The 57671-nt window shown below is 70.8% G+C and carries 46 protein-coding genes and 4 pseudogenes (2 of these 50 cut by a window edge); 15 read left to right on the top strand and 35 right to left on the bottom strand.

Annotated elements, in window-relative coordinates:
- The 3 genes from FNV62_RS41100 to FNV62_RS41090 form a co-directional block, all read right to left on the bottom strand.
- Positions 1-583: the 5' portion of an ATP-binding protein gene (locus tag FNV62_RS41100; protein WP_054236668.1), read on the bottom strand. It extends 479 nt beyond the left edge of the window; 583 of the gene's 1062 nt are visible here — the first part of the coding sequence; its start codon is at positions 581-583; its stop codon lies off the left edge, out of view.
- A 199-nt stretch (positions 584-782) separates the two neighbouring features.
- The gene (locus tag FNV62_RS41095; RefSeq protein ID WP_143609836.1) at positions 783-2867 is read right to left on the bottom strand and encodes a phage holin family protein; all 2085 of its coding nucleotides are present in this window, start codon (positions 2865-2867) and stop codon (positions 783-785) included.
- 88 nt (positions 2868-2955) lie between these two features.
- Positions 2956-3390 carry a hypothetical protein gene (locus FNV62_RS41090; RefSeq protein ID WP_054236669.1) on the bottom strand — a complete coding sequence of 145 codons (435 nt, stop codon included), beginning with the start codon at positions 3388-3390 and terminating at the stop codon, positions 2956-2958.
- Between the two features lie 85 nt (positions 3391-3475).
- Here FNV62_RS41090 and FNV62_RS41085 point away from each other — a divergent pair, with 85 nt between their 5' ends.
- Positions 3476-4249 carry an MBL fold metallo-hydrolase gene (locus tag FNV62_RS41085; RefSeq protein WP_097286894.1) on the top strand — a complete coding sequence of 258 codons (774 nt, stop codon included), beginning with the start codon at positions 3476-3478 and terminating at the stop codon, positions 4247-4249.
- A 14-nt stretch (positions 4250-4263) separates the two neighbouring features.
- Positions 4264-4938, top strand: a complete 675-nt coding sequence (locus FNV62_RS41080) for a DedA family protein (protein WP_097289311.1) — start codon at positions 4264-4266, stop codon at positions 4936-4938.
- 76 nt (positions 4939-5014) lie between these two features.
- Here the strand turns inward: FNV62_RS41080 and FNV62_RS41075 are convergent, their stop codons facing one another.
- The 4 genes from FNV62_RS41075 to FNV62_RS41060 form a co-directional block, all read right to left on the bottom strand.
- The gene (locus FNV62_RS41075; protein ID WP_205523187.1) at positions 5015-6175 is read right to left on the bottom strand and encodes an MBL fold metallo-hydrolase; all 1161 of its coding nucleotides are present in this window, start codon (positions 6173-6175) and stop codon (positions 5015-5017) included.
- Positions 6172-7419 (bottom strand): aminotransferase class I/II-fold pyridoxal phosphate-dependent enzyme, encoded by a 1248-nt coding sequence (locus FNV62_RS41070; RefSeq protein ID WP_097286893.1) that lies wholly within the window; start codon positions 7417-7419, stop codon positions 6172-6174. Before FNV62_RS41070 ends, FNV62_RS41075 begins: the two co-directional genes overlap by 4 nt.
- A 93-nt stretch (positions 7420-7512) precedes the next feature.
- The gene (locus FNV62_RS41065; RefSeq protein WP_144315972.1) at positions 7513-8604 is read right to left on the bottom strand and encodes a hypothetical protein; all 1092 of its coding nucleotides are present in this window, start codon (positions 8602-8604) and stop codon (positions 7513-7515) included.
- A gap of 157 nt (positions 8605-8761) precedes the next feature.
- A complete protein-coding gene (locus FNV62_RS41060) occupies positions 8762-9349 on the bottom strand; it encodes an ANTAR domain-containing response regulator (protein WP_413083898.1) in 588 nt (195 codons plus the stop codon).
- Positions 9350-9715: 366 nt separating this feature from the next.
- Here FNV62_RS41060 and FNV62_RS41055 point away from each other — a divergent pair, with 366 nt between their 5' ends.
- A complete protein-coding gene (locus FNV62_RS41055) occupies positions 9716-10843 on the top strand; it encodes a PAS domain-containing protein (protein WP_143603447.1) in 1128 nt (375 codons plus the stop codon).
- Between the two features lie 2 nt (positions 10844-10845).
- Here the strand turns inward: FNV62_RS41055 and FNV62_RS41050 are convergent, their stop codons facing one another.
- From FNV62_RS41050 to FNV62_RS41040, 3 genes are all read right to left on the bottom strand, one after another.
- On the bottom strand, positions 10846-11640 hold the full coding sequence (locus tag FNV62_RS41050) for an RNA polymerase sigma factor SigF (RefSeq protein ID WP_054236675.1): 795 nt from the start codon (positions 11638-11640) through the stop codon (positions 10846-10848).
- Positions 11641-11842: 202 nt separating this feature from the next.
- Positions 11843-13579, bottom strand: coding sequence for a hypothetical protein (locus FNV62_RS41045; RefSeq protein ID WP_144315970.1), 1737 nt, complete (start codon positions 13577-13579; stop codon positions 11843-11845).
- An 8-nt stretch (positions 13580-13587) separates the two neighbouring features.
- Complete coding sequence (locus FNV62_RS41040; protein WP_143672356.1) at positions 13588-13845, bottom strand: hypothetical protein; 258 nt, start codon at positions 13843-13845, stop codon at positions 13588-13590.
- Positions 13846-14000: 155 nt separating this feature from the next.
- On the opposite strand from FNV62_RS41040, the gene FNV62_RS41035 reads away from it, so the two are divergent.
- Together FNV62_RS41035 and FNV62_RS41030 are read left to right on the top strand one after the other, a co-directional pair.
- The gene (locus FNV62_RS41035) at positions 14001-14387 is read left to right on the top strand and encodes a DUF2795 domain-containing protein (protein ID WP_097286887.1); all 387 of its coding nucleotides are present in this window, start codon (positions 14001-14003) and stop codon (positions 14385-14387) included.
- A 59-nt stretch (positions 14388-14446) separates the two neighbouring features.
- Positions 14447-14989, top strand: coding sequence for a type 1 glutamine amidotransferase domain-containing protein (locus tag FNV62_RS41030; RefSeq protein ID WP_144315969.1), 543 nt, complete (start codon positions 14447-14449; stop codon positions 14987-14989).
- A gap of 201 nt (positions 14990-15190) precedes the next feature.
- Here the strand turns inward: FNV62_RS41030 and FNV62_RS41025 are convergent, their stop codons facing one another.
- Positions 15191-15427, bottom strand: a complete 237-nt coding sequence (locus FNV62_RS41025) for a DUF6158 family protein (protein ID WP_060899863.1) — start codon at positions 15425-15427, stop codon at positions 15191-15193.
- A gap of 217 nt (positions 15428-15644) precedes the next feature.
- Positions 15645-17264, bottom strand: a complete 1620-nt coding sequence (locus FNV62_RS41020) for an ABC-F family ATP-binding cassette domain-containing protein (RefSeq protein WP_054236680.1) — start codon at positions 17262-17264, stop codon at positions 15645-15647.
- Positions 17265-17640: 376 nt separating this feature from the next.
- Here FNV62_RS41020 and FNV62_RS41015 point away from each other — a divergent pair.
- Positions 17641-18213, top strand: a pseudogene (locus tag FNV62_RS41015) (phosphatase PAP2 family protein); the annotation flags it as partial.
- Between the two features lie 161 nt (positions 18214-18374).
- Positions 18375-19196, top strand: a complete 822-nt coding sequence (locus FNV62_RS41010; RefSeq protein WP_144315968.1) for a class I SAM-dependent methyltransferase — start codon at positions 18375-18377, stop codon at positions 19194-19196.
- A gap of 43 nt (positions 19197-19239) precedes the next feature.
- Here FNV62_RS41010 and FNV62_RS41005 read toward each other — a convergent pair whose 3' ends face one another.
- Both FNV62_RS41005 and FNV62_RS41000 read right to left on the bottom strand, forming a co-directional pair.
- Positions 19240-21108 carry a transketolase gene (locus FNV62_RS41005; protein ID WP_143609828.1) on the bottom strand — a complete coding sequence of 623 codons (1869 nt, stop codon included), beginning with the start codon at positions 21106-21108 and terminating at the stop codon, positions 19240-19242.
- 179 nt (positions 21109-21287) lie between these two features.
- Positions 21288-21533: pseudogene (locus tag FNV62_RS41000) on the bottom strand (NAD(P)/FAD-dependent oxidoreductase); the annotation flags it as partial.
- 180 nt (positions 21534-21713) lie between these two features.
- Between FNV62_RS41000 and FNV62_RS40995 the strand changes: the two are divergent.
- Positions 21714-22070: a VOC family protein gene (locus FNV62_RS40995; protein WP_054230276.1), complete on the top strand. Its 357-nt coding sequence runs from the start codon at positions 21714-21716 to the stop codon at positions 22068-22070.
- A 56-nt stretch (positions 22071-22126) separates the two neighbouring features.
- Here the strand turns inward: FNV62_RS40995 and FNV62_RS40990 are convergent, their stop codons facing one another.
- From FNV62_RS40990 to FNV62_RS40945, 10 genes and pseudogenes are all read right to left on the bottom strand, one after another.
- Positions 22127-24100, bottom strand: coding sequence for a DUF5107 domain-containing protein (locus FNV62_RS40990; protein ID WP_144315967.1), 1974 nt, complete (start codon positions 24098-24100; stop codon positions 22127-22129).
- Between the two features lie 151 nt (positions 24101-24251).
- Entirely contained in the window at positions 24252-24446 is a 195-nt protein-coding gene (locus tag FNV62_RS40985) for a hypothetical protein (protein WP_144315966.1), read from the bottom strand.
- A 440-nt stretch (positions 24447-24886) separates the two neighbouring features.
- On the bottom strand, positions 24887-25438 hold the full coding sequence (locus tag FNV62_RS40980; protein ID WP_143603441.1) for a GNAT family N-acetyltransferase: 552 nt from the start codon (positions 25436-25438) through the stop codon (positions 24887-24889).
- Positions 25439-25476: 38 nt separating this feature from the next.
- Entirely contained in the window at positions 25477-26406 is a 930-nt protein-coding gene (locus FNV62_RS40975) for a S66 peptidase family protein (protein WP_097286880.1), read from the bottom strand.
- Complete coding sequence (locus tag FNV62_RS40970; protein ID WP_144315965.1) at positions 26403-28439, bottom strand: prolyl oligopeptidase family serine peptidase; 2037 nt, start codon at positions 28437-28439, stop codon at positions 26403-26405. The genes FNV62_RS40975 and FNV62_RS40970 overlap by 4 nt, the downstream gene beginning before the upstream one ends.
- Before the next feature lie 10 nt (positions 28440-28449).
- Positions 28450-29844: a M20/M25/M40 family metallo-hydrolase gene (locus FNV62_RS40965; RefSeq protein WP_382107834.1), complete on the bottom strand. Its 1395-nt coding sequence runs from the start codon at positions 29842-29844 to the stop codon at positions 28450-28452.
- Positions 29837-30670 (bottom strand): M55 family metallopeptidase, encoded by an 834-nt coding sequence (locus FNV62_RS40960; protein ID WP_144315964.1) that lies wholly within the window; start codon positions 30668-30670, stop codon positions 29837-29839. Before FNV62_RS40960 ends, FNV62_RS40965 begins: the two co-directional genes overlap by 8 nt.
- A gap of 133 nt (positions 30671-30803) precedes the next feature.
- Positions 30804-31047 (bottom strand): annotated as a pseudogene (locus FNV62_RS40955) (SAM-dependent methyltransferase); the annotation flags it as partial.
- Between the two features lie 93 nt (positions 31048-31140).
- A complete protein-coding gene (locus FNV62_RS40950; protein ID WP_225900559.1) occupies positions 31141-31392 on the bottom strand; it encodes a hypothetical protein in 252 nt (83 codons plus the stop codon).
- 517 nt (positions 31393-31909) lie between these two features.
- Entirely contained in the window at positions 31910-32305 is a 396-nt protein-coding gene (locus FNV62_RS40945; RefSeq protein ID WP_097286877.1) for a helix-turn-helix domain-containing protein, read from the bottom strand.
- A gap of 230 nt (positions 32306-32535) precedes the next feature.
- Between FNV62_RS40945 and FNV62_RS40940 the strand changes: the two genes are divergently transcribed.
- From FNV62_RS40940 to FNV62_RS40925, 4 genes are all read left to right on the top strand, one after another.
- Complete coding sequence (locus FNV62_RS40940) at positions 32536-32751, top strand: hypothetical protein (protein ID WP_225900558.1); 216 nt, start codon at positions 32536-32538, stop codon at positions 32749-32751.
- A 108-nt stretch (positions 32752-32859) separates the two neighbouring features.
- The gene (locus FNV62_RS40935) at positions 32860-33078 is read left to right on the top strand and encodes a hypothetical protein (RefSeq protein ID WP_054230284.1); all 219 of its coding nucleotides are present in this window, start codon (positions 32860-32862) and stop codon (positions 33076-33078) included.
- A gap of 80 nt (positions 33079-33158) precedes the next feature.
- Positions 33159-35072: a hypothetical protein gene (locus FNV62_RS40930; protein ID WP_097286876.1), complete on the top strand. Its 1914-nt coding sequence runs from the start codon at positions 33159-33161 to the stop codon at positions 35070-35072.
- A 65-nt stretch (positions 35073-35137) separates the two neighbouring features.
- Positions 35138-35836 carry a hypothetical protein gene (locus tag FNV62_RS40925; protein WP_225900557.1) on the top strand — a complete coding sequence of 233 codons (699 nt, stop codon included), beginning with the start codon at positions 35138-35140 and terminating at the stop codon, positions 35834-35836.
- A gap of 68 nt (positions 35837-35904) precedes the next feature.
- On the opposite strand, the gene FNV62_RS40920 is transcribed toward FNV62_RS40925, so the two are convergent.
- From FNV62_RS40920 to FNV62_RS40905, 4 genes are all read right to left on the bottom strand, one after another.
- Positions 35905-36633: a class I SAM-dependent methyltransferase gene (locus FNV62_RS40920; protein WP_097286874.1), complete on the bottom strand. Its 729-nt coding sequence runs from the start codon at positions 36631-36633 to the stop codon at positions 35905-35907.
- Between the two features lie 141 nt (positions 36634-36774).
- Positions 36775-39267: a SpoIIE family protein phosphatase gene (locus tag FNV62_RS40915; protein WP_225900556.1), complete on the bottom strand. Its 2493-nt coding sequence runs from the start codon at positions 39265-39267 to the stop codon at positions 36775-36777.
- 159 nt (positions 39268-39426) lie between these two features.
- On the bottom strand, positions 39427-41811 hold the full coding sequence (locus FNV62_RS40910; protein ID WP_143603434.1) for an MFS transporter: 2385 nt from the start codon (positions 41809-41811) through the stop codon (positions 39427-39429).
- A 184-nt stretch (positions 41812-41995) separates the two neighbouring features.
- On the bottom strand, positions 41996-42439 hold the full coding sequence (locus FNV62_RS40905; RefSeq protein WP_054230290.1) for an SRPBCC family protein: 444 nt from the start codon (positions 42437-42439) through the stop codon (positions 41996-41998).
- 149 nt (positions 42440-42588) lie between these two features.
- On the opposite strand from FNV62_RS40905, the pseudogene FNV62_RS40900 reads away from it, so the two are divergent.
- Positions 42589-42819 (top strand): annotated as a pseudogene (locus tag FNV62_RS40900) (radical SAM protein); the annotation flags it as partial.
- A gap of 400 nt (positions 42820-43219) precedes the next feature.
- Here the strand turns inward: FNV62_RS40900 and FNV62_RS40895 are convergent.
- Positions 43220-44632, bottom strand: coding sequence for a recombinase family protein (locus FNV62_RS40895; protein ID WP_164657660.1), 1413 nt, complete (start codon positions 44630-44632; stop codon positions 43220-43222).
- A gap of 43 nt (positions 44633-44675) precedes the next feature.
- Here FNV62_RS40895 and FNV62_RS40890 point away from each other — a divergent pair, with 43 nt between their 5' ends.
- The gene (locus FNV62_RS40890) at positions 44676-45164 is read left to right on the top strand and encodes a hypothetical protein (protein ID WP_164657659.1); all 489 of its coding nucleotides are present in this window, start codon (positions 44676-44678) and stop codon (positions 45162-45164) included.
- Here the strand turns inward: FNV62_RS40890 and FNV62_RS40885 are convergent.
- The 3 genes from FNV62_RS40885 to FNV62_RS40875 form a co-directional block, all read right to left on the bottom strand.
- Positions 45161-45661 (bottom strand): hypothetical protein, encoded by a 501-nt coding sequence (locus FNV62_RS40885; RefSeq protein WP_143656192.1) that lies wholly within the window; start codon positions 45659-45661, stop codon positions 45161-45163. The two genes, FNV62_RS40890 and FNV62_RS40885, sit on opposite strands and share 4 nt — an antisense overlap.
- Positions 45662-45815: 154 nt before the next feature.
- Positions 45816-47147 carry an ISAs1 family transposase gene (locus FNV62_RS40880; protein ID WP_413083925.1) on the bottom strand — a complete coding sequence of 444 codons (1332 nt, stop codon included), beginning with the start codon at positions 47145-47147 and terminating at the stop codon, positions 45816-45818.
- Between the two features lie 507 nt (positions 47148-47654).
- On the bottom strand, positions 47655-48044 hold the full coding sequence (locus FNV62_RS40875; protein ID WP_225900554.1) for a DUF4240 domain-containing protein: 390 nt from the start codon (positions 48042-48044) through the stop codon (positions 47655-47657).
- 371 nt (positions 48045-48415) lie between these two features.
- Here FNV62_RS40875 and FNV62_RS40870 point away from each other — a divergent pair, with 371 nt between their 5' ends.
- Positions 48416-49804: an IS1380 family transposase gene (locus FNV62_RS40870; RefSeq protein WP_144314448.1), complete on the top strand. Its 1389-nt coding sequence runs from the start codon at positions 48416-48418 to the stop codon at positions 49802-49804.
- A 416-nt stretch (positions 49805-50220) separates the two neighbouring features.
- Here the strand turns inward: FNV62_RS40870 and FNV62_RS40865 are convergent, their stop codons facing one another.
- The 3 genes from FNV62_RS40865 to FNV62_RS40855 form a co-directional block, all read right to left on the bottom strand.
- Positions 50221-50652 carry a hypothetical protein gene (locus FNV62_RS40865; RefSeq protein WP_143656191.1) on the bottom strand — a complete coding sequence of 144 codons (432 nt, stop codon included), beginning with the start codon at positions 50650-50652 and terminating at the stop codon, positions 50221-50223.
- 77 nt (positions 50653-50729) lie between these two features.
- Complete coding sequence (locus FNV62_RS40860; protein ID WP_143656190.1) at positions 50730-57185, bottom strand: RHS repeat-associated core domain-containing protein; 6456 nt, start codon at positions 57183-57185, stop codon at positions 50730-50732.
- 151 nt (positions 57186-57336) lie between these two features.
- A protein-coding gene (locus FNV62_RS40855) for a LamG-like jellyroll fold domain-containing protein (protein WP_205522309.1) crosses the window boundary here: on the bottom strand, positions 57337-57671 show its 3' portion. It continues 3391 nt past the right edge of the window; 335 of the gene's 3726 nt are visible here — the last part of the coding sequence; its start codon lies beyond the right edge, outside the window — the gene reads right to left on this strand; it ends in the stop codon at positions 57337-57339.

Here is a 57671-nt window from a genome sequence, read left to right as displayed (position 1 = left end):
CCTCGGTCTTCGGCGGCTTGGACCACAGGTGGTCGGGCCGGTCGGTGAGGTGGTCCACGACCCAGGGGTGGATGCCGTTGCCGGCGGCCCAGCCGAGCCAGTCCTTGGAGGAGGCCTCCAGGTGCACGTGCGTGAGGCGGTTGATCAGCGCGGAGGCGATCGGGCGGGCCAGCGCGTTGTCGGTGGCGCGGTTGCCCGCGCCGATCACGATCGAGCCCTTGGGCAGCTCGTAGTTGCCGATGCGGCGGTCCAGGATCAGCGAGTAGAACGCCTTCTGCACATCCGGCGTCGCCGCGTTCAGCTCGTCCAGGAAGAGGCAGTACGGCTCGTCCCGGGCGATCGCCTCCGGCGGGCAGAACACCGAGCGCCCGTCGCGGATCTGCGGGACGCCGATCAGGTCCTCGGGTGCGAGCTGGGTGCCGAGCAGGCTGACGCACTCCAGTCCCAGCGACTCGGCGAACTCCCTCACCAGGGAGGACTTTCCGATGCCGGGGGCGCCCCAGAGGAAGACCGGCCGCACGGTCGCGAGACCGAGCAGCAGTTCCGGTATACGGGCGGGGGTGACGGTCACGACTGCCTGCACGCAGCATCCTCGGGGATCGGGAAGTGCCCCGCGGGTGCGCGGTGCTCCTTGCGAACAGTGTGTGCGCGGGGCTCGCCGACCGCAGCCCATTTTCCGCCGGACCGACCGCAGCCAATTTTCCGCCGGACCGACCGCGGCCCGTCCGCCACCACCGACCGCAGTCCGTTTCCCGCCGCCCGGGCCCGGCCCTGGCCGTGGCTCAGGCGGCGCGCTCGTCCGCGGGGGCCGCCAGCGGCACTTGGGGGCCGTCGCACTCGCGCAGCCAGCGTCGCAGTACGCGGTGCACCTGCTCGGCGCCCACGAGATCCGCGTCGTCCTCGACCGGCGCGGACAGGGCCACCGGTGACAGCAGGAAGGGGCGTGCCTGGGCCCCGCCGAGTCCGCCGTGCGAGCCGATCTGCTCCTCGAAGGCGAGGACCTCGCCCTCCTTCGGATCGTACGAGGAGTTGACCATGATGTCGGCGACGTGCGGGAAGGAGTGCGTACGTCGTACGGCGTCGGCGGCGCCGGGGCCGAAGTCGGCGAGCGGACCCGGGCGCGCGTCGTCGAGCTTGTCGACCGGCACCTCCGCGCCGTTCGCGCCCAGCACGAGCCCGCCGTACTCCTCGCTGCGGACCAGCACGAATCCGACGCCGGGGTGGTTGGCGAGGGTGGACAGCAGCGCGGGGTGGCGGCGGTCGATCTCCTCCCGGCTCATCCGGTGCGGCACGTCGGGGAAGGAGACCAGGCCGAGGTTGCCGGAGGCCAGCACGATGGGCTCGGAGCGGCGCGAGGGACGGTGCCGCTCGCCGCGCTCCTCGACGGGTCTGCGCAGCGCGGCCCGCACCGCCGCCCGCGCCTCGGTGCCGCTGTGGGTCCGCTGTGCCTTGCGCGGCACGGGCAGGCCGCACCCGGCCCGGACCAGGTTGCCGAGGCTGAGGCCGTAGCGGGTCAGGAAGGTCTCGCCGGGGCTCTGGCCGTGGTCCGACAGCACCACGATCCGGTAGGGCCGCGGAGCGTGTTCGGCGACCTTGGCCACCAGGGCGAGGGACCGGTCGAGGCGCTCCAGGACCTTCTCGGCGTCCCGGCTGCGCGGCCCGGAGTGGTGGGCCACCTCGTCGTACGCCACCAGGTCCGCGTAGACCGCGTTGCGCCCGGCGAGCATGTCGCCGATCACCGCGGCGACGACGACGTCCCGCTCGACGACGGTCGCGAAGGCGCGCACGAAGGGGTACAGCCCGCCGCGCTTGACCCGGGGCCGCCGCTTCTTCATCCGGGCCCCCGTGGACTGGCCCATCTCGCGCAGCACCTCGGCGACGAAGGACATGGCCGTACGGACGGCGTTGGCGGGGTCGATGAAGTAGGCGAAGTAGCCGGCGCGGGAACGGTTCTCCCGGCCCCTTCGCGCGGCCATGGACAGCACCAGGGCCAGCTGGTCGGCGCCGCCGCTGAAGAGGTTGCCGCGGCTGGCGCCGTCGACGGTGAGCAGGCCTCCGTCGCCGGTGTACTCGATGGCCCGGCGTTGGAGTTCGGCGGCGCTGGAGGGCCGGTTGCACACCATGACCTCGTGCGTGTCCTTCTCGTACCAGCGGAAGGCCGGCACGTCGTGGTTGCTGCCGTGCAGGATGCCGAGCTGGCTGGCGCCGGTCTGGCTGGACCAGTCGGTGCGCCACGGGGTGAGCCGGTGGGTGGGGCAGCCGCCCGCCCCGGAGCCGTCGAGCCACTGCGCGACGGTGGGCATCAGCCCCTTGCCGACCGCTTCCCGCAGCACGTCGTGGCCGACGCCGTCGAGCTGGAGGAAGACGGCGCCGGGGGTCGAGGGCCAGGCCCGCCCGTCGCCGCGCCTGCGGCGACGGTCGGCGAGCCGGTAGAGCCTGCGCCGGTAGGCGTCGTCGTCACGGACGGCGAGGGCGCCTCCGGTGGCCGAGGCGACCGCGGACATCACGGCGGCGACGACCACGGCGGTCTCGGGCGCGGCCTCGCCCTGCCCGGAGGGGTTGATGCGCAGGGCTATGAGCAGCAAGGACCCGTTCAGGAAGAAGACGAGCAGACCGAGCACGAGGGCGGGCACCAGGAGCAGTGCCCGTACGAGCAGGGGCCACACGAGCGAGGAGAGCAGACCGAAGACGGCCGCGCCGACCCCGGCCGTGACGGCGATCCGGGTGGCGCTGTCGCCGTTGCTGGACTCCAGCTGGAAGTCGGGCAGCACACCGGCGAGGACGAGCATGGTGACCGTGGACACGGCCCACACCGCGATGCTCCGCCACACTCCGCTGAGAAGCCGCCGCCAACGCCCTCCGCCCACGCCCTGCCCACCTCACGTCCCGGCCCGCCCGGTGTGCGAGGCCTGCTCCCACCCTGTCACAACGGTCGAGCGGCCTCCGGTGTCCCCCTCAGCGGCCGTCGTAGCCCGCGGTCGGCATCGACAGGCGGCGGTGGACCCGGGCCTTCATCTGGGCGTCGTACGACGGTTCCGCGCACCCGACCGTCTCGATCCGTACGCCGCGGCGGGCGCACTCGGCGGTGAACTCGTCCACGGAGGCGAGGGCGCGCTCCAGGACGCGGTGGCTCGGCGCGACGAACAGGTCCACGAGGCCCGCCTCGACGTCCGCCCACAGGGTGCGGTGGTCGGGGCGCAGACCGCGGACGAGGAGCTCGCGGGTGACGACGTATCCGCGCTCGGCGGCCCAGCGGGCGCACATCGCGTACTGGCTGCGGGAGTCCACGAGGAAGGGGTCCGCGTCGAGCTCCTCCAGGGGCGTCAGGCTCGCGATGGCCGTGACGCGGACCAAGGTCGGCACTGCGGAGGCGCTGCGCGCGTGTCCCATGGCGTCCCCCCTCACCTCCGGGTTTCGCCGCCGACCCTACTCCTGCACGTAGGCTCGGGGGGAGTCGCACGGAGGAGGCAAAGAAGTGCCGGTGGAGATCACCTGGTGGGGGCACGCCACTTGCACGCTGGAGGACTCCGGCACACGCGTCCTCACCGATCCGCTCTTCGCGCGCCGGCTCGCGCACCTGCGGCGCAGGCGCGGGGCGCCGCCCCCTCCCGAGGCGGCGGTCGCGGACGTGGCGCTGGTCTCGCATCTGCACGCCGACCACCTCCATCTGCCCTCGTTGCAGCGGCTCGCGCCGGGCACCCTGGTACTGGTGCCGAAGGGCGCGCCGCGCGCGGTGCCCGCGCTGCGCAGGCTGGACCATCTGCGGTTCGTCGAGGTGGCACCCGGGGACCTGACCGAGGTCGGTGACCTGGTGGTACGTACGGTGTCGGCGCGGCACGACGGGCGGCGGCTGCCGGTCGGACCGCACCGCTCCCCCGCGCTGGGCTTTGTGGTGGAGGGCGAGGCGCGGACGTATTTCGCCGGGGACACCGGGCTGTTCGAGTCGATGGCCGAGGAGGTCGGGCCGGTCGACGTGGCGCTGCTGCCGGTCGGCGGGTGGGGCCCGTTCCTCGGGGAGGGACACCTGGACGCGGGGCGGGCCGCCGAGGCGCTGGCCCGGCTGATGCCGAGGAGCGCGGTGCCGGTGCACTACGGCACGTACTGGCCCATCGGCATGGACAGCGTGCGCCCCCATGAATTCCATGCGCCGGGTGATGAGTTCGTGCGCCTGGCTGGGGAGCGTGCGCCCGAGGTGGCGGTGCACCGGCTCGAACACGGCGAGAGCGTGCGCCCGGAGGTCGCGCGGTGACGCCCCTGACCGCCATGGGCACGGCCCCCGCCATATTCCTGTCCGTCAAGAGCACCGCCCCCGCCCTGTTCCTGTCCGCCACGGGCGCGGCCGTGTCACCGGAGAGCACGCAGCAGGCGATCGGCTATCCGTCGCTGTTCGTGCTGGTGCTGATCGGCGCGCTGGTCCCGGTGGTGCCGACGGGTGCGCTGGTCAGTTCGGCGGCCGTGGTGGCCTTTCACGAGACCGCGCCGTTCGCCCTGCTGCTGGTCTTCGTGGTGGGCTCGCTCGCGGCGTTCCTCGGTGACGTGGCGCTCTACTGGCTCGGCCGGCGCGGCATGGGATCCAAGAACGGCTCGCGCTGGCTGGAGGCGATCCGGGTGCGCGCCCCGGAGGACCGCCTCAGCCAGGCCCAGGAGAAACTGGACGACCACGGCGTCGCCGTCCTCGTCCTGTCCCGCCTCGTCCCGGCGGGCCGCATACCGGTGATGCTCGCCTGCCTGCTGGCGAAGATGCCCCTGCGCACCTTCGCCCGCGGCGACATCCCCGCCTGCCTCGCCTGGGCGGCCACCTACCAGGTCATCGGCATCCTCGGCGGCTCCCTCTTCGACGAGCCGTGGGAGGGCGTGGTGGCGGCGGTCGTACTCACACTGGCGATCAGTGCGGCGCCGGGGGTGTGGCGGAGGGTCCGCAGAACCGCGCCGCGATAGAAGCAGCGCCCCCGGAAGGGGCGCGGGGAACTGCGCGAGCAACCACGGCCCACCCGCAGGCACCCCACCACCGCCATCACCCCAGGACCCGAGAACCCCCCACCGCCAGATCCCACAGATTCCCCCGCTCCAGCCCCACCCGCTCCCAGGCCGCCTTCACCCGGGTCAACGGCTCCAGCACGGGCTCCGCGGACAGTACGAACGTCCCCCAGTGCATCGGCGCCATCCGCCGAGCCCCCAGGTCGACAGCCGCCCGAACAGCCTCTTCCGGGTCGCAGTGGACGTCACTCAACCACCACCGGGGGTCGTACGCCCCGATGGGGAGCAGGGCCAGGTCTATCCCCGGGTACCGCTGCCCGATGGCCGCGAACCAGTGCCCGTACCCCGTGTCCCCCGCGAAGTAGACCCGCTGTCCTTCGGGCGCCGTCAGCACCCAGCCGCCCCACAGCGTGCGGCAGGTGTCGGTGAGGCCGCGCTTGGACCAGTGGTGCGCGGGGACGAAGTCGAAGCGCACGCCGTCGAGTTCGACCGCCTCCCACCAGTCCAGCTCGGTGACCCGGGTGAACCGGCGGCGCCGGAACCAGCTCCCGAGTCCGGCCGGCACGAACACCGGTGTGTCGCGCGGAAGTCGGCGCAGTGTCGGCGCGTCCAGGTGGTCGTAGTGGTTGTGGCTGATGACGACCGCGTCGACGCGCGGCAGCGCGCTCCAGGCCACGCCGACCGGGGTGATCCGGGCCGGGGTGCCGAGGATCTTGCGGGACCAGACCGGGTCGGTCAGGACGGTGAGCCCGCCTATGCGGATCACCCAACTCGCGTGCCCCGCCCAGGAGACGGCGACGGTACGGGTGCCCACCCTCGGCAGCGGCCCCGGTTCGAAGGGCAGCAGTGGAATGTCGGCGAGCGCCGCGGGCCCCGGGCGCAGCGCCCCCTCACGGGCGAACCGCGCGAAGGCCCGCAGTCCCGGCAGCGGCGCGGTCAGCCGGTCGACGAACGACCGCGGCCACACACGGCGCTCACCGAGCGGACGGGGTTCGGCGAGAGGTGGGGGCTCGACGAGCGGACGGAGTGGAACGGCCGGTGAGGAACGCCCCACCGTCGGGGCCATGGAGGACACCGGCTCCTCGGCGTCCCGCGTGTCCGTGGACACGGACGTGCTCGTGGACATGGACGTGCTCGTGGATATGGACGTGCTCGGGGACGTACTCGTGCTCGTGGTCGACTGGGACTGCTGCGTCATCGAGGAGGCTCCCATCGCTGAGCGTCGTCACGGAGATCGTCGAACGCCGACCCCAGGAGGGTCAACGCGCGTTGCACCTGTGGCAGTTCCAACGGTGAGGGTGAACTGAGGCATTCCGCCCGCTCCTCGTCGGTGGCGCCGAGCAGCGGTCCGGTCTCCAACCGCACGCGCAGCGCCTCGAGGTCGTCCCCGAAGCGGTGGCCGCCCGGCGCGGGCATGCCGAGCCGGGCGGTGAGGAAGTCCTCCAGTTCCTGTGCGTCCCCGACGCCGAGGGCGGTCAGCGCGGAGCTCAACGGGCCGAGATCCACGTACAGATGTCGGCCGGCCCGCGGCGGCCGTGCGAGGGCCCCCGACCCGATCACCGCGCGGTGCGCGGCGAGAGCCACGCGCGCGTGCAGGCGTACGGCGGCGGTCAGCCGCTCGGTGACCGCGTCCGGCTCGCCGAGCGCGTACGCGGCCGCTGCCGCGACCGGTTCGGCGACCCGGGCACCGAGCACGGTGAGCACGTCGAGGACGCGGGCGCGCAGCCGAAGGCCCTCGTCGGTGTCCGGGAAACGGGCGACGGCGGCCGGCCAGCCCTGCGGCAGGAAGGCGCCCGCGAGGTCCGTCAGCACGGTGACCTCGCCGGGGAGCATCTCGGCGGGGCTGAGCAGCACGGTGTCGTGCGGCCGGTGCAGGGTGTCGCGCCAGGTCTCGTCGCTGACCACGTGCAGTCCCTCGCCCACCGCGGCCTCCACGGTCTCGTGCACCACCTCGGGCGGTGCGACGGTGGCGGTGGGGTCGTCGGCGACGGAGAGCACGAGCAGGCGCGGGTCGCCGCCCTCGGCGCGGACCCGGCGGACGGTCTCCAGGAGTGCGTACGGATCCGGCAGGCCGCCGCACTCCGCGGGCGTCGCCGCGTGGAACACGGACCGGCCCAGGAGGCGGACCTGCGGTGCCCACCAGGCGGCGCACGGGCGCGGCACCAGGACGTCGCCGCCGAGTGCGCCGGTCAGCGCGAGGAGCAGCGCGGGGGCGCCGGGGGCGGCGACCACCCGGTCGCGGTCGGCGGCCAGGCCCCGCCGGGTCCAGTAGCCGCAGGCGGCGTCGAGAAGCGCGGGGCCGCCGCCGGAGGGCTCGGCGTGGGCGTGGCCCGCCGCGTCGGCGAGCACGGCGCGCAGCTCGGCCAGTACCGGCAGGCCCTGATCGGGAAGGGGCGGCCCGTAGCGGAGGGGACCGTGTCCTTCCGGAACCGTCCGCCGCATACGTGCCTCCGTGCAGTCCGTGGTGCCGTGCCCTGTCGTTACCCAGGCTCCCGCCCGCCATGGGCGCCCGGCCGGGTTGCGCCCGTCACAGCGTCAGCGGTGGGAGGAGCCCTTCTGGCGCAGCCGGTGGACGGCCGCGCCCAGCGCGCCCACGATCAGGACGCCGCCGGTGATCAGGGCCGGGACGGAATCGGTGAAGGTGCCGCCCTCGCCGCCCTGCACTCCGTACTGGGCACCGGCGGGGCGCTCCTCGGTGTCGTGCCCCGTGCCGGTGTCACGCCCGGTGCCGGTGTCACGCCCGGTGCCGGTGTCGTGAGCCGCACCGGTCTCGCGCCCGGCGCCCGTGTCATGAGCCGCGCCGGTGTCGTGCGTCGCGCCGGTGTCGCGACCCGTACCCGTGTCACGGCCCGTACTCGTGTCGCGACCCGTACCGGTGTCACGGCCCGTACTCGTGTCGCGACCCGTACCGGTGTCACGGCCCGTACCGGTGTCGTGCGTGGCACCCGTGTCGTGCGTCGCACCGGTGTCATGACCCGCGCCCGTGTCACGCCCCGTACCGGTGTCATGCGTCGCACCCGTGTCACGAGGCGCACCGGTCTCGCGTCCCGTAGCCGTGTCACGCCCGGCGCTTGTGCCCGTGCCCGTACCCGTACCGGTGCCGATGCCCGTACCAGTGCTGACGCCCGTGCCGGTGCCGGCGCCGCGGGACACGGTGTACGAGGCGTTCCACGGCCGCTCCTGGCCACCCGGCGCGACGGGACACACGCCGTTCACACCCCATTGGGCGTCACGGTCCCCGGCGACGGAATCGCTGTCGAACTGCTCGCCGGCCCCGGATGCCACTCCGAACCCACCGACCCCTCCGGATCCAGCGTCGGAAGTCCCACCCGCCGGGATACGGGCCGTCCCGTGGTACGAGGTGGCGCCGCCCGTCTTCTCGGCGCCGCCGGTGACCCGGTGCAGTTGGGCCTTGCCTCCCTCGAAGCCCTGGGAGTGCGCGTCGATGGACTCGGGCGCGGTGCCGCCGATCGCGTCGCAGGTGACGGAGATGGAGAGGAGACCACCGGGGCCCACGGAACGGGGATCGACCTCCGCGCCCGGATCCGCGGACGCGGCCGTGGCGGCCGCCCCCAGGGCGGCACAGGCCAGGGCGGTGGCGGACAGGACACGGACGGTACGGCACATGGGACGGGCTCCTTCGGACAGACACTGTCTGAAGGGGGCACGGCCGTCGCGCCCCCACCCCATCACAGCCCGCCCGGGCGCGGGGCGCGCGCGGCCGGACACCATTCGCGCGACACGGACGGCCGAGCGGGTGACAGCGGCGGCTCGGCCGAGCGGGTCAGTCCGACAGGGAGACGAGCTCCCGTTCCAGGCCGCGTCCGCGTTTGTCCACGACGGCCGAGGCCACGTCGGACAGTTTGCGCTGGGTCGCCTGCGAGACGCGGCGCAGTACGCCGAAGGCCGCGTCCGCGTCGCAGCCCAGTACGTGCATGACGATCCCGCACGCCTGGTCGACGACGGGCCGGGTGCGCAGCGCGGCGCCGAGCTGGTCGAGCTCGGTGAGCGCGGCCCGGTACGAGCGGTCACGGACCAGGCAGGTGACGGCGAGGTCGCCGAGCGCGCGGGCGGGTCCGTGCGGGGCGTCCTCCAGGGCGCCGGGCCGGAAACTGTAGAGGCTGAGGGTCACGGTCAGCCCGGAACGCCGGAAGGGAATCGTGACGCTGGAGCGGACACCCGAGTCGAGGGCCAGCGCGCGGTACGCCGGCCAGCGCTCCTCGCGCAGCAGGTCCGCCGAGTCGACGGGCTCACCGCGTTCCAGCGCGGCGGGGATCGGACCGTCTCCGGAGCGGAGTTGGACCGAGACGAGTGCGGCGAGGTCGGGGTGGGTGACCGCGACGGGGCGTTCCGGGCCGCCCTCGGAGACCATGCAGCTGGCACCGCAGCAGTCGGTGGTGCAGCGGGCGGCCTGCTCGGCGAGCTCCGACAGCCGCCTCCCCGGAAGCGTGGATTCCGGCGAGCGCGTTCCAAGGTCGCCGAGTTGACCGCCTCGGCCACCTCGACCGTCTTGACCGCCTCGGCCACCTCGACCGCCTCGACCGTCTTGACCGCCTTCACCGCCTTCACCGCTTCGACCGCGCCGATCGCTTTGGCGGTATTGCTCAAGTCGCCCCGCATCCAGCATGGTTCACCCCCTCCTCCCTCCGCGCCTTCCCGCTCACCTGCGCGGAAAACAGGCCGGGCGGTTTACACCTCCGCCACACCCGGAACCAATCCTTCGGGTTACGTTCATCGGATGGCGCAGACGGACGAATTCGGTGAAGAACTCGCGGATTTCGTGCGCCGCGTGGCGGAGCTCAAGGCGGCTCGATCGGTACCGGCCGACGACCTGCCGACGGTGCTCGACGCGGCGATCTTCGAACTCGACCACGTGGCGGGCCAGTTGTGGCCCCGGTACGAGAGTCTGTCCTCGACGGGCCCGTCCGGCGTCGCCTCGGTCGACCGCCAGGAGCAACAGCTCCTCAAGGCGCTCTTCCAGCGGGTGCCGGTGCCTGTCGCGCTGGTGGACCGCGAGACGGTGGTGCGCAGGCTGAACTTCGCGGCGTCCTCGTTCACCGGCGTACGGGCCGGCTACGCCACGGGCCGGCCGCTCACCGGTTTCCTCGCGCACGCCGACCGTGCCGCGTTCCGCTCGCAGGCGGCGGCGGTGGCACGCGGCGAGGGCGACCGCAGTCTCACCGTGCACCTCCAGCAGCAGCCCGCGGTGCCGGTACGGGCGACGCTCACCGCGCTGCGGCCCAGCGGCGAACCCCGCACCGCCGTCCTCGTCGTCCTGCAGCCCGCGGACAGCCGTGTGCCGTCCCCCGAGCGCGTGCCGGGCCCGGAACCGACCCTGACCGAGACGACCCGGCACGCGGCGCTGATGGACCTGGTGGACGCCGTGACCACGGCGCTGCTCAGCGGTCCGGTCGGCGATCCGGCCGGGGTACTGGAGCGGGCGGCCGGGGTGCTGCACGGGCGGTTCGCCGACTGGGTGGTGGCCGACGTGGCGGGAGCGGCGCGGCTGTCCCGTACGACGGTGCTGGCCCCCTCCGACAGCGTGGCGGGGGCCCGGGACGTGGCCGCACAGGATCCCGTCGCGTGTCCGCTCGTCGTCGAGGCGGCCCGTGGCGGATCCACGGCGCTGCCGGTGCGCCCCGAGGATCCGGACGCCTTCGGCCGTGACACCTCGGGCGCCCCGATCCTCGTACGCGCGAACGTGACGTCGCTGCTGTGCGTGCCCCTGACCACCGCGCCCGGCCCCGTACAAGGCGTGCTGACCCTGTTCCGCAGCGGCGCCCGCCGGGCGTTCTCGATGGCGGAGGCCCAGGCGATGGACATGATGTCCCGCCACCTGGCCCTGGCGATGGGCGCGCCCCGGTAGGGCTACGCCGCGTCGCGCATCACCTGGTCGCGCAGCCGGTGGCAGCACCGGCTGATCAGCCGCGACACGTGCATCTGCGAGATCCCGAGTTCGTCGGCGATCCGGCTCTGCGTCATGTCGCCGAAGAACCGCATGTAGAGGATGGTGCGTTCACGCTCGGGCAGGGCCTGCAACCGGGGCTTCACGGCCTCGCGGTCGATGACGATGTCGAGCGCGGGGTCGGCCGAGCCGAGGGCGTCGCTGAGCGAGTAGCCGTCGTCGCTGCCGGAGACCTGGGCGTCCAGGGAGAGCGCGGTGAAGCTCTCCAGGGCCTCCAGGCCGGCCCGGACGTCCTCCTCGCTCATCCCGGCGTGCTCGGCGATCTCGGCGACGGTGGGCCTGCGGCCCGAGATGGTCCCCGACAGTTCCTGGACGGCGAACCGCACACGGTTGCGCAGGTCCTGGACGCGGCGCGGCACGTGCAGGGTCCACATGTGGTCGCGGAAGTGCCGTTTGATCTCGCCGGTGACGGTCGGCACGGCGTAGCTCTCGAAGGCGTTGCCGAGCTCGGGGTCGTACCGGTCGACGGCCTTGACCAGGCCGAGCGCCGCGACCTGGCGCAGGTCCTCCAGGCTCTCACCGCGGTTGCGGAACCGGCCCGCGAGCCGGTTGGCCATCGGCAGCCAGGCCTCGACGATCTGCTCGCGGAGCGTGTCGTGCTGCCGGCCCGGAGGGAGCGAGGCGAGCCTGCGGAATGCCTCCGTGGTGTCGGGGGCGTCGTCGTGCGGATGGCGTTTCGCGCTCACTTGGTTTCGCATGGTGCGTCGCAACTCCCTTGCAGGTGCCTTGGGTTGGACGGTCACCGTGGGAGCGCACGGGTGCGTCGAACGGCACACCCGTGGCGAGGTTCTCCCCGCTCCCACGGACGTGCCTCCTGTCCGAAGCACTTGAATTCCGCCTGCCCCGGCCTGTGCGAGGCAAACACCGAGGCAAACACCGGCGCCTGTCGGCGCCTTGGGCTCAGGGAAGGGCGAGCAGGGACTCGATCGCGGCGCGCAGCTCCTCGTCCTGGAGGAAGGCCTCGTAGTTCCGTTCCTGTGCCAGGCGGCCGTCGAAGCCCCGTACCGTCCGCAGTGCGGCGCGTGTCGCGGGGGTGAGGGTGCCGATCCGGGCCAGGGCTCGCAGCGCCTCTCCGAAGAGCCGATAGTCGTCGCCGCCGTCGGCGATCGGCAGGACGAACTCCGCCAGGACGGAGATGCTCGGTTCGGGCTCGCCCGTGCCCGACCAGAGGGCGAGCGCGGCCTCGATCCGGTGAAGGCCGCCGGTGTTCTCCATGATGTGCCGCACCCGGTCGGCGTACGGCGCGGCCGCGGGACCGAACTCGGTCAGCAGATGGACGGGCCCGTGGTAGGGACCCTCCTCGGTCAGCACCGCGTCGCCGATGAGGCGCAGCGCCGCCCTACGGTCTCCGCCCATCCGTGAGGCGGCCCACGCCGCGTTCCACTGGTACCCCGGCCAGTTGAGCGGCTTACAGGCGCGCAGGGCGGGCTCCGCGGACGCGGCGCCCGGCCCCATCGCCGCCAGCACCTCGACGATCGAGAGCGAGCCCGTGGCGTCGTCCAGCAGTGCCACGACCTCCGGCAGCGCGGGCAGCGCGTCCGGCCCCCACGCCTTGAGGACCTTCAGGAAGGCGCCGGTCAGCGGGCCGTGGCCGCCGTTGTGCGCTGCGTGGTGCCGCATCACCTCCCGCAGGTCGGGCAGCAGGACGTCGGCATGCGCCCGCAGCGGGACCAGCACGGCGTCGACGTCCGGAGGTCGTGGGTCGCTGACGCAGTAGCCACGTCCGTAGTGCTCCCGATAGGGCTCGTAGAGCCGCTCGACGAGTCCCGACAGCGCGCGCGGGTCGCCGATCCGGGTGAGCGCCCATCGCGCGTAGTCACCGACGGTCCCCTCCAGGCAGGGGTCCTTGCCCGGGTCGTCGAGCAGCGTGGCGAGCGGGTCGGCGTACCGGGCCGACCGCCGGTCGAGCACCGCCAGGAGGTGTGCCGCCCGCAGGCGCACGGGGTCGGCCGGGTCGTCCAGCAGTCGGCCCGCCACCGGCAGCAGCGCGGGCGCCGCGGACGGCCTGAGCACCAGCAGCCGCCATGCCTCGTCCAGCACCGCCCCGGACAGTTCGGTGTCCCCGGTGCGGGCCGCCGCGTCGGCCAGCCGGACCACGAAGGAGGCGGCCGTCCGGGCGTCGTGGTCGAACAGCTCGGCGGCCCAGGTGACGACCGCTTCACGGCTCCAGGGTTCCTCGACGCCCACCACGTACCAGATCTCCTCGAACCTGGGCCGTACGGCGAGGTCGGAGAGTGTCTCCATCAGCAGGTCGATCCACCGGACCGGCTCCTGCGGGTCGAGCCGTTCCCAGGCGATCACGGCCGCGACCTTCATGACGGGCTCGCCGTCACGCAGGACGCCGTCGAGGACCGCCCGCACCTCCTCGACCGACCGGGCATCCGCTTGTGCCGCCTCGGCGGCCACCCAACCCAGCCTCAGCAGCACCGGCAGACGCACCGCCGGGTCCGTCTCGGCCCGCCACCGCTCCAGGAGCGGTACGACACCGTCCGCGAGGGGAATGGCCTCCCGCCGCACATCGGGGTCCGGGTCCGCGAGCAGTGCCAGGACCGCGCCCCGGTGGCGTCTCCACGCCGCGGGCCACCCCGCGTCCACCAGGTCCGGCCGGGCCGTCCTGGTCGCGTGCGCGAAAGCCACCAGCAGTCCTACGAGGTCGACTCGCGCGCCTGCCTCCGGGTCGCGGCGAGCGCCACCACGAAGGGCAGGGCCGCGGTCGCCGCGGAGGGCACCCGGCCGTTGCCCGCGATCAGGCAGGAGTACAGCGGGTAGCAGTACTCCTCCGTCGCGGCCCCGCCCGCGAGCGCCAGCCGCCGCAGCGCGCGGGGCACCTCCTCGACCGGGTGCCGGGGCAGCGCCGACTCGAGCCGGTCCCACGGCACCGCGTCCAGCGCCTCGAGCGACATCCCCGTCACATCCACCCCCATGACCTCGGAGAACCGGTTCTCCGGCCGTCATCATGCCGCCCTGCGGTGGAGCTCGTCGTGCCGTTTTCCCACGGACGTGTCGACCCCGGGTCCATGGGTAGGCGATCACCATCCCCGATCCCCTGGAGGGAGTCATGCAACGAGGCAGCGACCGGTTGAGCGCCCACCGGGACGACGAGATGAAACACGAGTTGCAGGGCCTGCTCAGGTCGGGTCACCCCACCCGGACCGAGGAGTGGCACGACCCGGAGCCGACTGCCGACGACGACCCGGAGATCGCGCGCGGCCCCGTGACACCGAACCGCGCGCCCGAGTCCATCGAGACGGTGCGCCTGGAACTGGCCCGGTTCCTGACCCGTACCGCCTTCCCCGCGGGCCCCCGCGACCTGGCCGACACCCTGCGCGACAAACACGCGCCCGACCCCCTGGTCGAGGCCGTGGAGCGGCGCCCCCGCAAGGCGCGCTACGCCACGGTGCACGAGCTGGCCGAATCGGTCGTACGCGCCCGGCGCACGCGGTGAACGGCGCCCCGGCGCTGTGCACCACCGCTCGGGGGCCGGGATGAGGAAACGGAGGAATCATGCGTATCGCGTTCCTGATGGCGCCCGAGGGCGTCGAGCAGGTCGAGCTGACCGATCCCTGGCAGGCGGTACTGGACGCGGGTGGCGAGCCGGTCCTCGTGTCCACGAAGCCCGGCCGGATCCAGGCCTTCCATCACCTCGACAAGGCGGACACCTTCCCTGTCGACGAAGTGGTCGCCGACGGGTCGGCCGAGTCCTTCGACGGGCTCGTGCTGCCGGGCGGTGTGGCCAACCCGGACACGCTGCGCCTCGACGAACGCGCCGTGGCGGTCGTCCGCGCGTTCTTCGAGCGCGGCCTTCCGGTCGCCGCGATCTGTCACGCCCCCTGGACGCTCGTCGAGGCGGACGTGGTCTCGGGCCGGGTCCTCACGTCCTGGCCGAGTCTGCGCACCGACATCCGCAACGCGGGCGGCACCTGGGTCGACCGGCAGGTACAGGTGTGCGAGCAGGGGCCCAACACCCTGATCACCAGCCGCAAGCCGGGTGACCTCAAGGCGTTCGACGAGGCGTTCCTGGAAGTGTTCGCGCGGCAGGCCGCCTGACGGAGTGTCCGCCCCTGCGGAATCCGGCACCATCCGGCGCGCCTCGGTTCACCGGCGCCGGCGGGGACCGAGGGCGACGGGTGCGGGTGGCAGCGACGGGTGTGGGTGGCAACGGGTGTGCGGGCCGGGCGAGTTCGACCCGACGTCGTCACTCGTGCCCTCCCTGACGCCCCGAACCGTCATGTCGCGCCGACTCGTCGTTCAGCACTCCGCCGCGAGGCCCCGCTCCCGGGCCCCGTCGCGGGTACGGCCCGAGGCGACGGGACGGCGCGGATGGCGGCGCAGGTACTCGCCCTCCAGCTGCGCCATGCGCAAGTTGTGGGTCCGCAGGGCTTCGTTCGAACCGTGCAGCAGTGTGTCGTGGCGGGTGCGGTGGATCGTCTCCAGCTCTTTCATCAGCTGCTGGTCGTCCAGCCGGTCCGGGTCGACTCCGGTCATGGTGGTACCCCGCTCGTCGTGTCCTGCGGCGCGGTCCGGGTGGCCGCCGGGCAGGCGCTGCCGTGCGCGGCGCCCGAACGGCGTCCGGGAGGGAGCCGTGGATCTAGCCGTCCTCCCTCCACTCTACGAACTTCCGGGCCGCCGGTCCTCCGGGAAGCACCGGCGACCGGGACCGGGACCGGGTCCTGGCGGGCCCGAGTCGTACCGGCCCCGAGTCCTACCGGGCCCGCTCGACGCGCCGCTCGTCCCACACCGGCTCCGCCGTCTCCCGGATCCTGCCGTCCGAGCCGAAGACCAGATAGCGGTCGAAGGAGCGGGCGAACCAGCGGTCGTGGGTGACCGCGAGCACCGTCCCCTCGTACGCCTCCAGGCCCTCCTGGAGTGCCTCGGCCGACTCCAGGTCGAGGTTGTCGGTGGGCTCGTCCAGCAGCAGGGCCGTGGAACCCTCCAGCTCCAGCAGCAGGATCTGGAAGCGTGCCTGCTGGCCGCCGGAGAGCCTCTCGAAGCGCTGCTCGGCCTGGGCGGTCAGCTCGTAGCGGCGCAGCCGGGACATGGCGGCGCCCCGGTCCTGGGAGTGCTCGCTCCACAGGATGTCGAGAAGGGTGCGGCCCTGGAGCTCCGGGTGGGCGTGCGTCTGGGCGAAGTGTCCGGGCACGACGCGCGCGCCGAGCTTCCACTCACCCGTGTGCGCGACGGTGTCACCGGCGAGCAGGCGCAGGAAGTGCGACTTGCCGGAGCCGTTGGAGCCGAGCACGGCGACCCGCTCGCCGTAGAAGACCTCCAGGTCGAACGGGTGCATCAGCCCGGTGAGCTCAAGTCCCTTGCAGGTGATGGCCCGTACGCCGGTACGCCCGCCGTGCAGACGCATCTTGATGTCCTGCTCGCGCGGCGGCTCCGGCGGCGGGCCGGCCTCCTCGAACTTCCGCAGCCGGGTCTGCGCCGCCGCGTACCGGGACGCCAACTCATGGCTGATGGAGGCCGCCTGCCGCAGATTCAGCACGAGCTTCTTCAGCTGGGCGTGCTTCTCGTCCCAGCGCCTGCGCAGTTCCTCGAAGCGGGCGAACCGCTCCTGTCGCGCCTCGTGGTACGTCGCGAAGCCACCGCCGTGCACCCATGCGTCGGCGCCGGTGGGGCTGGGCTCGACGCTGACGATCTTCTCGGCGGCGCGGGACAGCAGCTCCCGGTCGTGGGAGACGAAGAGAACGGTCTTGCGGGTCTCCTTGAGCCGCTCCTCCAGCCAGCGCTTGCCCGGGACGTCGAGGTAGTTGTCCGGCTCGTCGAGGAGCAGTACCTCGTCGGTGCCGCGCAGCAGGGCCTCCAGCACCAGCCGCTTCTGCTCTCCTCCGGAGAGGGTGCGCACCAGGCGCCACTGCGCCTTCTCGTACGGGACGCCGAGCGCGGCCATCGTGCACATGTCCCAGAGCGTCTCGGACTCGTAGCCGCGTACCTCGGCCCAGTCGGAGAGTGCCTGCGCGTAGCGGAGCTGGGCGGCCTCGTCGTCCACGGTCATCATGGCGTGCTCGGCCGCGTCGACGGCCCTGGCGGCCTCCTGTATGCGGGGCGACGCCACGGAGACGAGCAGCTCCCGCACGGTCGTCTCGTCTCTCACGGACCCCACGAACTGACGCATCACGCCCAGGCCGCCGGTCACGGTGACGGTGCCCCCGTGCGGCTTCAGCTCCCCGGAGATCAGCCGCAGCAGCGTGGTCTTGCCGGCTCCGTTGGGGCCCACCAGCGCGACGACGGCCCCTTCGCCCACCCGAAACGACACATCGCCGAGCAGCGCCCTCCCGTCGGGAAGGTAGTACTCAAGATGTGCGGCTTCGAGATGTCCCATGGGGAGGCATTCTCCGGCCCCCCGGCCCACGGAGCAAACGCATAACCCCACCGAGCCCCCGCACCCCGGCTCCCCTCGCCCCCGCCGCCCCTACCCGTCCCATCCCCAGGGGCTCCGCCCCTTCGACCCCACCAAGGGGCTGCGCCCCCTGGCCCCCCATCGGCCTGAACGGCCTCGTCCTCAATCGCCGGACGGGCTGAAGATGCGGGGCGAAGCCCCCGCCTCAGGGGCGCGGGGAACTGCGCGACCGGCCCCCACCCACCCGCGGCCGACGAACCCGCCGGGGGGGCTGGGGGCGGAGCCCCCGGGGTTCGGGATGGGACGGGTAGGGGCGGCGGGGGCGAGGAAAGGGCGGTTCGGCGGGTACGGGGAGTTCATGACCGTCACCCCGGACATCGACCTCACCACCGGCCCCCCGAACCACCGCACCCTCCGCAACCACTTCCTCACAGCCGACTCCCGCCTCTTCGAAGCCATCGCATCCCGCCACTGGCCGGGCTGCGACCCCCTCCTGCCCAAACTGAGCCGCAGCGCGAACCACGGCCTGCTGTGGTTCGCCACAGCGGCGGCACTCACGGCGACCCGCACCCCCCACGCCCGCCGAGCCGCCGCGACCGGCCTCGCCTCCCTCACCCTCGCCTCCGCCACGATCAACACCGTGGGCAAGCGCTCGGTACGCCGCCCCCGCCCTCCCCTCGCCCCGGTCCCCCTGGCCCGCAGGCTGAAGCGACAGCCGATCACCACCTCGTTCCCCTCGGGCCACTCCGCGTCGGCCGCCGCCTTCGCCACGGGAGTGGCACTGGAGTCGCACGGCTGGGGCGCCGCGGTGGTACCGCTCGCCACCGCCGTGGCCCTGTCCCGCGTCTACACCGGCGCCCACTTCCCGAGCGACGTCCTCGCGGGCGCGGCGCTGGGCACGGCGGTGGCGTACGCCGTACGAGGCCTTCTCGCACGCCACCACCGACCGTGACCCGTCCGGACACCTCTCCCCGGTCAACACCCGTGCCTCACCACGCGACTTGTCCATATAGCAAGACGCTGGTCTCAGCATGCGACATGCGGGCGTACGGTGATGCGCAACCGACGAGACGACGCGAAGGGGAAACGGTCATGTCGAAGTCGCAGGAGACCGCTGTCTACACACACGGCCACCACGAGTCCGTACTGCGCTCGCACACCTGGCGCACGGCCGCCAACTCGGCCGCCTACCTGCTCGACTCGCTGAAGCCCCACATGCAGATCCTGGACATCGGCTGCGGCCCGGGCACCATCACCGCAGACCTGGCGGAACTGGTCCCCGAAGGCCACGTCACCGCCGTCGACCACGCCCCGGGAATCCTGGACCAGGCCCGCGCCGTGGCCGCCGAACGCGGCCTGGACAACGTCGATTTCCGGGTCGCGGACGTGCACGCCCTGGACTTCCCGGACAACACCTTCTGCGTGGTCCACGCCCATCAGGTGCTCCAGCACGTGGGCGACCCGGTGCAGGCGCTGCGCGAGATGTACCGGGTCACCAAGCCGGGCGGTTTCATCGCCGCCCGCGACGCGGACTACTCGGCGATGGCCTGGTACCCCGAGGTGCCGGGCCTGACCGACTGGCTGGACCTGTACCTGCGCGTGGCCCGAGCCAACGGCGGCGAACCGGCGGCCGGCCGCCGTCTCAAGTCGTGGGCACTGACGGCCGGGATCAAGGACATCACGGCGACGTCGGACACCTGGACCTTCGCCACCGAGGACGAGCGGGAGTGGTGGGGCGGGCTGTGGGCCGATCGCACGCAGGCCTCGGCGTACGCGGAGCGCGCCACGGAGGGCGGACACGCGACCACCGCGCAGCTCCGGGCCGTTTCCGAGGCGTGGCGGGAGTGGGCGCGGCAGGAGGACGGCTGGTTCTCCGTCCTGCACGGAGAGATCCTCTGCCGTAAGGAAGCGTGATCCGCCCGCGGTTGTCTGCGGCGCCGGATCCAGTGGGTACGGCTCAGCGCACGATCGCCGTCTCCACCAGCAGCCGCGCCGCCGCCGCGATCGACTCCGCGTCGATGCCCGCGGCGTGCAGTTGCTCGGCGGGGGTCGCCGAACCCGGCATCGTCCGGACGGCGAGGCGGACCAGGCGCGGCACCGGACGGCCGTCGAGGAAGGCGTCGAGGACCGCGTCCCCGATGCCGCCCTCCTCGCGGTGGTCCTCGACGGTGACGAGGCAGCCGGTCTGTTCGGCGGCCTCGCGCAGGGTGTCGCGGTCGACGGGCTTGACCGAGTAGAGGTCGATGACCCTGACCTGGATGCCCTCGCGGTCGAGCGACTCGGCGGCGGCCAGCGCCTCGTGCAGGGTGACGCCCGCGGCGACGAGCGTCAGCCGGTCCTCGTCGCTGGCGCGCAGTACCTTGCTGCCGCCGACGGGGAACTCCTCGGTGGGGCTGTAGATCACCGGGGTGTCCCCGCGTGAGGTGCGCAGATAGCGGATGCCCTCGAGGTCCGCCATCGTGGCGACGAGCTTGGCCGTCTGGTTGGCGTCGCACGGGTAGAGCACGGTCGTGCCGTACAGCGCCCGGAACATCGCCAGATCCTCCAGGGCCATCTGCGAGGGGCCGTCCTGGCCGATCGAGACGCCCGCGTGCGAGCCGACGAGGTTGATGCCGGAGCCGCTGATCGCCGCCATCCGGATGAAGTCGTGGGCCCGGGTGAGGAACGCCGCGAACGTGGTGGCGTACGGCACCCAGTCGCGCGCGGCCATACCGACGGCGGCCGCGACGAGTTGCTGCTCGGCGATGTAGCACTCGAAGAAGCGGTCGGGGTGCTCCTTGGCGAAGAGCTCGGTGCGGGTGGAGTCGCTCACCTCGCCGTCCAGGGCGACGACGTCACCACGGGCGGTGCCGAGCGCGGCGAGCGCCTGTCCGTAGGCGTCGCGGGTGGCGGCCTGGCCCCCGGTGTCGTAGCGGGGCAGTTCGAGGTGGCTGGAGCGAACGGCGTGCAACACCCTTGCCGGGGGCGGCTGTTGGACCTCCACGTGCAGGTTGCGCACTCCGCCGAGTTCGGCGATCGCCTCCTCGGCGTCCGGCAGCGGTTTGCCGTGCAGGCCCTCACGGTCCTGGACGGACTCGACACCCTTGCCCTTGAGCGTGCGGGCGATGATCACGGTGGGCTGTCCCGCGGTGGACTCGGCCTCGGCGTACGCGCGGTCGATGGCGTCGACGTCGTGTCCGTCGATCTCCACGGTGTGCCAGCCGAAGGCCTGGAACCGGCGCGCGTACGCGTCGAGGTCGTGGCCGTGCCGGGTCGGGCCGCGCTGGCCCAGCCGGTTGACGTCGATGATCGCGACGAGGTTGTCGAGGTGCTCGTATCCGGCGTGCTCGGCGCCCTCCCAGACGGATCCCTCGGCGAGTTCGCTGTCGCCGCACAGCACCCACACCCGGTAGCCGGTGCGGTCGAGCCGTTTGCCGGCCAGTGCGACGCCGACCCCCACTGGCAGCCCCTGGCCGAGCGAGCCGGTGGCGGTCTCGACCCACGGAAGCCGCCGGGGTGTCGGATGCCCTTCGAGGCGGCTGCCGAGCCTGCGGAAGGTGAGCAGTTCGGCCTCGCTGATGGCCCCGGCCGCCCTGTACGCGGCGTACAGGAGCGGTGAGGCATGCCCCTTGGAGAGGATGAAACGGTCATTGCCGTGATGCTGGGGGCGCTCGAAGTCGTAGCGCAGGTGCTTGGCCAGCAGGACCGCCATCAGGTCGGCCGCCGACATCGAGGACGTGGGGTGCCCGGATCCCGCGGCGGCGGCAGCGCGCACGCTGTCGACACGCAACTGCTGTGCGAGTTGCCTGAGTTGACGGATGTCCATGGGGTTCACGGTGGTGTTCATGAGTCTCCTTCCGGACGGCTCGCGAAGTCGCCGGGGGAACCGGCCGCCCGTGCCGGTTCCGGCGAGGCGGTGTCCAGCGCCGCGGGTGACGGCCCCGGCGGGGGGCCGGACAGCGGGATGGCGGCGGCGTCGCCGCACGCATACGCTTCAGGACGGCCCGGCACCTGCACATACGGGTCGGGAACGGGCAGCAGCTTGTTCACGCCGCCGACGGCCAGCACAAAACGATCGTACGTCAGCGTGGTGACACGGCGTGGCTCCAGGATTCCGGCGGCGTCCCGGGGCAGCAGGGGCGGATACAGAAAGTAGTCGGTCGGGTGGAGCAGGGTGATGCCGGCCTTGCGCCGGGTCGGCCGCTCCGGCGTGCGGGCGGTTCGGTACCCGGCGAAGCCGGCACCGGCGATCACGCTGCGGGGTCGACTCACGGTTTCGCCTCCGGCGATGTCGCTCGTGCCTCGTACGGGGCTTTCCGCGTCCCCGTGGTCGGCGCGCCCCAAACCCGGCGGCTCCGGTGTTTCCTCCCCACCCCCCGGGGTCACTCCGCCCTCCGCAAGAGACGTCCGAATCGATCTCGCCCTCCGGCGTGCCCAACTAAGCTCGTCCGCATGGAGATTCTGGGAGCCACGTTGCGGATCTGCGTCGACGACCTGGAGGCTTCGGTCCCCTTCTACGAAAGACTTGCGGGTGGGCGGGCCCTGCGGTTCGAGCGCGGCGGCGTGTCGGTGGCGGCGGTGGGCTGTTTCCTGCTCATGAGTGGACCCGAGGCCGATCTGGAGGTCCTGCGGAAGGTCTCCGCGACCATCGCGGTCAAGGACGTCGAGGACGCGCATCGGGTGCTCAGTGAGCTGGGCGCGCGAATTCTGGCGGGCCCGGTGGGGACGCCGGCCGGGCGCAACCTGATCGCCATGCATCCGGACGGTGCGGTGTACGAGTACGTGGACCGCGGGTCCCCGACACCCTGACCTCCCTCGGGGCCTCGCCCCGGACCCCGGCGTGTTCCTCGACTGCGGGTGCGTGGCTAGTCGGCGGGCGGCCGCATGCGGAAGTCGTAGTGGGGTGGGAGTGGCTCGTCCGTCAGACGGGTCCACAGGGCGGTGATGGTCTCCGCCCCCTCCCGCAGGTCGGCGACCTCGAACGCCTCTTCGAAGACGGCTCGCGCCCCGTCCCGGTCCCCCTCCGCGAGGAGCAGCTCCACCTCGAGCAGACGGAACCGGCCGCGCGCCCGCGTGGCGGGGCGCAATCGGTCCCAGACCCGCCGCGCCTCCCCGGTACGCCGCACCGCGAGCAGCGCCCCCACCGCCTCCCGCCCGAGCGCGGCCGTGGCCGCGGTCCAGGCCGGACCGTCGTCACGCCGCTCCTGGCACAGGTCGTCGAAGGCCTCGGCGTACCGGTCGGCGGCCCGTTCCCGGTTGCCGGCCTCCTGGTCGGCGACGGCCAGACACCGCAGCAACGGCCAGAGCGACGGGGCGAGTTCGAGCGCCCGCTCCCAGCTGCGCACGGCCTGCGCCCGGTCCCCCGCATGCCACTGCGCGACGCCGAGGTGGTACTCGGTGAGCGGTTTGGCGGGCGCGGTCTCCAGCATGTCCCGCCAGTGCGGAGCGACCAGGCTCTCACCGGGTGGCCCGACCCGCCGCGGCTCCGGGAAGGCGCCGGTCCGCAGGAGTTCCACCCAGGGTGCCTGCGGCTCCCGCAGCGTGGACTCCTCGAACGGCGTCCCGGGCAGCTTGTGGGAGGCGCGCAGCACTTCGAGCGCACCCCAGCCGGACCCGACGGCCAGCACCTCACCGGGCTCGGTGTCGGCGTACGGCAGCCACGCCTCGTACGCCGCGTCGACGTCCCCGCGGGGCAGGACCTCCGACAGCCGGCGTTCCGTCTCCGCGCGCGCGAGCGCCCAGTCCGCCCCGTGCACCGCTCCCGCGTCCGTCGCGAGCGGCCCGTACGCCTCCAGCCAGGACACCTCGCTCTCCGCCTCCAGCCGGACATGCTCCAGCTGGGTACGGGCGAGCCCGGCCTGGATCTCGCAGTAGCCGCCGGTGCCGGGTTCGGTGAGCCATTCCTGCCAGCGCCGTCCGCCCGGACCGACCCCCCAGACGAACAGCTTGCGCCCGCGCAGCACGTCGGTGGAGGTCTGCACGAGCCCGTCGCCCTTGTCGTCGAGCGCGGCGATCCAGCGGCGCTGCCCGTCGGGCACCTCGTAGAAGTAGTCGGCGGGGAAGACGCTGCACGGCGGATACGTGCGGTCCACCCCCTCGTACTCCGGTACCGGCACCCTGCGCAGCCGCCGCTCGTACCCGAAGTGCCAGGCCTCGTCCGCGGGGGCCAGCACCCGGCGTTCCTCGGGGACGGCGATGTTGGACCACCAGTACAGGGGCGCGGGCCTCTGGTGCGGATTGCGGACGCGGACGCCGACATGGAGGAAGTCGGAACCGTCCGGGAGCCACAGGTCGACCTGGAAGGGCATGCCGCGCAGCCGCTCCCACTCCCACAGGCGGAGCATCTCGCCGCCGTCGGGGGCGGGGACACGGGCGGCGTGCACGGGGGCGCAGGACAGGGTGGTGTGGCCGGTCGCGCCGATGTTCCACTCGATGCCGCCGGAGAACCAGGCTCCGTTGAGGGCGAAGCAGGCGGGCTGCACCACCGGGTTGCGGTAGAGGAGTTCGCGCTGCGAGGGCTTGTGGAACAGCGAGACCACCCGGCCGCCGTAGCCCGGCAGCACCACCGCCCGCAGCCGGTCGTTCTCGATCACGATCGTGTCGATCCCGCGCGGCTCGCGCCGTCTGTCGTATCCGTCCCGGACGCGCTCGGGCAGGACGCTCCGCAGCGGCTCGTAGCGGATCTGCCGGAGCATGTCGCGCGGAAGGTCGGCGCCCTCGCGGTCGTCGATGCGGTGTGTCTCGTCGAGCGGCCGCAGGGGTGGCAGCGGGTTGTCCGGGCCCAACTCCGCGACCGGCAGGGTCAGTACGTCACGTCGGATCGTCGTCACGATGACCATGGAACAGCGACATCGACCACCTGACCAGGGTGTCCGCTCGTCAGGATTCCGCAAAGGCGACGACGACCACACCGGTGGACAGCGCGCCCGCCGTGTCTGCCGACAGCAGGGAACAAGTGACGAGTCGGTGACCCCGTCGGCCGCCCCCCGATCAGGCCGTGCGCCGCCGCGGTTCGGACTGCCCGGTGCCGCTCTCGGTGAGAGCCGTGCGCGCGGCCCGCAGCAGCTCTTCGGAGATCGGGTTCCCCCGGGTGGCGCGGGCGAGGACGAGGGCACCGACCATGGTGCAGAACTGGACCATGCCGTCGTCGTCGCCGGTGGCCGGCCGGGCGGCGCGGTTGCGCACCCCGTTGATGTGGACGTCGTGGGCGCGGGCGGCCTGGCCGGGCTCGTGTCCCAGGTCGGCGGCGAATCCGGAGACGGGCAGCCCTCCCCGGGGTGATCGCGGTGCCAGACCGAGAGGTAGTCCTCGATCAGCGTCCGGCGGGCGGCCTCGCGCCCCCTGCCTGCTCCTCGGGCGCCACCGCCGAGTGTGCCGCCTGATGTGCGTGGCCGCCCGCAGGGACTTCTACCTGGGCTGAGCCGCCTGCCGGCGAAGGCCGGCCCCGGGGCGACCGCGGTCGCGGGGCCGCCCGGGCCCTCTCGGCCGTGTCCACCCGCCGAGAACACCGCGCACGTCGTTCAGCTGTCGACCTCGGGCGACAGCTTCATGCGGCTCGTCCTCACCGCCGGGCAGCCGCCCCCCAAGAGGCCCTCGTGGAAGGGAGGTTCAGGTCGAAGAGAGGTTCAGCTCGGCGGGAGCATCTCCGAGGTGATCGCCCATCGCTCGTGGTCGCGCCACGCCCCGTCGATGTAGATGAAGTCCGGCGAGAACCCCTCGAGCCGGAATCCGCAGCGCCGGGCGAGGGCGATCGAGGCCGCGTTCCGGGGCTGGACGTTGATCTCCAGCCGATGCAGCCCCATCGCCCCGAAGGCGTACCCGACCACGAGCCCGAGTCCCTCGGCCATCAGCCCGCGCCCCGTGGCGTGTGCGAAGGCGCCGTAGCCCAGCGCCCCGCACAGGAAGCCGCCCTCGACGATGTTGTTGATGTTGATGAAGCCGGCGATGGCCCCGTTGTCCCGTTCGCAGACCAGGAACCCGGCCTTCGTACGGTCCTCGATGAGCCGCCCGGCGTAGGCGGCGTAGGCGTCGACGCTACGGGGCGGGAAGAGCCAGGGCTGGTGCAGCGCCTTGCTCTCCCGGGCCCGTGCGGTGAACTCGGCACCGTCCTCGTAGGTGAAGTGCCGGATGCCCACGCGGGGGCCCTCGGCAAGATAGGCGGAGGCGTTCTCAGGCATCCCGACACAGTACGCGACGGCGGCCCGCACACCAGGTCCTAGATGAGCGCCGGCTCCTCCAGCGTCAGGGTCCCCGCGTCCGCGTCGAGTTCGGCCCGTACCCCGAAGGGAATCGTCAACGCACCCTCGCCGTGCCCGAATCCGAACTCCTCGACGACCGGCACCCCGAGGCCGCCGAGCCGGTCGGTGAGCAGCGTCCGCACGTGCTCGTACGGCGAGCAGCGCGCCCAGGAGCCGAGCAGGATCCCGGTGACCCCGTCCAGCCAGCCGGCCCGCAGGAGTTGGGTGAGCGCTCGGTCCAGGCGGTACGTCTCCTCGCCCACGTCCTCCAGGCAGAGCAGGCCGCCGCGCGCGGAGGTCCGGGCGTGCGGGGTGCCCAGGTCGGCGGCGAGCATGCTCAGGCATCCTCCGAGCAGGACACCCGAGGCGCGGCCGGGCACGAGCGGTGCCGCGTCCCCGCCGGACCCGATCACCCGTACCGTCTCCGGTTCGAAGAGCGTCGCCCGCAGATGCTCCTGTGCCCGGGTGTTCTTGATGAAGTCGACGGCGGCGACCATCGGCCCGTGCAGCGTCGCCAGCCCCGCCCGGTCGGCGAACGCCTCGTGCAGTGCCGTGATGTCGCTGAAGCCGAGGAGCACCTTGGGCCCGGCGGCCCGTATCGCGTCCCAGTCGAGGAGGTCGACCATGCGCTGGACGCCGTAGCCGCCGCGGGCGCAGAGCACCGCGGCCACGTCCGGGTCGCACCAGGCGGCCTGGAAGTCGGCGGCCCGGTCGGCGTCGGTGCCCGCGAGGTAGGTGAACTCGGGGTGCCGGTCCAGGACATGTGGTGCCACGACGGGGTCGAGGTCCCAGCCGCGCAGGATGTCGAGGCCCGCGGCCAGCCGCTCCTCGACCACGGGCCCGCTGGGAGCGACGACGGCGACGCGGGCCCCGGGGGCGAGACGGGCGGGACGGGTCAGGGCTTTCACTGGGTGGACTCCACGATCGGTGGGACGGATCCCGTCGGCGCCGCGACGGGCTCTTCCTGGGCGGTGAGGTGCAGGGTGGGGATGCCGGGCGGACGCAGGCCGAAGACCTGGGCGTACAGGGAGAGCTCGGCCTCCAGGGCCCGCACCATGGTGTCGGCCCGCCGGAACCCGTGCCCCTCTCCCTCGAAGGTGAGGTAGGCGTGCGGTACGCGTCGCCCGGTCGACCGGGCCAGCCTGGCCAGGAACCGTTCGCACTGCGCGGGCGGACAGATGACGTCGTCCAGGCCCTGGAGGAGGAGGAAGGGCGCGGCGATGCGGTCGGCGCGCTCGGTGGGCGAGCGCTCCACGTAGCGGCCCGGCACCTCGGCGATCGGGCCGATCAGCGTCTCCAGGTACTGCGACTCGAAGTCGTGGGTCTCCCCCGAGCCCCATTCGCCGAGGTCGAGGACCGGATACAGGATCGTGCCGCAGGCGTAGACGTCGGTGCTGGTCAGGGAGGCGGCGGTGGTCCAGCCGCCCGCGCTGCCGCCGCGGATGGCGAGCCGGTGCCGGTCGGCGGTGCCCTCCTCGGCGAGGGCGAGCGCGACGGCCGCGCAGTCCTCGACGTCGACGACGCCCCACTGCTCGCGCAGCCGGTTGCGGTACTCCCGCCCGTGTCCCGCCGATCCCCCGTAGTTGACCTCGGCGACGCCGATGCCGCGCGAGGTGAAGTAGGCGATCTCCAGGTCGAGGACGAGGGGCGCGCGGCCGGTGGGTCCGCCGTGCGCCCACACGACGTAGGGCGGCAGTTCGTCGCCGGGTGCCACGTGGTCGGGGTGGTGCGGCGGGTAGATGTGGGCGTGGACCTCGCGCCCGGCGGGGCCGGTGAAGGTGCGGATCTGCGGCTCCGGGTAGTGCGCGGGGTCCACCGGGTCGGCGTGGCCGGCGCCGATCACCCGGGCGCGGCCGGTGCGGGCGTCCAGTTCGACGACCTCGTACGCGCTGCGGGGGCTGGCGGCGACGCCCACGATCCGGCTGCCGTGGACCGCAAGTGTCGGGGTGAACTCGGTCCAGGGGCCGGCCGCGTCGACGACCTCGCCGGTCTCCGGGTCAAGTATCCCGAGCGCGGTGGCGCCCCGGCCGTGCACGACGGCGACGAGCCCGCTCTCCAGCGGCGCGAACCAGCGGTACCCGATCTTCCACAGCGGCCCGCCGAACTCCTCCTCCCGGAGGCAGACCGGCGTGTCCTCCCCGAGCCGGTAGAGGTTCCACCAGCCGGTGCGGTCACTGGCGTACAGGAGGGTGCCGTCGGGGGTCCAGTCCGCCTGGGCGATCGACTCCTCCGGTCCGCCCGCTACGGGCCGCGCGCCGCGCAGGGTGCCGTGCTCGGTGACGTCGGCGAGGATCAGTTCGGTGCCGTCCCAGGGCATGCGCGGGTGGTCCCAGGCGAGCCAGGCCGCCTGCGCGCCGTCGGGCGAGAGGCGGGGTCCGGTGACGAACCGGTGGCTGCCGTCGGTGAGTTCGCGCACCGCGTCGCGGTCCTGCACCGCCGACCCGTCGAGCGGCACCGCGGCCACGACCCGTCGTACGTCGGTGGGTCCGTCCCCGGTGAACTCCTCCAGCACACACCACACTTCGCCCAGCTCGGGGCGCAACCGCGGGTCCACCCAGCGCAGTCCGCCGCCCACCGGGGACACGGGGGTCAACGGGCGGGGCCGCGCGTCCGGGGCGTCGGGCTCGTAGGCGTAGAGCCGCTGGTCGGCGAAGTTCACGAACACCACGAACGGCCCCTCGGGACGCATCTCGCCGGCCCAGGGCTGTCCGCCGTACTCGATGACCCGGCTGCGCACGTTCCAGGGGTCCGGCAGCACCGGCTCCTGCGTGCCGTCGACCCGTCGGCGTACGAGCGTGCGCCGCCCACCCTCCGTGGGCCGGGGCTCGGTCCACCACGCCTCGTCGCCGACGAAGCCGACGAACTCGGGATGCCCGTCGTGCGCGGCGGCGAGCGCCGCGTCGATGGGCGAGGGCCACGATCCGTACGCCAGGTTCTGCATCCTGTCCTCTCTAGGCCGTGCGCAGGAAGCGGTCGAGGACGCGGACGCCGAAGTGCAGCGCCTCGACGGGAACGCGTTCGTCGACTCCGTGGAAGAGGGCCTGGTAGTCGAAGCCCTCGGGGAGCTTGAGCGGGGCGAAGCCGTAGCCGGTGATGCCGAGGCGCGAGAACTGCTTGGCGTCCGTACCGCCCGACATGCAGTACGGCACCACGTGCCCCTCCGGCGCGAACTCCTCGACGGCGGCACGCATCTTGGCGTACGTCGGCGAGTCCACCGGCGACTGGAGGGCCACCTCGCGGTGGTGGAACTCCCACTCCACGTCCGGTCCGGTGAGCCGGTCGAGGGTCGTGCGGAACTCCTCCTCGCCGCCCGGCAGATAGCGGCCGTCCACGTGGGCGACGGCCTCCCCCGGAATCACGTTGATCTTGTAACCGGCGCTGAGCATGGTCGGGTTGGCGCTGTTGCGGACGGTCGCCTCGACGAGCGCGGCGGCGGGCCCGAGCTTGTCGAGGAGCCCGTCGACGTCGTCCAGGTCCGCGTCGACTCCGTACAGCGTGGCGAGTTCGGTCAGGGCGGCGCGGACGGTCGGGGTGAGTCTGAGGGGCCACTCGTACGCGCCGATCCGGGCGATCGCCTCGGCCAGCCGGGTCACCGCGTTCGCCCGGTTCACCTTGGAGCCGTGGCCCGCCCGCCCGCGCGCGGTGAGCTTGAGCCAGCCGGTGCCGCGCTCCCCCGCCGCGATCGGGTACAGCTCCCGGCCCGCGCCGTCGTGGAAGGTGAACGCCCCGGACTCGCTGACGCCTTCGGTACAGCCCTCGAACAGTTCCGGATGCCGGTCGGCGAGGAACCCGGAGCCGTCCTGCGCGCTCGCCTCCTCGTCGGCCGTGAACGCGATCACCAGATCGCGCCGGGGCCTGACGCCGAGGCGCGCCCACAGGCGTACGACCGCAAGGATCATCGCGTCCATGTTCTTCATGTCTACCGCGCCGCGGCCCCACACAACCCCGTCGCGGATCTCCCCGGAGAACGGGTGCACGCTCCAGTCGTCGGCCTGCGCGGGCACCACGTCGAGGTGACCGTGGACGAGCAGCGCGTCGGCGGACGGGTCGGTGCCTTCGAGACGGGCGACGACGTTCGTACGGCCCTCGGTGCGCTCCAGCAGCGTGGGTTCGAGGCCCGCTTCGGCGAGGCGCGCGGCGGCGTACTCGGCGGCGGGGCGCTCCTGGCAGTCGCCGCCGCCCCGGTTGGTGGTGTCGAAGCGGATGAGATCGGAGGTGAACCGTACGACCTCGTCCAACGCCCGCTCGTCCACGGCCCGTTCGTCCACGGCCCGTTCACCCGTGGCCCGTTCACCCGTGGCCCGTTCGTCCACGGCCCACTCGTTCATCGCTCTCTGCTCAGCCATACTGCTCCTCCACCGCGGCCGAGACGATCGTGGTGACCGCCTTGAAGGTGCGAATCCCCTCGTACATGGTGTCGCTGGTGTACACCACCTTGCGCTCCCCGACGCGCCGCACGCCCGGCACGACGGTCGCCGCCATCGACAGGTGCTCGGCGTCGAATTCGAGCGCCACCGTGAACGGGCCACCCACCAGCGGTTCCTGACGTACCGCCAGGGCTGCCGCCGCCTTGGCCGCGGCCCGGATGTCGGCGGCGGTCCTGGCCGGTGTGCGGCAGACCGCCGTGTACCGCGACACATGGTCCTTGACGGCGACCTTGAGTGCCTCCGGTGCGTAGCTGAGCGCGTCCTCGCAGGTCAGGTCGTCTCCGGTGACGAGCACGACGGGCACCCCGTACTCGGCGACGACGTGGGAGTTGAGCAGTCCCTCGCTGGCCCGTACGTCGTTCACCCACACGCCGGTGATCGAGTTGGGGAGGTAGGTGTGAGCGAGGACGCCCTCCGTGCCGGCGCCGGTGTGGTAGCCGACGAACGCGATCCCGTCGACGTCTCCGTGCTGGACGCCCTCCACCATGGACAGCGTCTTGTGACGTCCGGTGATCATCTCGGCCCGGTCGTCGAGCTGCTCCAGCAACAGATTGCGCATGGACCAGTGGGCCTCGTTGATCAGTACCTCGTCGGCGCCGCCGTCGAAGAAGCCGAGGACGGCGGCGTTGACGTCCGAGGTGAACATCGGCCGGCAGCGCTCCCACTGCGGGGTCCCCGGCAACACGTCGGCGGGCCAGGTCACCCCGGTGGCGCCCTCCATGTCGGCGCTGATGAGGATCTTCACGACACACCCTTCCGGCACAGGTCAGCGGCTGTCTCCCTGTCGTGTCACGTTACGTGGCGCCGCACGGCCGGGCCAGGAGGCCCTCCACGGACGTCACCACGCCGACCGGACCCGAGCGCCCCGACCGGTCCCCTCAGGGTTTCACGGCGACGGCGTCCGCGCCGGGCCGGGCCCGCCACTGGGCGCGGGATACGTCGCCCTCGCCTCCGAGGTCGGCGTCGGTGGTGGGGTGGGTCAGGGCGAGACAGCCGCCGGAGGGGAGCGCGGCCATGATCCGGCGCACGGTGTCGTGTGCGCCGTCGGTGTCCAGGACGAAGTCGAGGATGCCCAGCGTCATGACGGCGACGGGGCCGTCCCAGGTCGAGGGTTCCCACGGCGCCGTGCGGCTCTCCCGACGGGCCTCCGCTCTCCCCCACGGCTCCCCCTCCCGGCACTCCGGCAACGGCTCAGAGGGCTGGGGCCTGCCCGGATCAGTCCTCGTAAACGGTCAGTACGACGCCGTCGAGTTCGATGCGGCGCGGGGTGCCGCCCTCGCCCCGGACGAGGGCGTCCAGGCAGCGCCGGAAGAGCTTCAGCTCCTCCTCGTCGAGGACGGCCGCGGCGAGGTCGAGGAGTTCGGTGAGTGCGCCCTCGGTCAGTATGTCGGGCAGCTCACCGGAGAGGAGGACGACGGACTCTCCCGTACTGCCCCGCACCACTGCTGTGGTGGGTCCTCCGTGCACGAACAGCACATGTCCCCCTGGGTGACACAGGGGTCGTGCGGCTCACGTGCCCCGAGCAGAATGAGAGACTAGCTGCGGATCTTGGGGGTTTCGGCCGTTCTGGATTCTTTTACCGGGAACCCCGGGATGCGGAACCGGAGCACTCGGACGGGCGTCTTCGCCGTACGGCCCTTGACCGGGCCAAAGCCTCCAGGGCGCCTCCGACGGGGCAACCGTACGGACCGAACCGAGGTCAACGTCCCCTTGACGCGGGGCTCCGACATCCGACGCAGACCCCCGCAGCACCACCGCCACCCAGGTCCACCCGCCCCTACGACGCCGCTCCGCCCCCCATCACCCGAATGCACGCCACCCTCGTAGACGCGGACGCACACCCCTCCGGAGACGACCGCCACCCGGGCAGGGCCGGCCACTGTCCGCCGACCGGGCAGCCCTCCGACACCGAGGGCCCCGTACCCGCGGACGCCTGGCAGCGCACCACCCGCCCCGCGCGGCCCGCCCCGGCAGGGGCTAGGTCCTAGCCGCGTCGCGCGTCGCGGCCCAGCAAGGACTCGACCAGGGCGGCGACATGGCGGCGGTCGTCGGCCGAGAGTTGCTGGACGCTGGCGATGAGCAGGTCGACCTCGGGGTCGGCCGGCGCGCCGGGCGCGCCTACGGCGGGCGGGGCGTCAGCCGCGTAGACATGAATGCCGCACGCCTCCGCGGCGGCCCGCCGCACGGTGTCCAACGACAGTCCAAGCCCCTTGGACAGCCCTTCCAGCGTGCTGGGCTGGGGCATGCGCACCACCCGCTCGGCCGTGGCCAAGTGATGGACGGTGGAGCGCGGAATGCCGCCCCGACGTGCCACATCGCCGTAGGACCAGCCTTCGCGGTCGAGGCGATCTCTGATGATCTGCTGCAGTGCGTTGGCCACCGATGGTCACTTCCTGCTCGCCGCCGGGCGGAACTCTTCCAAGCGGGATCGATTCTACGGGGGGCTTCGCTCCGGCCCCAGAAGTCTTTTCCCGAACCGCTTGCGCGGCGAGCTCCGGGGCTACTACTGTCCAATCTCGTTGGACAGCACGTCCGACCAGATTGGACAGAGTTTGGGGGGAACCAGCCTCCGTCCGATCGGAAATGCCCATCCCTGAGGGGGAATTGATCATGATGGACAACCGTGAACTCGACACCGAGACCGCTGAGCTGCTGCCGGGCCGCGAGGCCCTCGGTCGGCTGAAGTTCAGCTTCGGCAAGACCGTCAACGTGACCAAGCACGTCGCGAACATCGACGCCTCGAACCAGTCGGCCGCGCTGAACGACCACTCCAGCTGGACGGACGCGTCCTCGGGCGCCTCGCAGGCCATCAACGTCCACCAGTAATCGGCACCGGAGGCTCGCCCGCCTCCACATCACCGGATGCTCGCCCGCATCCGCCTCTGTGCCATCACCACACCCGCATCAACGAACCACGTCCCGAAAGGACATCCCATGAGCATGGACATGAACGAGCTGCAGTCCGAGTCCGCCGAGCTGCTCCCCGGCCGCGAGGCCCTGGGCCGCCTGAAGTTCAGCTTCGGCCGCACCACCAACGTGACCAAGCACGTCGCCAACATCAGCGCCCACAACGAGTCGGCCGCCCTGAACGACCACTCCAGCTGGTCGGTGGCGGAGTCGAGCGCCAACCAGGCGATCAACGTCACGCAGTAACACCCGCCACGCGCAACGGCTGTTCGGCGGACCGCGCCCGGGGGCGGGCGCGGTCCGCCCTTGGGGGGGAAGGACCAGAAATGACGGCACTGGGGGACGGGCCCGCGTTGCTGTACGACACCGGGTCGCCGGTGCCGGGGCCGGGGGGAATCCCGGTCACCTACGAGCAGTTCGCCACGGGAAGCCTGCCGGTTGTCGGCGCCGGCGTCGAGGCGCTGCCGGTGCCTCGACTGAGCTCCGGGCTCAAACTGCACGGGGAGTACCAGGGTTCGGGCTTCACCGAGCCGAAGTACATCGCGCGCCGCGGAGACGGCCAGGTCGTGCAGCTGTCACGGCTGCTGTACCTGGTCGCCTCCGCGATCGACGGCGTGAACGACATCGAGACCATCTCGCACCGGGTCAGCGCCCGCTACGGCCGCGAGCTCAGCGCCGACAACGTGCGTTTCCTGGTCGAGGAGAAACTCGACCCGCTCGGCGTCACCGTGCCGGAGGGCAAGGAGGAGGACGAGGTCTCGGCGCCACGCTCGGACCTGCTCCTCGCCCTCAAGGGGCACCGGATCATCTTCAACGAGCGCAGGTCGGGCCGGATCGCCCGCTCGCTGGCCTGGCTGCACCGCCCCACGGTTGTCGTGCTGATGCTGGCGGCGGCCGTGGCCATGGACGTGTGGCTGTTCGGCTTCTTCGGCGCGGTGGAACCCGTGCTCCAGGTCCTCGACCAGCCGGTCCTGATGCTCGTCGTGTTCGCGCTCACCGTGGCCTCGCTGGTCTTCCACGAGTTCGGCCACGCCTCGGCGTGCAGATACGGGGGCGCACGGCCGGGGTGCATCGGCTGCGGGCTCTTCCTCATCTGGCCGTCCATGTACACCGACGTGACGGACATCTACCGGATCGGCCGGGCCGGACGGCTCCGTACCGACCTGGGCGGGGTGTACTTCAACGTCGTCTTCATGCTCGGGATGGCGGGCGCGTACTTCGCCACCGGCCAGCAGTTCTTCCTGGCCACGGTCTATCTCGGGCACTTCGAGATCCTGGAGCAGCTGATGCCGGCCGTCCGGCTGGACGGCTACTACATCCTGGGCGACCTCGCCGGCGTCCCGGACCTCTACGGCAAGATCAAACCGATTCTGCTCAGCACGGTGCCGGGCCGACGCGGCAAGGCGGCGCGCGCCGAGGTCGTCGGGCTCAAGAAGTCGTCCCGGACCATCATCACCACCTGGGTCCTCACCATGGTGCCGCTGCTGATCGGCGAGCTCGGGTACGCGCTGTGGAACCTGCCGCGGATCGTCGCGACCATGGTCCGCTCGCTCACCGACCAGGTCGTGGGTACCGGGGACGCCTTCGCGGGCGGTCAGATCGCCGCGGCGCTGATGGGCGTGATCGGCTGCTTCATGCTGCTGTGCCCGATGGCCGGCGTGGTCTATCTGTCGCTCAAGATGGGCGGCCGGGTCTTCCGGGCCGCGAAGCGGTCGACGGCGGACAAGCCCCGGCTGCGGGTGGCACTGTGCGCGCTGGCACTGCTGGGCCTCGGCTCGCTGAGCTACGCATGGGTGTCCGGTGTGACACCCGAGCCGCTGCCGAAGCGTCCGCCGATCGCGCCGATCCTCCAGCCCGGCGTGTCCACGGCCGAGCCGCCCGCCCGGCCCGCCACCGCGCCCCGGCCGCGCACGTCACCGTCCGACACCTCGGCGGCCCTGCCGTCCGGCGCCGCGTCCTCCGGCTCCACGGCCGCCACCGCGCCGAGCGCGTCGGCCTCGCCCAGCGCGGACGCCTCCGCCTCCACGTCACCCGGCGCCTCCCCGTCCACGAAGCCGACCACACCGGCCGGCGGTCCGGGCGCGACGCGTTCCGTCTCGGCCGGTCCGCCCGCGGGTCCGTCCGAGCCGCCCGGCCCGTCGCCGTCCGTCTCGTCGTCCGCACCGGCGCCCTCGACGGATCCACCGACGCCGACCGAATCCGTCAGCGCGACCGGCGCACCGAGCCCGGCCACCCCGTGACCGCCCTCGGCGATCACCAGCCCGGTGGCCGTCGTCCCGCCGAACCACGACCGCAGGAGACCCATGTGAGTACCCATCCCAACACGCACCGCAAGCCTCGCCCAGCCGGCCGGGGTCTCTCCCAACGAGCCATGCGCATAGGCCTGTTCGCGGCCGGCGCGGCCGGTATCGCCGCCGCGGTCCCGGCCCAGGCCGCCACCGCGGCGGCGGGCTCGGTCGCCCGCCACGCCGTCGCGGAGGACCACACCTTCAGTCACGCCGACCGGGCGCATCCGACCCAGGTCAAGGACTCCTTCACCGTGCGGCAGCTCGGCACGGCGAAGGCGGTGGGTGTACGCAACCAGGCAGGCGCGGTCTCCGTCGGCTGCTCGGTCGACGCGCACTGCCGGTCGGTCGCGCTGTCCTTCCAGATCGTCACGCTGGCGGGGCAGAACACCCACCTGAACGCGGTGAACCTCAGCAACGCGACCAACGAGCACTGCGACGGCTGCCAAACCCTCGCCGGCGCCTACCAGTTCGTGGTGTCCACCGCCCGTCCGTTCACCCTGGACGCCACCGCGCAGCGCAAGCTCGCCGACATCCATCGCAGGCTGGACGACCTGACCCGGTCCAAGATCCCGGCGGCCGACCTCAAGACACAGGCCGACTCGCTGGCCGCGGAGGTCACCGCCGTCCTGCACGACGCGGTGGCAGGCGCGCCGAAGGCCCCGGACGCGCCCGCCGTCGCGGTCCACCGTCACCTGGACGGCTGGCCCGGCCACTGACCCAACAGCCACCGTGAAGGGGTACGGCGTCACCGACCGGCAGGTGACGCCGTACCCGTGCGTGCGGCTCAGCCGACCGTGCGCCCTGCCACCAGCCACTTCGACGGCAACTCGATCCGCGCGCCCTCGGGCGTGAACTCGGTGGTCACGAGGGGGAGTTCACCGCTCGCGAGGACGGTGAGGCCCGCCGCGCGAAGGTAGTCGGGGACCGCGTCGTCGGACACCTCGCCGGGCGCGATGCCGTGCCGGAAGATGGGGGCCAGCTTGGGCGGCGGCCCGTCGGAGCTCCGGGCCAGGCCCATCAGGACCGGCCGGGCGGCTTCGGAGAGTTCGACGAGAAAGGCCCGGCCGCGCTCCCCCACCAGGGTGGCGAGGGCGTCCACCAGCGGCTGGCGGTCGTCCGGCTCGCACTGGTGGAGCACGCCCCGCATATAGACGTTGGCGTCGCCCAGCTCCGCGTGCAGGGTCTGCGCCTCGGTCTTCTCGGCCGCGTCGAGCAGCCGGTACGTCGCCTGGCCCGCCGGATCGGCGAGGCGGGCGTGCTCGAGAGCGGCGGCCGAGAGGTCGGCGCCGACCACATGCCGGAAGCGGTCGGCCAGGAAGCGGGTCTGGGTGCCGTTGCCGCAGCCCACGTCCACGACCGGCAGATCGTGAGCCGACAGGTACGGCTCGAAGAGGGCGAGGTGGACGCCCGCGGTCAATACAGGATCCGCGTCCCAGAAGACGGCTCCCTGCTCGTCGGGGGCCTCGCCCCAGAAGCCCTCCCAGGCCTCCCTGTACCGATGTGTCACGCTCATGCCCGCTCCCCAGGTCGCCACCGCGGCCCGCCGTGAATGGCGGGCGGGATCGGTCTATCGCGCCGGGCGTGCGTCGACAAGCGTACGGCGCATTCCTGCACGGTTCGTTCGATCCGTGTACGCCGGTACGCGCCCCCCGGGTCAGCGCTTCGGCAGGGTCAGTTCGAACCACACTGTCTTGCCGGCGCTGGTGCGGCTCGTGCCCCACTCGCGGGCCAGCGTGCTGACGATACGCAGACCTCGGCCGAACTCGTCGCCGGGGCTCGCGCTGAGCAGCGTCGGCAGGGTGTGGTCGTCGTCGGCCACCTCGCACAGCAGGGTGTCGCCGCGCACGAGCCGCAGGTCGATCCGGCGGCTGTGCGCGTGCCGTACGGCGTTGGTCACCAGTTCGCTGACCATCGACTCGGCCGGGTCGGCCAGCCGGGCCAAGCCCCAGTCGTGGAGCTTTTCGCGGACCACGGTGCGGGCCCGGCCGGCCTCGACCGGGTCGAGCGAGAGCCGCCACTCGGCGACGTCCTCGGGTTCGATGCCGTTGAGCCGGGCCATCAGCAGCGCCACGTCGTCCTTGCGTCCGCCACGGGTGTTGAGGGCGCGGATGATCGTGTCGCAGGCGTCGTCCATGGACGCGGCCGGGTGGGCGGCGGACTCACAGAGCGTGGCGAGGCCGACGCCGATGTCCTCGCCGCGCACCTCGACCAGGCCGTCGGTGCACATCACGAGCCGGTCGCCGGGCGCCACCGGCACACGTACCGCCTCGAAGGGCACACCGCCGACCCCGATGGGCGCGCCGGTCGGCAGGTCGAGGAGTTCGCTGCGGCCGCCCTCGGCACGGACCAGGACCGGTGGGATGTGGCCCGCGTTGGCGATCTGCAGCTCGCCGGCGATGGGGTCGTAGACCGCGTACAGACAGGTCGCGAGGTAGTGCTCGCCGAGCCGCTGGGCCAGATCGTCGAGGTTGCGCAGGAGTTGGGCGGGCGGCAGGTCGAGCGCCGCCATGGTCTGCACCGCCGTACGCAACTGGCCCATCATCGCGGCCGAGTTGAGGCCGTGGCCCATCACGTCGCCGACGACGAGGGCGGTGCGGGAGCCGGGCAGTTTCACGGAGTCGAACCAGTCGCCCCCGACGCGTCCCAGCAGGGTGCCGGGCAGATAGCGGGTGGCGATGTCGCAGCCGGCCATGCGGGGCGCGATGTGCGGCAGCATGCTGTCCTGGAGGGTCTCGGCGACGCTCTCCTGGTAGGTGTACATGCGCGCGTTGTCGAGGACGAGGCCCGCGCGGGCCGCGAGTTCGGCGCCGGTGACCCGGTCCATGTCGTTGAACTCGACGCGCTCCGGGTGACGCAGCAGGATCATGAACCCGAGGACCACGTTACGGGCCTTCAGGGGCACGACCAGCATGGAGCGGTTGGTGATCAGCGGCCTGATGTCACGCTTCTCGAACTGCGCCGCGATCATGTGCCCCATCTGCTCGCTGATGCGCGGCACGAGGACGGGTTCACCGGTGGTCATGCACTGGAAGAACGGTGTGTGCGCGGGGAACGGCATGGCCTCGCCGACCGGCACGACGTCGTCCCAGCGGCCCGGCTCGTCGGTGTGTTCGACGGCGACGCGGTGCCACATGGTGGTCGTGTCGGGCACACCGTCGGGGAAGCCCTCACCGGCGACGACCTGTTCGCGCAGATAGGTGCCCGCCACGTCCGTGAAGCGCGGCACCACGGCCCGGCTGACCTCGAGGATCGTCTGCGCGAGGTCGAGCGAGGTACCTATGCGCCCGCTGACCTCGTTGAGGAACTCCAGGCGTTCGCGGACGGCGACGTACTCGAGGTCCTCGCCCTCCTCGTCCTGGAGCTCCTTCGGCAGAAGCTCGCCGGTGGCGACCGCGCGGGCCGCCCACTCACGGCGCGCCTTGCGTTCGGCGCGCCGGGGCACACCCCAGTCGGGAGTCACCGGCACTCGGTCGTTCTGGCTGAACTCCAGGACGGGGTAGCCCAGTTCGAGGACCTGGGCGACGATGCGGGCGCCCTCGCCCACGCTCATGCTGGGCAGGATCTCGGGCAGTCTGCGGGCCAGTTCCTCGGCGCCGGGGAAGTCGGTGTGCAGCGCGAAGCCGGGCGCGATGCGCTCGATGGCCACCTCTTCGTCCTCGTGGCGCAGCGCGTCCGCGTCGGCGGCGAGCACGAGCAGCCGCTCCGGCCCGGGGCCGACCAGCGGGTACGCCCACCACAGGACGTCCACGCGGTCCCGCTCGGGCACGGTGAGCCGGGCGCGTCCGGCGGCCGGGTAGGAGAACCGTCCGCCGAGGGAGGACTCCAGGCCGGGGCCGAGTCCGTCGTACGCCGCGTACGCCCCGTAGGGCGCGATCTCGTCCTCTTCGGGGAGCGCGCCGGAGACGGGGAGCAGGTCGACGGCGGGGCGACCCACCGCGTCCTCCTTGGGCACGCCGAACTGGCGGCGGGCGCCGGTGCTCCAGTGCGACACCAGTCCGTCGCGGTCGACGACCACCACGGCCAGCGGGATGCGGCCGGCCTCGGTGTGCTCCACCGTGCCGTCCCCAGCTCCGCGGCTGTGAGGCACGCCCGCTTCGGTGCCACTCGCGGTGCCACTTTCGGTGCCACTTGCTGTGCCGCTGTCCATGGCCGAGGCCCTTCCTCCCCACGGCTCCGCAAGATCTGTGCCGCCTTCACTACCGTACGGCTGCGGCCCGTCGCGATGTGTGGCAATACGGGAATTGACCTTTCCAGGGGGCGGCTCCGGCGCACCGCCCGCCTCCGCGAAGGGGCCCGCGGCGGCCGCTCAGTCCTCGTGGCCGAGCTGCAGATCCCGCTCCGTGCGCCCCCCACCGGCCACTTGCAGCACGGTGGCCACCGGCGGGTAGCCCGCCGCGATGACGGTGTACTCGCCGGAGGACAGGTCGACGAACCGGAACGCCCCGTCCGCACCGGTGGTGAGCGTGTCCACCACGTTCCCCGCGGCGTCCAGGAGCGTCACCCGCGCGTCCTCGACGGGCCGGCCGCCGCCCGCCCGCACGGTGCCGCGCAGCACGGCGCCGCCCGCGAGTTCGACGTCCTGGCGGGTCTCGCGCGAGGCCTGCACGCTGACGGGGAGGGCGGCCGGGCGGAACGCGGGCGCGCTGGCGGCGAGGGTGTACTCGCCCGCCACCAGCTCCGTGATGACATAGCCGCCCTCGCGTCCGCTGCGGGTGGTGGCCACGACCTCCCCGTGGACGTTGGTGAGCGTGACGGTGGCGTCGCGCACGGGACTGCCGTCCGCGGTGAGCACGCTCCCGGCGAGGCGTCCCGCGCCGCCGAGGACGACGTCCAGTTCCACGGGGCGCTCGCCGATGGTCACCGAGACGGCTTGCGGCTGGTGGCCGCCGGCCGCGGCGATCAGGACGTACGACCCCGATCCGGGCGTGGACAGCGCGTACCGGCCGTCCTCGCCGCTGGCGCCCCGCCCGATCTGCTGTCCGGCGATGTCGATGAGGGTGAGCGCGGCGCGCGGCACGACGGTCCCGTCGGGGTGCTGCACGGTGCCGCAGACGGGGATCCCGGCGGCGTAGGACGAACGGGCCTGCGGGATCGGGGCGTTCACCCGTGCGGCGTCCGGGTCGGCGATGGGGGCGTTGTGGGACACCAGCGGTTTCTCCTTGAGGAAGCAGGCGATGAGCAGGCCCAGGGCGAGCACCGGGACGAGATAGAGGAAGATCCGGGGCATGGCGTCCGCGTAGGCGCGGACGTAGTCGTCGCGCAGGGCCCCGGGCAGGGAGTGCACGAGCTGCGGGGTGATGGACTGGGGGTCGGGCAGGCCGGTGCGCGGGGGCAGGCGGTCGGCGAGCGCGTCCGAGAGCCGATGGGCGAACAGCGTGCCGAAGATGGCGGCGCCGACGCTGCCGCCGATCTGCCGGAAGTAGTTGTTGGCGCTGGTCGCGGTGCCGAGGTCGGCGGGGCGCACGGAGTTCTGCACGGCGAGGACGAGGACCGGCATCACCATGCCGATGCCGACGCCGAGGACGGCCATCCAGACGCTGTACTGCAGTCGGGGCGTGTCGACTTCGAGGCGGGACAGCAGCCACATGCCGAGGACCGACAGGGCGCTGCCGAGGACCGGATAGATCTTGTAGCGGCCGGTGCGGCTGATGAGCTGTCCGCAGACGACGGAGGCGCCGACGATGCCACCCATCATGGGGAGCATCAGGAGTCCGGACTCGGTGGCGCTGGCCCCGTCGACCATCTGCAGGAAGGTCGGCAGATAACTGGCCGCTCCGAAGAGGGCGACCCCGACGACGAGCCCCACCAGGGCGGTGATGTTGAAGACGCCGTCCTTGAACAGCCTCGGCGGGATGAGGGGTTCGGTGGCGAAACGCTCGGCGACGAAGAAGAGGACGGTCGCGACGAGCGCGCCCGCGCCGAGCCCCATGATGACCCGTGAGCCCCAGGCGTACTCGGTTCCGCCCCAACTGGTCAGCAGGACCAGGCAGGTCGACGCGGCGGCCAGCAGCAGCACACCGAGTACGTCGACGCGTCCGCGCGCGGGGGGCCTGGGCAGCTTCAGCACGACGGTGACGACGGCCAGGGTGAGCAGGCCGAAGGGCACGTTGATGTAGAAGCACCAGCGCCAGGAGAGGTGGTCGGTGAAATAGCCGCCCAGGAGGGGTCCGGCGACCGAGGCGAGACCGAAGGCGGCGCCGATCAGGCCCATGAAGCGGCCGCGCTCGCGAGGCGGCACGATGTCCGCGATGATCGCCTGCACGCCGATCATGAGGCCGCCCGCGCCGATGCCCTGGATCGCGCGGAAGGCGATCAGCTGGTCCATGCTCTGGGCGCGTCCCGAGCACGCCGAACCGGCCACGAAGACGACGATCGCGAACTGGAAGACGCCCTTGCGGCCGAAGAGGTCGCCGAGCTTGCCGTAGACGGGGAGTCCGACGGTGGAGGTCAGCAGGTAGGCGGTGATCGCCCAGGACATCCGGTCCAGGCCGTGCAGCTCACCGACGATCTTCGGGAGCGCGGTGGCCACGATCATCTGGTCGAGGGCGGCGAGCAGCAGCGCGAGCATGAGCCCGAAGAAGACCAGTCGCACCTGGTGCGGGCTCAGGCGGGCGGTCCCGGGGACCGGTGGAGGGGAGTGCCGCGGAGGCGCGGCAGCCGGCTCGTCCTTCACCAGAGTGATCCCGCCCACGTACCGCTCCCCTCGTCGCGCCCACCGCACAATTCCCGCTTATCGCGACAACTGTGAGCAAGCGCGACGAGTTACGGCGTACTGCCGCGTCGCGAGGCGATCCACTCGAACCGGTGAGGGTGACAACGCACCCCGGAGAGTTGCCTCTTGGGCCGTGCGGCCGTCAAAGAGGCGTAGATCCCGGCTACTTCTGTGTCTCGGTGGCGAGCTTGTCGAGCACCAGGTCGTAGATCCTGCCGAGGCCCTTGGGCGCGAAGGTCTTCTCGAAGAAGCCGCCGATGCCGCCCGCGCCGTCCCAGACGGTGGTGACGACGACACGGGACTTGCCCTCGCCCGCCGGGGTGACCCGCCAGGTGGTGACCATGGAGGAGTTGCGGTCCTTCTCGACGAGCTCGCCGTCGGTGGGCTCGGTGACCTCGAGCAGGCAGTCGCGCACCCGCTTGCTGGTGGCCTGGAGCTTCCAGTGGACGAGGGTGCCCTCGCCGTCGCCGCCCTCGCGCACCTCGTACTCGCTGAAGTGCTCGGGCAGCAGCTTCGCGCGCGTGCCGCTGTAGTCGGCCAGGGCGTCGAACACCGCCTCCGCGTCCGCCGCGATGACCCGCTCCGTCGTGGCCTCGACCTGCGCCATTGCACTTCCTCCAGCACTTGGTGACTCGGGGTGTGCGGCAAGCCAACCACCCGGCGGCCCGACCCCCCAAATCGGGGCCCCGAAATTGCGGTCGCACGATCAAGGGAACATGTGTTCTATTCTGTGGCCAGTGCTATCGAGGAGGCGTCATGCGCTGGGACAACCTCACAGCGGACCCCGCCGGGGACCGTGCCCGGAACGCCGCGCTGTTCGGCGCGGACGCGGTGACCACCCGTACGTTCGACACCCCGGAGTTCCGTGGCGTCACCTTCCACGAGATCCGGGCCCGCTCGATCGTGAACCGGGTACCGGGGGCCTCGCGCATGCCCTTCGAATGGACGGTCAACCCCTATCGGGGCTGCACACACGCGTGTGTGTACTTCACTGCCTGACCCTATTGAGCCCGGGAGGGCCGATGCTCAGCACTCCGAACGCGGACAACGCCTGGAAAGGCATGACGAGGTCCTTCCCGACCCCGGAGGCGCCAGGCCAGTATGCCGCCCCGAGCAAGGCGGAGAGGACGGCTTACGCCGTGCTGCTGCATGGACCGGCTACGCGCTCAGGCGGCGCCGACGCAAGTCAGTGGCTGCTGCTGCGCGACCGCACAGCGAAGCGCCTGTAACCGACGCACCAGTAGCAGCCACACTTCAGGAACGCGTCAGTCGCCCAGGACGCCGTCGACGTAGTCCTGCACCGGCCCGTACAGGCCGCGCGGAACCAGCCTGCGGACAATCGCCCTGCGAGACCCAGACGACCCCTCGGGCTGCTCCGCCCGCGGGGTCAGCCCATCCCCTGGAGCGGCTCGATCCGTACCGATCGCGGATCGAACGGCGCCCTGCCCGGACGGCCGGGCAGGAGCGTTACCGTGGCCAGCGTCCCGACCACCGCGCGCTGCCGGTCCAGCGTCAGATCCTTCCAGGCCTCGGCGGGATCTTCGGCGGTCACGATGTCCACCAGGATGCGCGTCCGCCGCGGGTGCGCCATCTGCGCCTCGACGTCAGCCAGCCGGGCCTTGATCCTGCGGGTAGCGGCCTTGAATTCGGCGGCGTCCGCATCATCGTCATCCGCGAACTCGTCGGTCAGGGACCTGATTCGGGACCGCAAGGCAACGGCCTTCGCCCGCAGCTCCTCCATCCCCGGTGCGGTCTCGTCGACGAGGAGATCGACGGCGTCGGGGCGCGACACGCGCCGGATCACGTACTCCTCGACGGTGAGGTCGATCGGTTGCGTACCGCGCGCCAGGTGCTTCGTCTTCCGGCACCGGTACAGCGGCGCCGTGAGCCCCCGCGTGCCTTTCGGGCCGCCCCGCGACCCGGACGTCACGGTCGTCCCGTCGTCGCAGACACCGCACCGGGCGATCCCCGACAGCAGCCACCGCCGGCCCGGTCCCGGGCTCGTCGCCCGGCTCTCGTCCTCAAGAAGGTGCTTCGCCGCCCGCCATGTGGCCTCGTCCACGATGACCGGCCACTTACCCGGGTACAGCTCGCCACGGTACTGACGCAGCCCTGCGTAGCGCTCGTTCAGGAGTACGCCGCGGATGGCGTTGTATGACCAGGGTTTGCCGTTGCGGTTGAGGACGCCCCGCTCGTTGAGGTCGGCGGCCATGCCGGAGAGGGTCGCTCCGGCGAGCAGCGCGTGAAAGCAGTCCTTGACCTCGGCGGCCTCGTCTTCGACGAGCATCGCGCCGTCTGCGGTGTAACCGAAGCAGCGCGGCCCGGTCGGCGGCAGGCCGCGCTCGACGCGCTGGCGCATCTCCCGCTGCTCCCGCTCCGACATCTGCTCGACCTCGAACGTGTCGACCTCGCCGAGGAGGCCGGCGAGGAGGCGGCCAGCGGCCGTCGTGAGGTCCAACTCGGGGCCCTTGACGCACAGCACGGACACCTCGTGCTTGCGGAGGATCTCGATTCCCTCGGCCCGTTCGCGCCGGTTCCGCCAGAGCCGGCCGAGCATGTAGACGATGATGACGTCGACTTCGCCGCGCTGTACGGCAGCCATGAGGAGCTCGTACTGGGGGCGGTGCTTGCCGTGGGTGGCCGACTTGTCGTTGTCCCGGAAGCGGCGCCCCTGGAGGGGGATTCCGCGCCGTTCGGCCAACTCTGCGGTGTCCTCGCCTTGACGGATGACACCGTCTTTGTCGCCGGCATCCGCCTTGCTGATGCGCTCGTATGACGCACCCTTACACAACGGGGTCATACGTTGAAGCGCGGGTGCAAATACCCTCTGAACTGCGTGTTCCTTGATCACGACCTGGTGCCTCGACGTGCACCAACGAGGGAGACAGAACGGTCGTCTCGTCGTCCTCGGCAGCGGAGGCCCGGAGACTGCGGAGATCGCGCACGAAACCCTCATCAGGGAGTGGGGCCGCCTGTCGGCGTGGGTGGAGGAAGACACCGTATTCCAGCAGTGGCTGGCAGTGATGGAGGAGCGCGCGCGAGACAAAGACCTGCTGTCCGCTACCCGGGTGGCGGAGGCGCAGAGGTGGCTGGGCGAGCGGAGAAATGACATCCCCCAGGGCGTTGCCGACTTCATTGAGCACAGCAGCACAGTGATCCTGAAACAGCAGCAGACCCAGGAGATGCTCACTGCCCGGGACAGCACTGCAGGTGAACGCGCTGATCTGCACGAGGCAGTCGGCTCCGGGCTGGTCATCCGACGCCGCCAGCTGCGAACGACGCCTCCAGGCCGTCTTCGCGCATCAGGCGCATGGTACGGACCAGTTTGCTAGAACAGTCGCGAGTCGATGGAGGTTTCGACGGCGCTGGTGATCTCTGTCGGTACAGGGACGCCGAGTTGGATGGCGGTTGGAGTGTAGAGGTCGGCGGTGATTTCGGGTGTGGTCAGTGACACGAGCAGGCCGTAGGTCGCGGGGCGCCCGACTCGGTCGGCACTGTTGTTGTACTTCCACCAGCCGCCGGCGGGGTAGACGGCGAGCACGCCGCAGTCGGCGAGTTCCCGGGCAGTTCCTCGCCAGATGTCAGCGGGCAGGCAGCCGCGCACGCGGTTGGTCGGGCCGACGAGCCAGTTAGGGTCGCTGTCGAAGGGCCGGATGGCCGTTCGGGCGTCATCTTCGGCTTGCGCGGCTTGTGCGATGCGGCCTTCGAATTGCCGGGTGGTCTCGTAGGGGCCCTTGAGCGCGAAGCGGAGCCGGTGGGAGGCGTAGGTGTGTTGTCCGAGCATGCCTCGGCGGCCCGGGTTGGGCTCGATGAAGTAGGAGAGGGTCACCCGCAGGTTGACTTCGGCGGCGTCGAGATCCAGGAGCTGTTCGCGGGGCCAGGGCAGTTCGTGCAGTTTGAGTTCGCCGAGGCGGATGTCGCGCCGTTCTCGGACGAAGGGGACGAGAGATCAACACCGTTGCGTTTGGCCCGTGAGCTGTACGTCAAGCCCTGCTGAACAGCGCAACGGGACCACCTGATAGATCAACGATCGGCGAAGAAAGTCGATCAAGGTCAGGGGTCCCGCTGCAGGAGAAGTCTGTCATTGAGGTCTTCTCGGTAACTTCTCGTGACGGTTCGTGAGTTTCGTCAGGTGGTGCGTCCGTGTTCGATCTGGAGCAGGACGAGGGCGGCTCGGGCGATCCGGGTGATGGCGGCGGGGTCGAGGCGTAGTCGCGTGGCGTCCGGTTCGTGATCATCCGAGGCCGAGGAGTGCGAGGGTCGCGGGCGTTGCGGCGGAGGCCGGCCGCGATGTTCTTCACTCCGGCCATGCGGAGGGCTCCGATGGCGAGGTTGCGCCAGGTAGCCATGACGCGGGGCGCGTTGCCGGTCCGCAGCTGGGAGGCGTCCTCGGCAAAGGTGGTGTCGCGGACATGGTGCAGGGCCTCGATCTTCCAGTAGTTGCGGACGAGTTCGGAGAGCTGGGCCGCGGTGGCCTGCTCGGCGGTCAGGCTGGTGACGGCGTAGACCGTCTTGACGGTGGTCTTGCCGGTCTTGCGGTCGGTGCGCCGGCGCTTGATCTGGACGGCCTGGCGGGCTCCGGGGAAGAGGAGGCTGTTCACGGTGGCGGCCTTGATCCGGCGGATCTCCGCGCGGCCGTGGCCGATGCCCCGGGTGCGTCCCTGCAGCGGGATGTCCTTCCAGGGAAGAGACCCCAGCTGTCTGCGCAGCTTCTTCTGATTGCCCTTGACGATCACGATGTAGTGGGCGCCCCTCCCGAGGAGGTAGTCGGCATGCTCGCGCTGGGTGTGCATCGCGTCGCTGGTGACCACGGCGCCGGCCAGGTCGGCGACGGTGTCCAGCAGCGGCTGGAAGCACGTGATCTCGTTGGTCTTCTCGCCGACATCCAGCTGGGCCAGGACCAGGCCGGTGGCGTGCTCCAGTGCGGCGAGCAGGTGGATCTTGCGGCCCTTCGCCTTGGCCGCGCCGCGCAGGCTCTTGCCGTCCACCGCGAGTCCGCGCAGCCCGGTCGCCTTCGGGCGGCGGTCGGCGAGCCAGCTCCCGACAGCCAGGTCCAGCGCGTCGCCGTCGATGCGGGCCAGCAGTCGGCGGACCGTGGTCTCAGCGGGCAGGACCCGCCCGGGCAGAAGCGGATAGGAGTCAGCACCGACCTGTTCCAGCACATACCCAGGGGCATCGGCGATCCATTCGCCGACCGCCAGCAGCGAGGTCGCTCCGGCCAGCACCGTGCACGCGGTGAGAGCGAGCACGACGGCCAGGCGGTGGCGCACCCCGCGCGGGTCACGCGGGTCCGGCACCCCGGCCAGCCGCTCCACCAGGCCCGGGACCTCCTCGGGTCCGACCTGCGGACTCTCACGCAGTTGGTCAAGGGCAGGCAGGATCAGAGATGATGCGTCGGCAGGCACGGTCTTCCACTTGGATCACGGGAGGTAGGACTCCATGATCTTGGGAGCCCGTGCCTGTCAACTCCCGGATGACCGCCAAGCCGGCGGATTGTCACGAACCGGATGCCCGTGAGCAACGCTGCAGCCTGCCGTGAGCCCTGCTAGGGCAATCGCCTGAGCCACAACACGGCAAGGCTGTAGGCGAGGGCCGACACAGCAAGTCCCGTGAGGACCGTAGCGGTGTACGCCCAGTCGGGCAGCGTCTGAGTGAAGAACCCGAACGTGACGTCGCGAGTGATGAGGAATGCTGCGACGGCGGCGAACATCGCACCCGCTGACTGCTGGGTCCACCGTCCCGGCTTCGACGCGACGCGGCCATCCGGGCGAGGGACAAGAGGTTCTGTCACTCGTCACTTGTACCGGTCCCGATGCGACTCATCAATGGCAGCCGGTCCAAGCCCGCACGCGGCAGGGCTTCGGCGTCGTCACACGATCACGAACCGGACATGCTGCGACTACGCCGAAGCCTTGGCTGTCGGGGTCAGCGGCCACGCGCCGGTACCACTCACGGCCCAAGGCGATCACACCAGCGCGGAAGTCCATGAAACTGTCGTCGGAGCACCCGCCTCCGATGAGGTAAGCAGCCGCCCACACATCCCAGCGATACAGGGCGTCGTGCAGCTCATCGAAGCGTTCTGAATACTCCAGAATCTCCTGCCGCGGTCTATCCGCGAGCTGCTTGACGAGAACCTCGTCAAATGGCTCGCCCGTTGCGGCGGCCCCGGCTTGCGCGGCTTCGATGACGTGCCAGAACGTGTCGATCTCCATGACCGCGCACTCTGCCACGACCCTATGACAATGGATCCTGGCCACCCTGCCGGCACCCGACCTGGGCATTCACGGAACTGCGGCCAGAACCATTTTCAGTGGCACTCAACACGCGGCACGCACCGGCGGGTCTTCTGCCTCTGCGGCCGGCGCAGGCCTGCGCTCCACCGCGGTCGAAGTGCGTTGGGCGAGCTGGACATGACGAAGCCGCCCGCCGGGTTCCCCCGTGGCGGGCGGCTCATGCCTGAGCCTGGATCCACCGGCTTGATGTCTGTGGACAGTTTCTCGGGGAACGAAGAAGTGCCTTGTGACCTGCGATGATGGGGTTTCTCTAGGACCACATCAGGCGCGATCAGCAAGGCACTTCCGAGATGCAATCTTCCCATGCCGCAGCGGCGGTCTCATCCGCGTTCGACGACCCGAACCTAATCGCGTACGGCGGCCTGGAGCCGGTGGTGCGGTTGGCCGAGCGGTGCGGTCTGCCCGCACTGGTCGGGGAGTACATCCGTCTGCCGGCCTCGAAGGACGGCACCGGTGCCTTCCCCGCGGCGAAAGTGATGTCGCTGGTGGGCGGCATGGTCGCGGGCGCCGACAGCATCGATGACATGCACCGGCTACGGCACGGCGCGATGGGCCGCCTGTTCTCCGGTGTGCGGGCCCCGTCCACGCTGGGGTCGTTTCTGCGTTCCTTCACGCACGGGCATGTGAAGCAATTGCACGCCGTGGCCCGCCGGTTCCTTCCCGAACTGGCCCGTCACGCCCCGCTGCTGCCCGGCGCGGACCAGGTCGCCTACGTGGACATCGATGACACCATCCGCCGCACCTACGGCTACGCCAAGCAGGGCACCGGTTACGGATACAGCAAGGTCAAGGGCCTGAACGCGCTGCTCGGCATCGTCTCCACACCCCTGGCCGCCCCGGTGATCGCCGCCACGAGGCTGCGCAAGGGACCATCGAACTCCGCGCGCGGGGCGGCAGCGTTCGTCGCCGAGACCATCCGCACCGCCCGCGCCTGCGGCGCGAATGGCCTGCTGGTGATGCGCGCGGACTCGGCGTTCTACGGCGCCGATGTCGTCAACTCCTGCCGGGCGCTGGGCGCGCGGTTCTCCATCACCGTGCGGATGAACGCTTCCGTCAAGGCCGCCATCGCCCGCATCGATGAGGACGCCTGGATGCCGATCAAGTACCCCAAGGCGGTCTGGGACGAGGAGGGCCAGTGCTGGATCTCCGACGCCGAGATAGCCGAGACCGGCTACACCGCCTTCACTTCCAAGCCGAAGAAGCAGCAGGTCACCGCCCGTCTGATCGTGCGCCGCGTCAAACGCCTGAGCACTGGCACCGTCCCCGCCGGACAGGGCACGCTGTTTGACACCTGGCGCTACCACGCCGCGTTCACCGACTCCCCGCTCTCCTTGAACGATGCCGAGCGTGATCACCGACGGCACGCTGTCGTCGAGCAGGTGATCGCGGATGTCAAGAACAGCGCCTTCGCCCACGCACCCTCCGGGCATTTCCAGGCCAATGCCGCGTGGCTCGCCCTGGCCGCCCTGGCGCACAACCTGACCCGCGCCGCTGGCGCACTGGCCGGCACGTTCCATGCCAGAGCGACCACCGCCACCATCCGTGACCACCTGATCAACGTGCCCGCCCGCCTGGCCCGCTCCGCCCGCCGCCTCACCCTGCACCTGCCCGAACGCTGGCCCTGGAGCACGGACTTCACCCAGCTCTTCAGCATCGTGCACGCGCCACCAGCCCCCTGACACTCCCCGACCGACCTGCCCGAAAGGGCCCGAGAACTGCGGAAAAGTGGAAAGGCTGGGCAGACCAGCGGCCGCCCCACGCCCGAATCCGCAACTCAGCCCCGACACGCCCTGCACGACCCCGAACCGATCACACCACAATCAAGCCGGTGGATCCGGGCTGAGTGCTCAGAGGCCGGAGTCGACGTCGGGTCTACTGCGAACCCAAATCGAAGGAACCGGAGCCTGCGCACCTGAACGAGACTTCTTGCTCGCGCCCTACCACCTGGGCAGCGCGACAGAACTGCGCGGGCACATCGCGCCGCCTAACCGCCCGGCCCGGAGAAGGTCCCGGCGGTCTCAAGCATCACGCTTACATGCTGACGCACAACCATGGCCTGCAGTTCAAGAATTCTCAAGCTCTTGCGCTGCTCTGGTTAAGATGGCAGATCCGCAACCGTGTAGCCGGTTAGCCCGAGCCCGCTGACTACAGGAAGGATTTTTGCGAGATACCACTCAAAGTCGACGTAGTCGCCAGCATCCTCGCGATAGACAGTGTCCACCCTCGGGTCCAGCATGAGCTTTTGCCCGCCAGACAACACAAGGAAAGAGCCTCCGATTCCCGTGGCACCCCAGGTGAGGATCATTGCACAAGCCCCATGAGCCTCTCGAGCTCGATCCATCTCTTCAATAACAGCAGGGGCAGCGTCGAGAGGCTTGGTATCCCAATCAGTCATATCCGACTCCACAAGGTAGTTGATATGACCGCCGTCATCCAATCGCCAACCGCTACGCGTCAGCGATCCAACGAGTTCCGGGATCGACAGTTCATTGTTAAACTCGAGTTTAATACTTACATACCTACTCACGAGCACCGCTCCTCACTAGAACATCGAAGGGGCGCCAGTAGCACCCCTTCGATCTACATTCTACCTAAACTTCCGAGTCATCCCCGAGGAACAACTCCCCACTCAAACCCTTTCTTCTGGAAATAATCCTGCATATTCTGCGGGACCGGGTTCTCGGATATCACCCGGAAGTCTGCGCCATTTTCTGTCGCAATCTTCCGAGATTCACCGAGTTTCGATTTAAATACGAGCATCTCATCGGGGTCACGATTGAGACGGTCCCAGTATTCCCCACTCTTTGCTTCATACCACACCTCCCGAGAAGACCCCTCAGGGGTGTAGCGCCCATCGAACTGTCTTTTACCAACCTTGAACCCCGGCTTCCCATCCGGTCCCAGTTTTCCACCAAACCGCTCCATTAGAGAGATCTCGTAGGAGTCACCGCTCAGTTGTTGCAGACGACCTTTAGATAGCCCAGGACGACCACCAAGCGGACCGTCAGGGCCAATTGGAACAATCCCAATCGATCCGTTTTCACACGGATACCCGGGATTGCAAACTGGGCCATCGATGATCTGCCTGATCAGCGCCATCCAGCCGAGCTCGGGTTGCGGGCCATACCACCCTGTGTCGGGGAAGTGAAGTTTACTTCCCCGGTTTTCTTTTTCGTCTCCAGGACCTGTAACTGGTTTGCAGATTTCGGTGAGTCCCATTCCGCTGCACGAGTAGCGGGGACCGCTGTCCGTGTTCCCGGAACTGTCCGTACTGGCAGTTCCTCCAGCGTTGTAGGTCTGTCCGCTGTCGGCGTATCGCCTGTTCGCTGACTTCCTCTTCTTTCCGGGTGTGTGGCCCGGTGTGGTGTTCTCGTAGTCAGGGCCGGGTCGGGTCGGGCAGTCGATGTCGGCGCACATTCCGGTCGGGTCAGCGTTGGTGACCGGGCTATTGCTGGCGTAGGAGTATCCGTTGAGTGACTGCGGTGCGGCCGTGGCAAGTACCGGGTCAACGCTGACGAATTGTCCGAGCGACGGATCGTACTCGCGCGCTCCTACCTGTGTGAGGCCGGTCGAGTCGTCCGCTGGTTTGTTCAGGAATGCCTTGTCGTCGGGCCACGATGTGGCCTTCGTACCTCGGAGGGCACCGAACGGGGTGCTATAGCGCTTCGTGACCGTGTAGGTGCTGGCGTCCAGGGCAATGCTGGAGGTGCCATGGTGGTCCGTGGCCAGGAAGTTGAGTTTCGTGCCTGAGACACCGGAGGTGGCAGTGCGGACGGCGATGGTCTGGCCGTTGGCCGCGTAGTAGCGGGTGCCTGACAGGGTCTTCGTCGTTCCCTTGACTGTCAGCCGCGCCTCGGTGCCGCCGCCGAGGTAGAGGATCGTGTCCCCGTCGCCCTTGGCCCGGCGGATCAGCAGTTCGCCGCCCGCGTCGTAGAGGTAGCTGGTCTCCTTCGTGCTCTCGGTGAGCCCCGCCAGCTTGCCTTCGGTGTTCCAGGCCAGGGTCTGCTGGGCCGTGGGGCCCGGGCGGGATGTGGTGTTGCCCGTGCTGTCGTAGACGTAACTGCCGGTCGTGGCGCCCGTCGTCTTGTCCAGCGTGTGGGGCTTGTTGTCCGTGGTGTCGTCGTACTTGTACGTGGTGGTCTTGTCACCCGATGTCGCGTGCTGCGTTTCCGTCTGGCGCTGACCACCTGCGTTGTACGTGTAGGACGTCCAGTACGGAGCCGCGCCGTCGATATTGGACATCGCGCGGCCCGTCGCGGCACAGTCCGCGGTCTTCGGCGTCCAGGCCTCGGTCATACGGCTGTAGCCGTCGTAGGCGAAGCACTGGTAGTCGGCCTTGGCGCTGCCGCCCAGGGTGGTGGTGTCGAAGATGGATGTGACGTTGCCCGCGTCGTCCTGCTTGAAGTTCAGGTCCTGGACCGGGTAGCTGTGAACGTCGTCCGTCACCTGGGCCCGGGTGAGACGCCGGGTGCCTTCTTCGTAGAGCCAGATGAGATAGGCCTTCTTCGCCGAATCACCCCCGTCCATGCCCAGGGCGAGCTTGGCCAGGTCGCCCTGCGGAGAGAACCCGGCGCCCTGGAGATAGCCCGTCGTCCCTCTTGAGGTGACCTGCTGGCCAGTGGAGTTGTAGCCGTACTTGACCGTCTCCGCCGTGAGGCCGGCCACCGCCGGTGCGGCGGACTGATCCACGGTTCCGTCCAGGTTGTAACTGGTGGTGAACGACAGCGCCTTCGGCACGCCTGCGGTCACCAGCGGATCGGTCTCAGGCAGGAGTAGCTGGCTTCCCGTGACCTGGTAGAGGTTGTCGTACGACGTGACCTTCTGGGTGTACGCCTTGCCGGCGACCCCACCGTCATAGCGCGTGGCCGTGTCCTGCTGTCCCTTGGCCACGGCGTCGAAGCCCCACGCCGCGAGCTTGTTGGCATCCGTCTTGTCGGTCTGCCACATGCCGGTCCTGCGGCCGAGATCGTCGTACTCGTACAGCAGTGTGTTGTTCGACTTGTTGGCGTTGACGGTCTTCGTGACCTGGTCGAGGACGTTGTACTCGGTCGCCGCCCTGCCCTTGTCCGGATCGACAGCCGCGGTCTGGCGTCCGAACAGGTCGTACTCGTACGACCACTTCGACTGATCGGGGCCGGTGATCGTTTCCTGCTGGCCGCCTGGCCGGTAGGTGTAGCCGGTCGTGGTGTAAGCAGTACCGGTCGGCTTGGGACCCGGGTACTCGCGGCGTTCCGTGGTCTGGCCCAGGGCGTTGGCGACCACCGCCGTAGCCTGACCGCCTGCGGGAGCTGTCGTGGACACCGTGTCACCGGTGTACGTGGTCTCGGTGGTCCATCGGGCCACACCGTGGACCTTGGTCACCGCCTTGTTCGCACGCTCCGCGCCGTCGTAGGTCGTGTCCGTCTGGATCGGGGCCTGACCCTCGGAGGTCTCGACCGGCGTGGACGCCGGCGTCGAGGTGCTGTCCCAGATGTCGGACTGCTGGGTGATGGCCAGCCCTCGCGAGTCGTACAGGCCCAGGGAGATGAGCCGACCACCCTGCGGGGTCGGGGACTGGGTCTGCCGGGTACGCAGGAGCGAGTCGTAGAAGGTGTAGCTCGTGTTGTAGCCGGAACCGTCGCCCTTGAGGGCGCTGGTGGACACCCAGGACATGGCGGAGCTTGTGATCTTGTAGTCGTAGACGTAGTTCGGTGTCTTCTTCAGGACCGTGAGGCGGTTGGGCAGCCACACCTTGGTGACACGCCCGAGGCTGTCGTACTCGGATTCCGTGACCTTGTTGTTGGGGTCGTTGACCTTCACCGTCGCACCGGTCGCGAAGTCCACCGCGGTGGTGGTCGTGTACCCCTTGAAGTTGCTGGCGCTGTTGGAGGTCAGCGGTCCGCCGCCGGTCGGAACGTAGGTGGTGTCGGCGACGAGCTTGTCATTGGTGTCTTTGACCACACGCAGGCGGCCCAGGCCGTCGTAGGTGCTGGTAGCGGTCTTCTGCCAGGTCGGAGCGTCGTCGCTGCCGTAGCCCTTGGCCCGGCCCGTCCAGACCACATCGCCCTTGGTCGGCTTCTGGCTCGCGGACCAGACGGTGGCCGCGGTGTCGTCGTAGATCGTCGCCGTGTCGGAGATGACATTGCCCGGACGCGACGAGTCCGCGGGCAGGTCGAGCGCCGAGTCGGCGGTGGCACAGGTCTTGGCGACGGTACGGGTGCGCGAGACAAGGGAGTTGAGACCCTTGTCGTCGTTTCGGGCGTACCAGGTGCGGGTGCACTTCTCGTCGTCTTTGACCGCGTCGTCACCCTGGTCTTCGACGGTGTCGGCCATGCCGTAGTCGTCGTAGGTGGTCTTCACCGTGCGCACCCGGTCGTACGGGGTGAGCTTGCTGGTGATGTATGTACGGGCGTGAGTGGCCCCCGTGCGCACGTAGTACGCCTCGGTGTCCGCGTACGACTTGTGTTGGGTCGCCGTCCGCTTCGACCAGGGGTCGCTGATCGTGCCCGAGACCTCGGTGTCACCGTCGTAGGTGGCCGATTCGCGGGTGAATCCCGCGTACTCGTCCGAGTCGGTGATCTCCGCGGCTTTGATGCCGGAGACCTTCACCGGCTTACGGGCATCCGCGTCCGGGGTCTTCCCGTCCGGGCCCAGGACACGGTCACCGTTCATGCCCCGCATGTACACGGTGACGGTCTTGCTCTGCGTGCGCCCGGGATTGCCCGTGAGGTGGGTGACCTTCCCGTAGCCGCGCCAGATGGACCAGGTGCGCTCCTTGGTGGGAGTCATCGGGTCGTCGTTGTAGTGCCAGGCACCGCCACCGGAGTACTGGTAGGTGTGCTGCACGTTCTCCGATCCGCCGTAGGTATCGGTGGAGGTAACCGAGGTGACCGGATATTTCTGGAACCAGTCGAGGATCGGGTCCTTCTCCCCGTTGGGGGACCAGTAGACGGGGTAACAGCGCTTGGTGTTCGCGTCGACCTTGGGCATGCTCTGGCCCGCGACGCAGTCGGCGTCCGCGTAGGTGACGATGGTCTTCGCCCCGGTCTCGGACGTGACGGTCTTCAGGCGCGGCCTGTTGAGCGGCAGGATGTCGTCGGCGGCGCCGTCGACGCGGTTGGGCCGCATCTCGTGCGTGAACCTGACGGGGTCCAGGGAGAGGTCCGTCCCCCGCTTGCCGGTGTGCTTGATCTCGTCCAGCCACAGGGACTGGTCGGTCGAGTCACCCGTGTCACCGGGATCCAGGTACAGCTGCTTGAGCGCCCAGACGTCCACGGCTTCGAAGCCGGGAGTCGATGCCGCCGCGTTCCACGCGGAGGTGGTGATGGTGGTCAGGCGCTTGCGTGTGAAGAACGACGGACCGACGTTGCCGGTGCACTTGTCGCCGTCCTTGCAGATGGTGTCGAACGGTACGTCGGGCCAGTTGTCCCGGGTGTCCTTCGTCAGCGAGTCGCAGCCGGTCCCGGAGGCCAGGCAACGCTCGGAGTAGGAGAACACGACCTTGTCTGACGCGGCGGGCGAGCCGGAGAACAGCGCGCCGGCGCGCTGGCCGTAACGGATCTCCTTCAGGTAGCCCCCGCGGATGTAATCGGTGCCGGTGTTGTCGTCGCCGAGCTTGTCGTAGTTGTTGTGCTCGGCCGTGTACCAGTACGACATCGCGTTGCCGTGGGTGTCCTCGACATAGTCGAGGTTCCAGCGCCAGGCCTGTTTCTTGTCCCGGCCGGAGAAGCTGGTCCCGTCGGAGTATCCGGGCTCGCCCGCGTCGTCCCCGAACACTGGCACGGTCCACACCGACTCGGTGCGGTCGTCGGCCCCCGCGCCATCGAGCTTGTTCAGACCGAAGACGTACTTCGTGCCGTCGCCTGTGACGACCGTCCAGTACTCACCGTTGTCGTCGCCGTTGTCCGCGCTGGTCGAGTGGGTGACCGTGGAGGCGTCGTCGTTCTTCAGCCGCCACTTGCCCGTGGTGTCGTCCTTGACCAGCTCGGTGGCCTTGCCGTTCAGCACCAGCGAGGCGTTGTCGTACTTCCAGCACAGGTCGTACTTCTCGCTCTGCCCGTCGTCGTCGCACGAGCCGTACTTGCGCTCGATGAAGGACGAGGTCAGGTCGAAACCCTCACCGATCTGGCTGCCCTGGTTGTTGGTGTTCGCGGTACGCCCGTCGACACTGCCGGAGTCGTACGAGATGGACAGGGCGGGCTCGGAACCCGCTGCGGCGGGCGGCACTCGCAGCGGGTACGACCATGTGAACGTGCCCGACGAACCCCCTGCCTCCCAGGTGGACGAAGCGGACAGCGGGGTCGCCTTGTAGTCACCGCTGCCGGACTTGGCGCCGGTACCGGCCGCGAGTGCCAACATCATCGGCGCGCCGTTGGACGCAAGACTCAGCGGTGCCGAGATGCGGTCGTTCGCACGGTCGTTGCTGGAGTCGAGGCCGGTACGCTTGCGGCACTTGGCCTTGGACGGATCATCCGCGGCGCAGTCCGGCAGCCGGGAGAGCTGCAGGCGCCCGGCCCAGTCGCCACCGTAGGCCGAGGCGAAGGCCGAATAGTCCAGACCGAGGCGGGCCTTCCCGCCGCCCTTGGGCCCGGTGACCTTCAGGACCACGCCCTTGACACCGAGCGACTGCGCCGCCTTCTGGTCCAGCACCTGCACCGTCAGAGACGCGGCTGTTTTGCCCATGGCAGGCCTGGCCACCGTGACGGGCAGGGCACCCGGGCTCGCCTTGACCGTGCCCCTCGACGGAACCTTCAGCGACGTCCTGCCCGATGTGGGCCAAGTGGTCCGCTGCTGCTGGTCAAGGCGCGCTCGCGCTGCCGCGGCCTGATCCGCTGCGGCGGATTTCTTCACCGTGTCGGCGGCCTTCTTGTTCACCTCGGCGGTGAACGGGCTGACCTTGGCGGCGCGTGGCGCCTTCAGTCCGGGGTCGCCCAGGGGATCGGCCTCCGCGGCGAAGGCGACGGGAGTGAGAAGGCCGGGAACCAAGGCCAGTCCAGTGAGCGCGGCTATGCGGCGGGACCAGCGTCTTCTTGTTCCGCCACCGCGGGCCGGTCCAGGCCGTGGTATGCCGAAGGGGTTCATGTGACTTCTTCCTGCACACGGGCAGCCTTGAGCCCGGCGCGTGCCATTGGGTTGGGTGAGAGAAAGAAGAAAAGGAGCACCGCACGTGCCACCACTGCCGGGCGGCCGCGCTCACGGCGCAGGCCGCCCGACGGTGGACGACGACTTGGGCTCAGATGTTGTCTGGGGTGGCCAGGACCTGCGAGCGGATCTGGTCGGCAGTCAGGGCTCCGGTCCAGACCCTCAGGGAATCCAGGGCTCCAGGCAGGTAGTAGTCCGTGGATCCGGCTGCGGCGCCGCGACCTGCAGACAGCGCTCCGGTGCCCTGCTGGAGCGCGGAGAACCCGGACCTGTCCTCACCCGGCTGCTCGCCCCCGCCCACGTATAGGTGCAGTCGCCCCATCCGCTCCTCGGTCCTGGACGGATCGCCCGGATCGGTCCACTGCCACCCCTCCTGCGCGTCGAAGACACCGGTGACGTCAACCCCTGTGTCCGTTTCGGCGACAT

This window comes from Streptomyces sp. RLB3-17, from assembly GCF_007113425.2.
In the GTDB taxonomy this organism is placed as follows: domain Bacteria; phylum Actinomycetota; class Actinomycetes; order Streptomycetales; family Streptomycetaceae; genus Streptomyces; species Streptomyces mirabilis_D.
This window is presented reverse-complemented; position numbering and strand designations above follow the sequence as displayed.

Bases quoted from the DNA above. Each gene is read 5' to 3' on its own strand.
- FNV62_RS40915 (WP_225900556.1), bottom strand. From the start codon at position 39,267: ATGGACAGCGGCACAGCAAGTGGCACCGAAAGTGGCACCGCGAGTGGC.
- FNV62_RS40930 (WP_097286876.1), top strand. From the start codon at position 33,159: ATGACGGCACTGGGGGACGGGCCCGCGTTGCTGTACGACACCGGGTCG.
- FNV62_RS40895 (WP_164657660.1), bottom strand. From the start codon at position 44,632: ATGACCCCGTTGTGTAAGGGTGCGTCATACGAGCGCATCAGCAAGGCG.
- FNV62_RS40905 (WP_054230290.1), bottom strand. From the start codon at position 42,439: ATGGCGCAGGTCGAGGCCACGACGGAGCGGGTCATCGCGGCGGACGCG.
- FNV62_RS40935 (WP_054230284.1), top strand. From the start codon at position 32,860: ATGAGCATGGACATGAACGAGCTGCAGTCCGAGTCCGCCGAGCTGCTC.
- FNV62_RS41055 (WP_143603447.1), top strand. From the start codon at position 9,716: ATGGCGCAGACGGACGAATTCGGTGAAGAACTCGCGGATTTCGTGCGC.
- FNV62_RS40965 (WP_382107834.1), bottom strand. From the start codon at position 29,844: ATGGCTGAGCAGAGAGCGATGAACGAGTGGGCCGTGGACGAACGGGCC.
- FNV62_RS41060 (WP_413083898.1), bottom strand. From the start codon at position 9,349: ATGGTCTCCGAGGGCGGCCCGGAACGCCCCGTCGCGGTCACCCACCCC.
- FNV62_RS41040 (WP_143672356.1), bottom strand. From the start codon at position 13,845: ATGTCGCTCGAGGCGCTGGACGCGGTGCCGTGGGACCGGCTCGAGTCG.
- FNV62_RS40980 (WP_143603441.1), bottom strand. From the start codon at position 25,438: ATGCCTGAGAACGCCTCCGCCTATCTTGCCGAGGGCCCCCGCGTGGGC.
- FNV62_RS41035 (WP_097286887.1), top strand. From the start codon at position 14,001: ATGCAACGAGGCAGCGACCGGTTGAGCGCCCACCGGGACGACGAGATG.
- FNV62_RS41090 (WP_054236669.1), bottom strand. From the start codon at position 3,390: ATGGGACACGCGCGCAGCGCCTCCGCAGTGCCGACCTTGGTCCGCGTC.
- FNV62_RS40970 (WP_144315965.1), bottom strand. From the start codon at position 28,439: ATGCAGAACCTGGCGTACGGATCGTGGCCCTCGCCCATCGACGCGGCG.
- FNV62_RS40860 (WP_143656190.1), bottom strand. From the start codon at position 57,185: ATGAACCCCTTCGGCATACCACGGCCTGGACCGGCCCGCGGTGGCGGA.
- FNV62_RS40920 (WP_097286874.1), bottom strand. From the start codon at position 36,633: ATGAGCGTGACACATCGGTACAGGGAGGCCTGGGAGGGCTTCTGGGGC.
- FNV62_RS41020 (WP_054236680.1), bottom strand. From the start codon at position 17,264: ATGGGACATCTCGAAGCCGCACATCTTGAGTACTACCTTCCCGACGGG.
- FNV62_RS40995 (WP_054230276.1), top strand. From the start codon at position 21,714: ATGGAGATTCTGGGAGCCACGTTGCGGATCTGCGTCGACGACCTGGAG.
- FNV62_RS41075 (WP_205523187.1), bottom strand. From the start codon at position 6,175: ATGACGCAGCAGTCCCAGTCGACCACGAGCACGAGTACGTCCCCGAGC.
- FNV62_RS41080 (WP_097289311.1), top strand. From the start codon at position 4,264: ATGGGCACGGCCCCCGCCATATTCCTGTCCGTCAAGAGCACCGCCCCC.
- FNV62_RS41025 (WP_060899863.1), bottom strand. From the start codon at position 15,427: ATGACCGGAGTCGACCCGGACCGGCTGGACGACCAGCAGCTGATGAAA.
- FNV62_RS40940 (WP_225900558.1), top strand. From the start codon at position 32,536: ATGATGGACAACCGTGAACTCGACACCGAGACCGCTGAGCTGCTGCCG.
- FNV62_RS40870 (WP_144314448.1), top strand. From the start codon at position 48,416: ATGCAATCTTCCCATGCCGCAGCGGCGGTCTCATCCGCGTTCGACGAC.
- FNV62_RS40990 (WP_144315967.1), bottom strand. From the start codon at position 24,100: ATGGTCATCGTGACGACGATCCGACGTGACGTACTGACCCTGCCGGTC.
- FNV62_RS41005 (WP_143609828.1), bottom strand. From the start codon at position 21,108: ATGAACACCACCGTGAACCCCATGGACATCCGTCAACTCAGGCAACTC.
- FNV62_RS41050 (WP_054236675.1), bottom strand. From the start codon at position 11,640: ATGCGAAACCAAGTGAGCGCGAAACGCCATCCGCACGACGACGCCCCC.
- FNV62_RS40875 (WP_225900554.1), bottom strand. From the start codon at position 48,044: ATGGAGATCGACACGTTCTGGCACGTCATCGAAGCCGCGCAAGCCGGG.
- FNV62_RS41030 (WP_144315969.1), top strand. From the start codon at position 14,447: ATGCGTATCGCGTTCCTGATGGCGCCCGAGGGCGTCGAGCAGGTCGAG.
- FNV62_RS41010 (WP_144315968.1), top strand. From the start codon at position 18,375: ATGTCGAAGTCGCAGGAGACCGCTGTCTACACACACGGCCACCACGAG.
- FNV62_RS41065 (WP_144315972.1), bottom strand. From the start codon at position 8,604: ATGTGCCGTACCGTCCGTGTCCTGTCCGCCACCGCCCTGGCCTGTGCC.
- FNV62_RS41070 (WP_097286893.1), bottom strand. From the start codon at position 7,419: ATGCGGCGGACGGTTCCGGAAGGACACGGTCCCCTCCGCTACGGGCCG.